At 74.0% G+C, this 54,553-nt stretch carries 55 protein-coding genes, 2 pseudogenes and 2 riboswitches (1 of these 59 cut by a window edge); of the genes and pseudogenes, 39 read left to right on the forward strand and 18 right to left on the reverse strand.

Annotation, left to right across the window (positions count from 1 at the left end):
- Positions 1 to 220: 220 nt before the first annotated feature.
- From clsA to IE287_RS13530, 10 genes are all read left to right on the forward strand, one after another.
- Positions 221 to 829, forward strand: a complete 609-nt coding sequence (clsA, locus tag IE287_RS13485; RefSeq protein ID WP_189849257.1) for a cardiolipin synthase ClsA — start codon at positions 221 to 223, stop codon at positions 827 to 829.
- A 117-nt stretch (positions 830 to 946) separates the two neighbouring features.
- Complete coding sequence (locus tag IE287_RS13490) at positions 947 to 3,442, forward strand: mannose-1-phosphate guanyltransferase (RefSeq protein ID WP_189849258.1); 2,496 nt, start codon at positions 947 to 949, stop codon at positions 3,440 to 3,442.
- Positions 3,443 to 3,543: 101 nt separating this feature from the next.
- Positions 3,544 to 4,473 (forward strand): DUF881 domain-containing protein, encoded by a 930-nt coding sequence (locus tag IE287_RS13495; protein ID WP_229883469.1) that lies wholly within the window; start codon positions 3,544 to 3,546, stop codon positions 4,471 to 4,473.
- Positions 4,470 to 4,802 (forward strand): small basic family protein, encoded by a 333-nt coding sequence (locus IE287_RS13500; RefSeq protein ID WP_030492461.1) that lies wholly within the window; start codon positions 4,470 to 4,472, stop codon positions 4,800 to 4,802. The genes IE287_RS13495 and IE287_RS13500 overlap by 4 nt, the downstream gene beginning before the upstream one ends.
- A 221-nt stretch (positions 4,803 to 5,023) precedes the next feature.
- A complete protein-coding gene (locus IE287_RS13505; protein WP_229883470.1) occupies positions 5,024 to 5,920 on the forward strand; it encodes a DUF881 domain-containing protein in 897 nt (298 codons plus the stop codon).
- Positions 5,921 to 6,001: 81 nt separating this feature from the next.
- The gene (locus IE287_RS13510) at positions 6,002 to 6,934 is read left to right on the forward strand and encodes an FHA domain-containing protein (protein WP_189849535.1); all 933 of its coding nucleotides are present in this window, start codon (positions 6,002 to 6,004) and stop codon (positions 6,932 to 6,934) included.
- A gap of 34 nt (positions 6,935 to 6,968) precedes the next feature.
- On the forward strand, positions 6,969 to 7,730 hold the full coding sequence (gene ftsR / locus IE287_RS13515) for a transcriptional regulator FtsR (RefSeq protein WP_189849259.1): 762 nt from the start codon (positions 6,969 to 6,971) through the stop codon (positions 7,728 to 7,730).
- A 90-nt stretch (positions 7,731 to 7,820) separates the two neighbouring features.
- Complete coding sequence (locus IE287_RS13520) at positions 7,821 to 8,288, forward strand: bifunctional nuclease family protein (RefSeq protein ID WP_030492457.1); 468 nt, start codon at positions 7,821 to 7,823, stop codon at positions 8,286 to 8,288.
- 212 nt (positions 8,289 to 8,500) lie between these two features.
- Positions 8,501 to 9,118 carry a MerR family transcriptional regulator gene (locus IE287_RS13525; protein WP_189849260.1) on the forward strand — a complete coding sequence of 206 codons (618 nt, stop codon included), beginning with the start codon at positions 8,501 to 8,503 and terminating at the stop codon, positions 9,116 to 9,118.
- Between the two features lie 83 nt (positions 9,119 to 9,201).
- Positions 9,202 to 10,656: a DNA polymerase IV gene (locus IE287_RS13530; RefSeq protein WP_189849261.1), complete on the forward strand. Its 1,455-nt coding sequence runs from the start codon at positions 9,202 to 9,204 to the stop codon at positions 10,654 to 10,656.
- A gap of 150 nt (positions 10,657 to 10,806) precedes the next feature.
- Here the strand turns inward: IE287_RS13530 and IE287_RS13535 are convergent, their stop codons facing one another.
- Positions 10,807 to 11,190, reverse strand: coding sequence for a PRC-barrel domain-containing protein (locus IE287_RS13535; protein WP_189849536.1), 384 nt, complete (start codon positions 11,188 to 11,190; stop codon positions 10,807 to 10,809).
- A 101-nt stretch (positions 11,191 to 11,291) separates the two neighbouring features.
- A riboswitch (glycine riboswitch) is annotated at positions 11,292 to 11,391 on the forward strand.
- A riboswitch (glycine riboswitch) is annotated at positions 11,392 to 11,508 on the forward strand.
- A 62-nt stretch (positions 11,509 to 11,570) separates the two neighbouring features.
- Here IE287_RS13535 and gcvP point away from each other — a divergent pair.
- On the forward strand, positions 11,571 to 14,456 hold the full coding sequence (gene gcvP, locus IE287_RS13540; RefSeq protein ID WP_189849262.1) for an aminomethyl-transferring glycine dehydrogenase: 2,886 nt from the start codon (positions 11,571 to 11,573) through the stop codon (positions 14,454 to 14,456).
- Between the two features lie 70 nt (positions 14,457 to 14,526).
- Here the strand turns inward: gcvP and IE287_RS13545 are convergent, their stop codons facing one another.
- Positions 14,527 to 14,733 (reverse strand): DUF5999 family protein, encoded by a 207-nt coding sequence (locus IE287_RS13545; protein ID WP_189849263.1) that lies wholly within the window; start codon positions 14,731 to 14,733, stop codon positions 14,527 to 14,529.
- Between the two features lie 329 nt (positions 14,734 to 15,062).
- Positions 15,063 to 15,653, reverse strand: coding sequence for a hypothetical protein (locus tag IE287_RS13550; RefSeq protein ID WP_189849264.1), 591 nt, complete (start codon positions 15,651 to 15,653; stop codon positions 15,063 to 15,065).
- A 505-nt stretch (positions 15,654 to 16,158) separates the two neighbouring features.
- Between IE287_RS13550 and IE287_RS13555 the strand changes: the two genes are divergently transcribed.
- Together IE287_RS13555 and IE287_RS13560 are read left to right on the forward strand one after the other, a co-directional pair.
- On the forward strand, positions 16,159 to 17,664 hold the full coding sequence (locus IE287_RS13555; RefSeq protein ID WP_189849265.1) for a glutamate-cysteine ligase family protein: 1,506 nt from the start codon (positions 16,159 to 16,161) through the stop codon (positions 17,662 to 17,664).
- 210 nt (positions 17,665 to 17,874) lie between these two features.
- The gene (locus IE287_RS13560; RefSeq protein WP_189849266.1) at positions 17,875 to 18,654 is read left to right on the forward strand and encodes a CPBP family intramembrane glutamic endopeptidase; all 780 of its coding nucleotides are present in this window, start codon (positions 17,875 to 17,877) and stop codon (positions 18,652 to 18,654) included.
- Positions 18,655 to 18,799: 145 nt separating this feature from the next.
- On the opposite strand, the gene IE287_RS13565 is transcribed toward IE287_RS13560, so the two are convergent.
- Both IE287_RS13565 and IE287_RS38485 read right to left on the reverse strand, forming a co-directional pair.
- Positions 18,800 to 19,609 (reverse strand): PhzF family phenazine biosynthesis protein, encoded by an 810-nt coding sequence (locus IE287_RS13565; protein WP_189849267.1) that lies wholly within the window; start codon positions 19,607 to 19,609, stop codon positions 18,800 to 18,802.
- A 203-nt stretch (positions 19,610 to 19,812) separates the two neighbouring features.
- Positions 19,813 to 20,106 (reverse strand): hypothetical protein, encoded by a 294-nt coding sequence (locus IE287_RS38485; RefSeq protein WP_308436865.1) that lies wholly within the window; start codon positions 20,104 to 20,106, stop codon positions 19,813 to 19,815.
- 57 nt (positions 20,107 to 20,163) lie between these two features.
- On the opposite strand from IE287_RS38485, the pseudogene IE287_RS38490 reads away from it, so the two are divergent.
- Together IE287_RS38490 and IE287_RS13575 are read left to right on the forward strand one after the other, a co-directional pair.
- A pseudogene (locus IE287_RS38490) lies at positions 20,164 to 20,283 on the forward strand (pyridoxamine 5'-phosphate oxidase family protein); the annotation flags it as partial.
- A 264-nt stretch (positions 20,284 to 20,547) separates the two neighbouring features.
- Positions 20,548 to 21,909: a tetratricopeptide repeat protein gene (locus IE287_RS13575; protein WP_229883494.1), complete on the forward strand. Its 1,362-nt coding sequence runs from the start codon at positions 20,548 to 20,550 to the stop codon at positions 21,907 to 21,909.
- Between the two features lie 148 nt (positions 21,910 to 22,057).
- Here IE287_RS13575 and IE287_RS13580 read toward each other — a convergent pair whose 3' ends face one another.
- Positions 22,058 to 22,507: a DUF2199 domain-containing protein gene (locus IE287_RS13580; protein WP_189849269.1), complete on the reverse strand. Its 450-nt coding sequence runs from the start codon at positions 22,505 to 22,507 to the stop codon at positions 22,058 to 22,060.
- Between the two features lie 366 nt (positions 22,508 to 22,873).
- Between IE287_RS13580 and IE287_RS13585 the strand changes: the two genes are divergently transcribed.
- Positions 22,874 to 23,503 (forward strand): PadR family transcriptional regulator, encoded by a 630-nt coding sequence (locus IE287_RS13585; RefSeq protein ID WP_189849270.1) that lies wholly within the window; start codon positions 22,874 to 22,876, stop codon positions 23,501 to 23,503.
- 67 nt (positions 23,504 to 23,570) lie between these two features.
- Here the strand turns inward: IE287_RS13585 and IE287_RS13590 are convergent, their stop codons facing one another.
- Positions 23,571 to 23,999, reverse strand: coding sequence for a type II toxin-antitoxin system Rv0910 family toxin (locus IE287_RS13590; RefSeq protein WP_189849271.1), 429 nt, complete (start codon positions 23,997 to 23,999; stop codon positions 23,571 to 23,573).
- A 70-nt stretch (positions 24,000 to 24,069) separates the two neighbouring features.
- Complete coding sequence (locus IE287_RS13595) at positions 24,070 to 24,291, reverse strand: hypothetical protein (protein ID WP_189849272.1); 222 nt, start codon at positions 24,289 to 24,291, stop codon at positions 24,070 to 24,072.
- 195 nt (positions 24,292 to 24,486) lie between these two features.
- Here IE287_RS13595 and IE287_RS13600 point away from each other — a divergent pair, with 195 nt between their 5' ends.
- The 3 genes from IE287_RS13600 (at position 24,487) to IE287_RS13610 (ending at position 27,386) form a co-directional block, all read left to right on the forward strand.
- Complete coding sequence (locus tag IE287_RS13600; protein WP_189849273.1) at positions 24,487 to 25,086, forward strand: Clp protease N-terminal domain-containing protein; 600 nt, start codon at positions 24,487 to 24,489, stop codon at positions 25,084 to 25,086.
- Positions 25,087 to 25,177: 91 nt separating this feature from the next.
- On the forward strand, positions 25,178 to 26,182 hold the full coding sequence (locus tag IE287_RS13605; RefSeq protein ID WP_189849274.1) for an EamA family transporter: 1,005 nt from the start codon (positions 25,178 to 25,180) through the stop codon (positions 26,180 to 26,182).
- A gap of 193 nt (positions 26,183 to 26,375) precedes the next feature.
- Positions 26,376 to 27,386: a DMT family transporter gene (locus IE287_RS13610; RefSeq protein WP_229883472.1), complete on the forward strand. Its 1,011-nt coding sequence runs from the start codon at positions 26,376 to 26,378 to the stop codon at positions 27,384 to 27,386.
- A 70-nt stretch (positions 27,387 to 27,456) separates the two neighbouring features.
- On the opposite strand, the gene IE287_RS13615 is transcribed toward IE287_RS13610, so the two are convergent.
- The gene (locus IE287_RS13615) at positions 27,457 to 28,104 is read right to left on the reverse strand and encodes an FMN-binding negative transcriptional regulator (protein ID WP_189849275.1); all 648 of its coding nucleotides are present in this window, start codon (positions 28,102 to 28,104) and stop codon (positions 27,457 to 27,459) included.
- Positions 28,105 to 28,115: 11 nt separating this feature from the next.
- Positions 28,116 to 28,820, reverse strand: coding sequence for a pyridoxamine 5'-phosphate oxidase family protein (locus IE287_RS13620; RefSeq protein WP_189849276.1), 705 nt, complete (start codon positions 28,818 to 28,820; stop codon positions 28,116 to 28,118).
- Positions 28,821 to 28,867: 47 nt separating this feature from the next.
- Between IE287_RS13620 and IE287_RS13625 the strand changes: the two genes are divergently transcribed.
- Positions 28,868 to 30,202: an aminotransferase class I/II-fold pyridoxal phosphate-dependent enzyme gene (locus tag IE287_RS13625; protein ID WP_189849277.1), complete on the forward strand. Its 1,335-nt coding sequence runs from the start codon at positions 28,868 to 28,870 to the stop codon at positions 30,200 to 30,202.
- A 212-nt stretch (positions 30,203 to 30,414) separates the two neighbouring features.
- Here the strand turns inward: IE287_RS13625 and IE287_RS13630 are convergent, their stop codons facing one another.
- A complete protein-coding gene (locus IE287_RS13630; protein ID WP_189849278.1) occupies positions 30,415 to 31,470 on the reverse strand; it encodes a DMT family transporter in 1,056 nt (351 codons plus the stop codon).
- 73 nt (positions 31,471 to 31,543) lie between these two features.
- On the opposite strand from IE287_RS13630, the gene IE287_RS13635 reads away from it, so the two are divergent.
- On the forward strand, positions 31,544 to 32,446 hold the full coding sequence (locus tag IE287_RS13635) for a LysR family transcriptional regulator (RefSeq protein WP_189849279.1): 903 nt from the start codon (positions 31,544 to 31,546) through the stop codon (positions 32,444 to 32,446).
- A gap of 195 nt (positions 32,447 to 32,641) precedes the next feature.
- On the opposite strand, the gene IE287_RS13640 is transcribed toward IE287_RS13635, so the two are convergent.
- Positions 32,642 to 33,109 (reverse strand): pyridoxamine 5'-phosphate oxidase family protein, encoded by a 468-nt coding sequence (locus IE287_RS13640; protein ID WP_189849280.1) that lies wholly within the window; start codon positions 33,107 to 33,109, stop codon positions 32,642 to 32,644.
- 131 nt (positions 33,110 to 33,240) lie between these two features.
- Between IE287_RS13640 and IE287_RS13645 the strand changes: the two genes are divergently transcribed.
- Positions 33,241 to 33,915 (forward strand): cysteine hydrolase family protein, encoded by a 675-nt coding sequence (locus IE287_RS13645; protein WP_189849281.1) that lies wholly within the window; start codon positions 33,241 to 33,243, stop codon positions 33,913 to 33,915.
- Positions 33,916 to 34,243: 328 nt separating this feature from the next.
- Here IE287_RS13645 and IE287_RS13650 read toward each other — a convergent pair whose 3' ends face one another.
- Positions 34,244 to 34,660, reverse strand: a complete 417-nt coding sequence (locus IE287_RS13650; protein ID WP_189849282.1) for a Rieske (2Fe-2S) protein — start codon at positions 34,658 to 34,660, stop codon at positions 34,244 to 34,246.
- A 248-nt stretch (positions 34,661 to 34,908) separates the two neighbouring features.
- Between IE287_RS13650 and IE287_RS13655 the strand changes: the two genes are divergently transcribed.
- Both IE287_RS13655 and lepB read left to right on the forward strand, forming a co-directional pair.
- On the forward strand, positions 34,909 to 36,009 hold the full coding sequence (locus tag IE287_RS13655) for an AraC family transcriptional regulator (RefSeq protein ID WP_189849283.1): 1,101 nt from the start codon (positions 34,909 to 34,911) through the stop codon (positions 36,007 to 36,009).
- A 115-nt stretch (positions 36,010 to 36,124) separates the two neighbouring features.
- Complete coding sequence (lepB, locus tag IE287_RS13660) at positions 36,125 to 36,736, forward strand: signal peptidase I (RefSeq protein ID WP_189849284.1); 612 nt, start codon at positions 36,125 to 36,127, stop codon at positions 36,734 to 36,736.
- Between the two features lie 27 nt (positions 36,737 to 36,763).
- Here the strand turns inward: lepB and IE287_RS13665 are convergent, their stop codons facing one another.
- Positions 36,764 to 37,381: a TetR family transcriptional regulator gene (locus IE287_RS13665; protein WP_189849285.1), complete on the reverse strand. Its 618-nt coding sequence runs from the start codon at positions 37,379 to 37,381 to the stop codon at positions 36,764 to 36,766.
- A gap of 295 nt (positions 37,382 to 37,676) precedes the next feature.
- Here IE287_RS13665 and IE287_RS13670 point away from each other — a divergent pair, with 295 nt between their 5' ends.
- The 6 genes from IE287_RS13670 (at position 37,677) to IE287_RS13695 (ending at position 41,527) form a co-directional block, all read left to right on the forward strand.
- Positions 37,677 to 38,357 (forward strand): DUF6230 family protein, encoded by a 681-nt coding sequence (locus IE287_RS13670; protein ID WP_189849286.1) that lies wholly within the window; start codon positions 37,677 to 37,679, stop codon positions 38,355 to 38,357.
- Positions 38,358 to 38,477: 120 nt separating this feature from the next.
- A complete protein-coding gene (locus IE287_RS13675; RefSeq protein ID WP_189849287.1) occupies positions 38,478 to 38,993 on the forward strand; it encodes a DUF6114 domain-containing protein in 516 nt (171 codons plus the stop codon).
- Positions 38,990 to 39,775: a DUF6230 family protein gene (locus IE287_RS13680; RefSeq protein WP_189849288.1), complete on the forward strand. Its 786-nt coding sequence runs from the start codon at positions 38,990 to 38,992 to the stop codon at positions 39,773 to 39,775. Before IE287_RS13675 ends, IE287_RS13680 begins: the two co-directional genes overlap by 4 nt.
- Positions 39,769 to 40,185, forward strand: a complete 417-nt coding sequence (locus IE287_RS13685; protein WP_189849289.1) for a DUF6114 domain-containing protein — start codon at positions 39,769 to 39,771, stop codon at positions 40,183 to 40,185. The genes IE287_RS13680 and IE287_RS13685 overlap by 7 nt, the downstream gene beginning before the upstream one ends.
- The gene (locus tag IE287_RS13690) at positions 40,182 to 40,826 is read left to right on the forward strand and encodes a hypothetical protein (RefSeq protein ID WP_189849290.1); all 645 of its coding nucleotides are present in this window, start codon (positions 40,182 to 40,184) and stop codon (positions 40,824 to 40,826) included. Before IE287_RS13685 ends, IE287_RS13690 begins: the two co-directional genes overlap by 4 nt.
- Positions 40,823 to 41,527, forward strand: coding sequence for a DUF6230 family protein (locus IE287_RS13695; protein ID WP_189849291.1), 705 nt, complete (start codon positions 40,823 to 40,825; stop codon positions 41,525 to 41,527). The genes IE287_RS13690 and IE287_RS13695 overlap by 4 nt, the downstream gene beginning before the upstream one ends.
- A gap of 102 nt (positions 41,528 to 41,629) precedes the next feature.
- Here IE287_RS13695 and IE287_RS13700 read toward each other — a convergent pair whose 3' ends face one another.
- The 3 genes from IE287_RS13700 to IE287_RS13710 all read right to left on the reverse strand — a co-directional run bounded on the left by IE287_RS13700 (position 41,630) and on the right by IE287_RS13710 (position 44,608).
- Positions 41,630 to 42,499, reverse strand: a complete 870-nt coding sequence (locus tag IE287_RS13700; RefSeq protein WP_189849292.1) for a DUF4436 family protein — start codon at positions 42,497 to 42,499, stop codon at positions 41,630 to 41,632.
- Between the two features lie 23 nt (positions 42,500 to 42,522).
- Positions 42,523 to 43,695: an agmatine deiminase family protein gene (locus IE287_RS13705; protein ID WP_189849293.1), complete on the reverse strand. Its 1,173-nt coding sequence runs from the start codon at positions 43,693 to 43,695 to the stop codon at positions 42,523 to 42,525.
- Positions 43,696 to 43,984: 289 nt separating this feature from the next.
- Positions 43,985 to 44,608: a TetR/AcrR family transcriptional regulator gene (locus IE287_RS13710; RefSeq protein ID WP_189849294.1), complete on the reverse strand. Its 624-nt coding sequence runs from the start codon at positions 44,606 to 44,608 to the stop codon at positions 43,985 to 43,987.
- 98 nt (positions 44,609 to 44,706) lie between these two features.
- Between IE287_RS13710 and IE287_RS13715 the strand changes: the two genes are divergently transcribed.
- The 4 genes and pseudogenes from IE287_RS13715 to IE287_RS13725 all read left to right on the forward strand — a co-directional run bounded on the left by IE287_RS13715 (position 44,707) and on the right by IE287_RS13725 (position 47,946).
- Positions 44,707 to 46,392 (forward strand): serine/threonine-protein kinase, encoded by a 1,686-nt coding sequence (locus tag IE287_RS13715; protein ID WP_189849295.1) that lies wholly within the window; start codon positions 44,707 to 44,709, stop codon positions 46,390 to 46,392.
- A 98-nt stretch (positions 46,393 to 46,490) separates the two neighbouring features.
- A pseudogene (locus tag IE287_RS39430) lies at positions 46,491 to 46,544 on the forward strand (hypothetical protein); the annotation flags it as partial.
- Positions 46,545 to 46,753: 209 nt separating this feature from the next.
- Positions 46,754 to 47,329 carry an agmatine deiminase family protein gene (locus IE287_RS39095; protein WP_268254980.1) on the forward strand — a complete coding sequence of 192 codons (576 nt, stop codon included), beginning with the start codon at positions 46,754 to 46,756 and terminating at the stop codon, positions 47,327 to 47,329.
- A 35-nt stretch (positions 47,330 to 47,364) separates the two neighbouring features.
- Complete coding sequence (locus tag IE287_RS13725; RefSeq protein WP_189849296.1) at positions 47,365 to 47,946, forward strand: TetR/AcrR family transcriptional regulator; 582 nt, start codon at positions 47,365 to 47,367, stop codon at positions 47,944 to 47,946.
- A 97-nt stretch (positions 47,947 to 48,043) separates the two neighbouring features.
- Here the strand turns inward: IE287_RS13725 and IE287_RS39100 are convergent, their stop codons facing one another.
- The gene (locus IE287_RS39100) at positions 48,044 to 49,012 is read right to left on the reverse strand and encodes an amidohydrolase family protein (RefSeq protein ID WP_189849297.1); all 969 of its coding nucleotides are present in this window, start codon (positions 49,010 to 49,012) and stop codon (positions 48,044 to 48,046) included.
- Between the two features lie 208 nt (positions 49,013 to 49,220).
- On the opposite strand from IE287_RS39100, the gene IE287_RS13735 reads away from it, so the two are divergent.
- The 5 genes from IE287_RS13735 to IE287_RS13755 form a co-directional block, all read left to right on the forward strand.
- On the forward strand, positions 49,221 to 50,234 hold the full coding sequence (locus tag IE287_RS13735; RefSeq protein WP_189849298.1) for an agmatine deiminase family protein: 1,014 nt from the start codon (positions 49,221 to 49,223) through the stop codon (positions 50,232 to 50,234).
- Positions 50,235 to 50,312: 78 nt separating this feature from the next.
- Positions 50,313 to 51,971 (forward strand): ABC transporter substrate-binding protein, encoded by a 1,659-nt coding sequence (locus tag IE287_RS13740; RefSeq protein WP_189849299.1) that lies wholly within the window; start codon positions 50,313 to 50,315, stop codon positions 51,969 to 51,971.
- Complete coding sequence (locus tag IE287_RS13745; protein WP_189849300.1) at positions 51,968 to 52,927, forward strand: ABC transporter permease; 960 nt, start codon at positions 51,968 to 51,970, stop codon at positions 52,925 to 52,927. The genes IE287_RS13740 and IE287_RS13745 overlap by 4 nt, the downstream gene beginning before the upstream one ends.
- Complete coding sequence (locus tag IE287_RS13750) at positions 52,924 to 53,778, forward strand: ABC transporter permease (protein WP_189849301.1); 855 nt, start codon at positions 52,924 to 52,926, stop codon at positions 53,776 to 53,778. Before IE287_RS13745 ends, IE287_RS13750 begins: the two co-directional genes overlap by 4 nt.
- On the forward strand, positions 53,775 to 54,553 hold the 5' portion of the coding sequence (locus IE287_RS13755; protein ID WP_189849302.1) for an ABC transporter ATP-binding protein. The gene runs 217 nt beyond the window's last position; only the first 779 of its 996 coding nucleotides appear in the window; its start codon is at positions 53,775 to 53,777; its stop codon lies off the right edge, out of view. The genes IE287_RS13750 and IE287_RS13755 overlap by 4 nt, the downstream gene beginning before the upstream one ends.

Raw genomic sequence — 54,553 nt, forward strand, 5'->3', positions numbered from 1 at the left:
CTTTCAGCGCCGATGGTACTGCAGGGGGGACCCTGTGGGAGAGTAGGACACCGCCGAACAATCATTGTGGGAAAGCCCCGCACCGTCATGGTGCGGGGCTTTTCCGCGTTCACCACCCCCTTTCCCGGGGTGGCCGGCGGACCCGGTTCCCGGGGGTTGCGGGGCCGGGAGGTAAGGTCAGGGGTCAGCGTCGGTACCGTTCCCAGCAGGAGGCTTCCGGGTGGAGGTCCAGGAGACCGAGGTCCAGACGGACCGGGTCCTCACCATCCCCAACATTCTCAGCATGGCCCGCCTCCTCGGCGTGCCGCTGTTCCTGTGGCTCATCCTCCGGCCGGAGTTCGGCGGGCCCAACAGCGACGTCTGGGCACTGGTCGTCCTGATGCTCAGCGGCGTCAGCGACTATCTCGACGGCAAGCTCGCGCGGAAGTGGAACCAGATCAGCAGCCTCGGCCGGCTGCTGGACCCCGCCGCCGACCGGCTGTACATCCTCTCCACGCTGGTGGGGCTCACCTGGCGTGAGATCCTCCCGCTGTGGCTGACCGCCGTCCTTTTGGCGCGCGAGGTCATGCTGCTGGTCATGGTGGGAATCCTTCGCCGGCACGGCTACCCGCCGCCGCAGGTGAACTTCCTCGGGAAAGCTGCGACTTTCAACTTGATGTACGCCTTCCCCCTGCTGCTTCTCAGTGACGGAACCGGCTGGCTGGCGTCACTCGCTGAAGTTTTCGGATGGGCTTTCGCCGGATGGGGTACAACTCTGTATTGGTGGGCAGGGATCCTCTACGTGGTCCAGGTCCGCCGACTCGTGAAGGCGGATACCGCGGCCGATTGAGCCCGTCCGTCCCGCGCCGTGCAGCGTCGCCGGCAGTAACCGAGGACGTCCGAGGGCTCGTGACCGGACAGGGTCGGTCGGCAGGACCGTCGTCTCTTCAAGGAGGACGCTTCCGACATGAAGGCCGTCGTGATGGCCGGTGGCGAAGGAACCCGCCTTCGCCCCATGACCTCGAGCATGCCCAAGCCTCTTCTGCCGGTGGTGAACCGGCCGATCATGGAGCACGTCCTACGACTGCTCAAGAGGCACGGTCTCAACGAGACCGTGGTCACCGTCCAGTTCCTCGCATCACTCGTCCGGAATTACTTCGGCGACGGCGAGGAGCTCGGGATGGAGCTCACGTACGCCAACGAGGAGAAGCCTCTTGGCACAGCGGGCAGTGTGAAGAACGCCGAGGAAGCGTTGAAGGACGACGCCTTTCTCGTGATCTCGGGGGATGCCCTCACCGATTTCGACCTCACGGACCTGATCCGTTTCCACAAGGAGAAGGGCGCCCTCGTCACGGTCTGTCTGACCCGGGTGCCGAATCCACTGGAATTCGGCATCACGATCGTCGACGAGGAAGGGAAGGTCGAGCGTTTCCTGGAGAAGCCGACCTGGGGACAGGTCTTCTCCGACACGGTGAACACGGGCATCTACGTGATGGAGCCCGAGGTCTTCGACTACGTCGAGGCCGACGTTCCCGTCGACTGGTCCGGTGACGTCTTCCCGCAGCTGATGAAGGAAGGCAAGCCGATCTACGGCTATGTCGCCGAGGGCTACTGGGAGGACGTCGGCACCCACGAGAGCTACGTCAAGGCACAGGCCGACGTGCTGGAGGGCAAGGTCCAGGTCGACATCGACGGCTTCGAGATCTCGCCCGGCGTCTGGGTCGCCGAGGGCGCCGAGGTGCACCCCGACGCAGTGCTGCGCGGACCGCTGTACATCGGCGACTACGCCAAGGTGGAGACCGGAGCCGAGGTCCGCGAGCACACCGTCATCGGTTCCAACGTGGTGGTGAAGACCGGAGCCTTCCTCCACAAGGCGGTCGTCCACGACAACGTCTACATCGGACCCCAGAGCAACCTCCGCGGCTGCGTCATCGGCAAGAACACCGACGTCATGCGGGCGGCCCGTATCGAGGACGGGGCCGTCATCGGCGACGAGTGCATGATCGGCGAGGAGTCGATCGTGCAGGGCAACGTCCGGGTCTACCCGTTCAAGACCATCGAGGCCGGTGCCTTCGTCAACACCTCGGTCATCTGGGAGTCCCGCGGCCAGGCCCACCTCTTCGGGGCACGCGGAGTCTCCGGCATCCTCAACGTCGAGATCACGCCCGAGCTCGCCGTCCGGCTGGCGGGGGCGTACGCGACGACGCTGAAGAAGGGCGCGACCGTCACCACCGCCCGCGACCACTCGCGAGGAGCGCGCGCCCTCAAGCGCGCGGTGATCTCCGCGCTCCAGGCCAGCGCCATCGACGTGCGGGACCTGGAGAACGTGCCGCTGCCGGTGGCCCGGCAGCAGACCGCGCGCGGAAGCGCCGGCGGCATCATGGTGCGCACCTCACCCGGCGTTCCGGACTCCGTCGACATCATGTTCTTCGACGAACGGGGCGCCGACCTGTCGCAGGCCCGGCAGCGGAAGCTGGACCGGGTGTACGCGCGGCAGGAGTACCGGAGGGCCTTCCCGGGCGAGATCGGCGACCTGTCCTTCCCGGCCAGCGTCTTCGACTCGTACACCGGATCGCTCCTGCGGAACGTCGACACCACCGGGATCGCCGAAGCCGGGCTGAAGGTGGTCGTGGACGCCTCCAACGGCAGCGCCGGCCTCGTGCTGCCGAGCCTGCTCGGACGGCTCCAGGTGGACTCGCTGACCATCAACCCCGGACTCGACGAGTCGCGGCCGACCGAGTCCGCCGAGCGGCGGCGGGCCGGGCTCGTCCGGCTCGGGGAGATCGTGGCGTCGGCGCGGGCCGCGTTCGGCGTGCGGTTCGACCCCGTGGGCGAGCGGCTGTCGCTCGTCGACGAGCGGGGCCGGATCATCGAGGACGACCGGGCGCTGCTGGTGCTGCTGGACCTGGTGGCGGCCGAACGCCGCTCCGGCCGGGTCGCGCTGCCGGTCACCACGACCCGCATCGCCGAGCAGGTGGCCGCGTACCACGGGACCCAGGTCGACTGGACGACCACCTCGCCCGACGACCTCACCCGGGTCGGCCGCCAGGACTCCACCATCTTCGGCGGGGACGGGCGCGGCGGGTTCATCGTCCCCGAGTTCAGCAGCGTCTTCGACGGGGCCGCGGCCTTCGTGCGGCTCATCGGACTGGTGGCCCGGACGCAGCTCACGCTCAGCCAGATCGACGCGCGGATCCCGAGGGCGCACGTCATCAAGCGGGACATCGCCACGCCGTGGGCGGTGAAGGGACTCGTGATGCGGCGGGTGGTCGAGGCGGCCGGCAGCAGGTCGGTGGACACCACCGACGGCGTCCGGGTCGTGGAGGCCGACGGGCGCTGGGTGATGGTGCTGCCCGACCCGGCCGAGGCCGTCACCCATCTGTGGGCCGAGGGACCCGACGACACCTCCGCGCAGGCCCTGCTCGACGAATGGGCGGCCGTGGTCGAGAGCGCAGGTCGCTGACCCCACCGGCGGACCGGTGCCGGGCGGCCCCCGAGAGGGGGCCGCCCGGCATTCCCAGGGCCATTCGGCGGTACGGCGTGCGACGTGCGACGATGTGCGGCATGTCGCAGCAGCCCCCCGTTCGGAGCACCGGTTCTCCGCCCCCGCGCCCGGACGCCTCGATGTCGCTGCTGAACAACGTCATCGACCACGCGCTGGACGACGGGTACGCAGAGGCGACCGCCCGGCGCCGGGCCGAGGGCGGGACGATGCCCAAGCCGCTGCGGGCCCGGCTCGGGCTGGCTGCCGGGCTGGTGCTCGCCGCCGCCGTGGTGACCGTGGGCGCGGCCGAGGCACGGATCTCGGCCCCCGTCGTCGCGAAGGAGCGCCAGGAGCTCATCGACCGGATCGAGGGCGAGAACGAGGCGGCCGACGAGCTGGAGCGGGACGTCGAGCGGATCCGTGCCGAGGTCGGCGAACGGCAGCGGGCGGCGCTCGAACAGCACGGCGGCGACCAGGGCGAACTGGTGGCGCTGCTCTCCGGGGCCACCCCCGTGCGCGGCCCCGGCGTGAAGCTCGTCGTCGACGACGCCAAGGGCTCCGACGGCGGGGGCGGCGGCCCGCGCGAGAGCGCCGGCTTCTCCGACACCGGGCGGGTGCGCGACCGCGACATGCAGCGGGTGATCAACGGCCTGTGGGAGTCGGGCGCGGAGGCCGTGTCGATCAACGGACAGCGGCTGACCTCGCTCTCGGCGATCCGGGCCGCCGGCGACGCCGTACTCGTCGACAACCGGCCGCTCGTGCCGCCGTACACCGTCCTCGCCGTCGGCGACGGGCAGCGGCTGAACACGGCCTTCCAGGACAGCGCGGACGGGCAGTACCTGCACGCGCTCGTGGAGAACTTCGGGATCCGCAGCAGCATCTCGGTCGAGGGCGAGCTGAGCCTGCCGGCCGCGCCGAGCCTGATCGTACGTACAGCTGAGCCGAGGGGGGCCGGGGCGGCGACGCCGACCGGACGCGCCACGGCCGACAAGGGGAAGGCAACATCGTGATCGCCGTACTGGGCCTGATCGTCGGAGTCGTGGCGGGACTGCTGGTCCGGCCCGAGATCCCGGCGGTCGTCGAGCCCTATCTCCCGATCGCCGTGGTCGCCGCCCTCGACGCGGTCTTCGGCGGCCTGCGGGCCATGCTCGACGGGATCTTCGTGGACAAGGTCTTCGTCGTCTCCTTCCTCTCCAACGTGGTCGTGGCCGCGCTCATCGTCTTCCTGGGCGACAAGCTCGGCGTCGGCGCGCAGCTCTCCACCGGTGTCGTCGTCGTGCTCGGCATCCGGATCTTCTCCAACGCGGCCGCGATCCGCCGCCATGTCTTCCGGGCGTGAGGCCGATGAGTGTGAACCCGAACGAGAAGCCGGAGCCGGGCGGCGAGAACCCCGGAACCCCCACGACGCCCGAGACGCCGCGCACGCCGCGGATCGCGGGGGCGCCGGGGACCGCAGGGGTGCCCGAGGCGCCGGGGACGGTGGGGGCGGCGGAGACTGCCGGGACTCCGGGGAAGCCGGAGTCCGCTGGGGCGCCTGAAGCGGGCGAGCCGCGTGAGACCGTGCCGCAGCCGCAGCCGCAGCCGCAGCCGCAGCCGCAGCCGCAGCCGTCGGCCTCGTCGCCCGTTTCGCCGCCGCCGCGGGTTCCCGTGTCCGTGCCCGCGTCCGCGGAGGGGTGTGAGAGCGCTCCCGAGGGTGCTGTGCCCGCCCCGGAGGCCCCGGGCGGCACCGGGGCCGGTCAGGACGGGCGCCGGCGCCTGGCGGACGCCCTGTGGCCGCCGCGGGTGACGCGGGCGCAGCTCATCGTGGCCCTGCTGCTGGCCTGCCTCGGCTTCGGCCTCGCCATCCAGGTCTCCTCGACCAGCGAGGGCAGCGCCCTGCGCGGGGCCCGGCAGGAGGACCTCGTACGGATCCTCGACGAGCTCGACGACCGCACGCAGCGGCTGGAGGACGAGAAGGCCCGGCTGGAGAAGCAGCGGTCGGAGCTGGAGTCCAGCTCCGACCAGGCCGAGGAGGCCAGGCGGCAGACGCAGGAGAAGGAGCGCCAGCTCGGGATCCTGGCCGGCACGGTGGCCGCGGAGGGGCCCGGGATCACGCTGACCGTGACCGACCCGGTCGGCGCGGTCGAGTCCGACATGCTGCTCGACGCCATCCAGGAGCTGCGGGCGGCCGGGGCCGAGGCGATCCAGGTCGACGGCGTGCGCGTGGTCGCGGACAGCTATTTCACCGGTGGCGGCGATGACATGCGGATCGATGGAACGCAGGTGACCGCTCCGTACGTCTTCAAGGTCATCGGCAAGCCCGAGGATCTCGAGCCCGCGCTCAACATCCCCGGTGGCGTCGTGCAGACCCTCGAGAAGGAGCAGGCCACGGCCACGGTGGAGCGGTCGGCGAAGATCGTCGTCGATGCCTTGCGACCCGCGAAGCGGCCTGACTACGCTCGGTCGTCCTCCCCGTGAGAGAGGGGGTGGGGGGTCCCGCGACATGGGCTGGAGCGTTGCGGGGGGTCGGCGCACCACAACGGTGGTGCGTGGTGGAAACTGTCCGGAGGATACGGACGTTGTGAAGGTGTCCGGGTCGGCAGGTGTGATGGATCTCGGTTCGTCCTGCCCCACGGGCGGGTCTGTTTCGGTCAAGGGGAATCGCCCGTGAAGTTGTTTGCGAAGTTGTTCGGCAAGAGCGCACGCGAGGACGGCGGCAACGCCAGGCACCGCGCGTCGCGCCACGCCCAGAGCGAGGAGCAGGGCGGCGAGCGCCCGCTCTTCCGTGACGAGGTCGGTGGCGACATTTCGGGCGCGCCGGGCGCGTCGTCTGTTGACCCCGCCGGTGCCGCGCGCATAGGTTTCGGTGAACCATCAACCTCAAGTACGGGTGGAGGGTTCACCCCCGACCCGTACGCGACCCAGACCTCCGCGGGTCAGCCGCGGCAGGAGGACGCGTCCATGCCGGTGTGTACCAGGTGCGGTCACCGCAACGCGGCCGACAGCCGCTTCTGCTCCCACTGCGGCACGCCGCTGCGGGGCGGGATCGCCGCCGAGCGTCCCTCCGAGACGACGTCGACCATCTCGATCTCGGGTCTCGAGGCGTACGACGCGGAGACCACCGGGCAGATCGCGATCCCGGCGCTGTCCCCCGAGGCCCTCGCGGCCGTGGAGGCGCTTCCGCCGGGCTCCGCGCTCCTCGTGGTGCGCCGCGGTCCGAACTCGGGCAGCCGCTTCCTCCTGGACGGTGAGCTGACCACGGCCGGCCGTCACCCGCAGAGCGACATCTTCCTGGACGACTTCACGGTCTCCCGGAGGCACGTCGAGTTCCGCCGGGGCCAGGACGGCAGCTTCACCGTCTCCGACGTCGGCAGCCTCAACGGCACCTACGTCAACCGGGAGCCGATCGACTCGGTCGTGCTCAACCCCGGCGACGAGGTCCAGATCGGCAAGTACCGGCTGGTCTTCTACGCGAGCCAGCGAGGCGTCTGACACACGCCTGGCGGAGATCCTTCAGGAAAGGTCCATGGTGCGAACACCGACGGGCGGTGCCGGATCCGGCACCGCCACCGCGGGCGACCGGCTGGTGAGTATCGGCACCGTGCTCAACCAGCTGCGGGCCGAGTTTCCCGAAGTGACGATCTCCAAGATCCGCTTCCTGGAGGCCGAGGGGCTCGTGGAGCCCCGGCGCACGGCCTCCGGGTACCGGAAGTTCAGCCCGCAGGACGTGGAGCGGCTCGCCGCCGTCCTGCGGATGCAGCGGGACCACTACCTCCCGCTGAAGGTCATCCGCGAGCACCTCGACGCCCTCGCCCGGGGCGAGCAGGTGAAGCTGCCCGCCCCCGGGCGGCGGCGTGACCTGCTCGACGGACTGCTCGACGGCGCCCCCGACGACGACGAGGACGGCGAGCGGCCGACCGTCGCGCGGATCGGCCGGGCCGAGCTGGTGGCCGCGGCCGGGGTCACCGAGACCGAGCTGCTGGAGTGGGAGTCGTACGGCCTGGTCGCCGAGAGCGAGGGCGGCGGCTTCGACGCGGAGAGCGTGAACGTCGCCCGGATCGTCGCCGACCTCGGGCGGTTCGGTCTCGAACCCCGGCACCTGCGGGCGGTGAAGGCCTCGGCGGACCGGGAGGCCGGGCTCATCGAGCAGGTCGTGGCGCCGCTGCGCCGGCACCGCAATCCGCAGACCCGGGCGCATGCCGAGGAGACCGCCGCCGATCTGGCCCAGCTGTCGGTGCGGCTGCACGCGGCGCTGGTCCAGACGGCCCTCGGGATCCGGCTCCAGTGAGCCCCGCGGGGGGCCCGGGCGCGGGGTCGCGGGTGCGCTGAGAGGGGGCCCGACTATCCAAACCGGTCGGGCACGTCCTAGGGTTGCTGTGTGAACGAGCTCGACGTTGTGGGTGTCCGGGTGGAAATGCCCTCCAACCAGCCGATCGTGCTCCTGCGCGAGGTGGGAGGCGACCGGTACCTGCCCATCTGGATCGGACCCGGCGAGGCGACCGCGATCGCCTTCGCCCAGCAGGGCATGGCGCCGCCGAGGCCGCTGACGCACGACCTGTTCAAGGACGTGCTGGAGGCCGTCGGCCAGGAGCTCACCCAGGTCCGCATCACCGACCTGAGGGACGGGGTCTTCTACGCCGAACTGGTCTTCGCCAGCGGTGTGGAGGTCAGCGCGCGCCCGTCCGACGCGATAGCCCTGGCCCTGCGGACCGGTTCGCCGATCTTCGGCAGCGACGGCGTCCTCGACGACGCCGGCATCGCGATCCCCGACGAGCAGGAGGACGAGGTGGAGAAGTTCCGCGAGTTCCTCGACCAGATCTCGCCGGAGGACTTCGGGAGCCAGTGACCCGGAGGCCCCGGCCGCCCGTCGGGCGGGGGCGTGCGAGGGGCGGCCGAAGAGCGCCGTCGGCGCATTCGAGTAGCCTTTCCCCGGAGTGGGACACGTGAAACCACTCTCTGGGTGATTATCACTCGGCGTGCCGAGTGTGGCGATCGTTGACGCACCCCTAGCGACTGCCTACCTTCGAGTGGGCAGGTCAAGGACGGAGGGTCGGCGTGATGAGCAGCGCGGACGGTACGGCAGGGAGCTCGCTCGGACGCGTGTCCGGGGAGAGCGGTCCGTATCCGCTTCACGGCAGTGGGGGCGACTTCGGTACGGAGACGGGCTCCGGGGTCGCGGACGAGGCGATCGGCTACCGCGGTCCGACGGCCTGCGCGGCCGCCGGCATCACCTACCGCCAGTTGGACTACTGGGCGCGCACCGGGCTCGTGGAGCCCAGTGTGCGGCCCGCGTACGGCTCCGGGACGCAGCGGCTCTACAGCTTCCGCGACGTCGTCGTCCTGAAGATCGTCAAGCGTTTCCTCGACACGGGCGTCGCCCTCCAGAACATCCGGGCCGCCGTGCAGCACCTGCGCGCCCGCGGCTTCCGCGACCTGGAGCGGATGACGCTGATGAGCGACGGGGCGACCGTCTACGAGTGCTCGTCGCCGGACGAGGTCGTCTCGCTGCTCCAGGGCGGACAGGGCGTCTTCGGCATCGCGGTGGGGGTCGTCTGGCGGGACGTCGAGGCGGCGCTCTCGCAGCTGCACGGGGAGCGCGTGGACACCGGCGAGACGCTGGTCGGGCACAACCCGCAGGACGAGCTGGCGCGGCGGCGGCGCGACCGGGCCGTCTGAGGCCCGCACCGCCCCGGAGCCCGGTCGGCGCGGGCGTGGCCCCGTACCGTCGGTTGTCAGTGGCGTGAGGCAGCATCGGAGACGTGAGAGCCGCCCCCACGATCCTGCACCTGGACATGGACGCCTTCTTCGCCGCCGCCGAACAGGCGTCGAAGCCGAGCCTGCGCGGCAGGCCGGTCGTCGTGGGCGGGCTCGGGCCGCGCGGGGTCGTCGCCACCGCCTCCTACGAGGCCCGGCGCTTCGGGGTGCACTCGGCGATGCCCATGGGGCAGGCGCGGCGGCTCGCGCCGAACGCCGCCTACCTGGTGCCGCGCTTCGCCTTCTACCGGGCGATCAGCGGGCAGGTCATGGAGCTGCTGGGGCGGCTGTCGCCGCTGGTGGAGCCGCTCAGCCTCGACGAGGCGTTCGTCGACCTGGAGGCCGGGGGCCTCGCCGACGACAGCGCGAGCGCGCGGGCCGTGGGGGAGCGGCTGCGGGCCGAGATCCTGGCGACCACCGGACTGACCGGCTCGGTGGGGCTCGCCGGGTCCAAGATGCTCGCGAAGATCGCCTCGGAGGAGGCGAAGCCGGACGGGCTGGTGCTCTTCGAGCCGGGGACCGAGCGGGCGCTGCTCGCGCCCCGGTCGGTGCGGATCATCCCCGGCGTGGGGCCGGCCACCGGTGACCACCTGCGGCGGGCCGGGATCACGACGGTCGCCGACGTGACGGAGGCCGGGGAGGACGAGCTCGTACGGATCCTGGGGCGGTCGCACGGGGCCTCGCTGTACCGGATGGCGCTCGGGCACGACGACCGGGCGGTGGTGGCCGAGCGGGACGCCAAGTCGGTCTCCGTGGAGGACACCTTCGACATCGACCTGCACGACCGGCTGCGGATCCGGCTGGAGGTGGAGCGGCTGGCCGAGCGGTGCGTGGCGCGGCTGCGCGGTGCGGGGCACTCGGGGCGCACGATCGTGCTGAAGGTGCGGCGCTACGACTTCTCGACGCTCACCCGGTCCGAGACGCTGCGCGGGCCGACGGACGACCCGCTGGTGGTGCGGGAGGCGGCGGAGCGCCTCCTGGAGCTCGTGGACACGACCGGCGGGGTGCGGCTGCTCGGGGTCGGGGTGAGCGGACTCGCGGACTACACGCAGGAGGACCTCTTCGCCCAGGCGGAGGCCGAGGCCGGGGCGGCGGCAGGGGCGTCGGGGGAGACGGCGGAGGGCGGGGCGGCGGCGGAGAGCGGAGGCGGGCTCCCCGGGGCCCGGGAGGCGGGCGCGGAGGCCGTCGTCGCGCCGGTGGAGGCCGCCGACGCCGGCGAGCGGCGGTGGACGCCGGGACACGACGTGCGGCACGCGGTCCTCGGGGCCGGGTGGGTGCAGGGCAGCGGCCTGGGGAGGGTCACCGTCCGCTTCGAGGAGCCCGGGAGCACGGTTCCGGGGCGGGTGCGGACCTTCGCGGTGGACGACCCGGAGCTGGAGCCCTCGGACCCGCTGCCGCTGGTGTCCGGCGGGGCGACGGGGGCGGGCCCCTCCGCCCCGGTCGCCCGGGCGGGTGAATGAGGCGGCGGGGCGGGGCCGTTCCGGCCGCCCCCGGCGGCACCCTCCGAGAGTGCCGCGCGGCCCCTTCCGGGCACGCGGCAGGGCCCCGCGCCGGGCGGCGGGCTCGGAGCCGTACCGGTGCGGGGGCGACGGGGTGCGGAGGGCGGGCTCCTAGGCGGCGTCGTCCCGGCCCGCGAGGCGTCCGAAGTCCGGGATCGCGTCCGGCGGGGGCGGGAGCGTCAGCTCGTAGTGGCGGTAGAGCTGGAGCTCCTGCTCGGGCGAGAGGTGACGGCCGACGCCGAAGTCCGGGGCGTCCTTGATCAGGGAACGCTCGAAGGGAATGTGGAGACCGTCGTCGGCCAGCTCGCTCGGCTCCAGCGGGACGAACGCGTCCCTGCTGAACAGGCCGGTGCGGACGGCCGCCCACTCGGGGACGCCGGTCGCGTCGTCCAGGTACACCTCGTCCACGGTTCCGATCTTGTGCCCGTTCCTGTCGAACGCCTTGCGGCCGATCAGGCTGCGCGGATCGATGTCGGTCTGCACGGTCCCTCCAATTGGTCGCAGCTGCTCTACACCCCTACGAAAGTGCACAACTGGGATGTCGGCCACTTGAGCGATGAGGCCGACAACCGCGCTGGTAGGCTGGCTGTGGCTGTCGACACCGTGCGGGAGAGTCCACCGGAGATCCCTTCCGATGGCGCCGAAGGAGCAAATCCTCCCCGGAATCTCTCAGGCACCCGGTACCGCGCGGGCGAGGTCACTCTGGAAAGCAGGGCGGAAGTCCGACGGCATCCGCTCTCACCGACGGTGAAAGCCGGCGTGCCCCCGGGCGTGCCGGTGAAGCTCTCAGGTTGAGATGACAGAGGGGGAGGCCGTCCGGGCACCCGCGCCGTGGTGCCCCTCGCAGGTCGTGACGACCAGGAGGCCCCCGCATCATGACCGCCAACCGCACCCCGCTCTCCGAGCTCGAGCAGGGCATCCCCTTCGAGCAGCGGCACATCGGACCCGACGCCGAGGCGCGGGCCAAGATGCTCGCCCAGGTCGGCTACGGCTCGCTCGACGAGCTGACGGCCGCCGCGGTGCCGGACGTCATCAAGAACGCCGAGGCGCTCGACCTCCCCGGCGCACGCACCGAGGCCGAGGTCCTCGCCGAGCTGCGTCAGCTCGCCGACCGCAACCAGGTCCTCGCCCCGATGATCGGCCTCGGCTACTACGGCACCTTCACGCCGCCGGTCGTCCTGCGCAACGTCATGGAGAACCCGGCCTGGTACACGGCGTACACGCCCTACCAGCCGGAGATCTCGCAGGGCCGCCTGGAGGCGCTGCTCAACTTCCAGACCATGGTCGCCGACCTCACCGGTCTGCCGACCTCCGGCGCCTCCCTCCTCGACGAGGGCACCGCCGCCGCCGAGGCCATGGCGCTCTCCCGCCGCGTCGGCAAGGTCAAGAACGGCGTCTTCCTGGTCGACGCCGACGCCCTGCCGCAGACCGTCGCCGTCATCGAGACCCGCGCCGAGCCCACCGGCGTCGAGGTCGTCGTCGCCGACCTGAGCGAGGGCATCCCCGCCGAGGTCGCCGAGCGCGGCGTCTTCGGCGTCCTGATCCAGTACCCCGGTGCCTCCGGTGCCGTGCGCGACATCAAGCCGCTGATCGACGCCGCCCACGAGCTCGGCGCGATCGTCACCGTCGCCGCCGACCTGCTCGCCCTCACCCTGCTCGTCTCGCCCGGCTCGCTCGGCGCCGACATCGCCGTCGGCACCACCCAGCGCTTCGGCGTCCCGATGGGCTTCGGCGGCCCGCACGCCGGCTACATGGCCGTCCAGGACAAGCACGCCCGCTCCCTTCCCGGCCGCCTCGTCGGCGTCTCCGTCGACGCCGACGGAAACAAGGCGTACCGCCTCGCCCTCCAGACCCGCGAGCAGCACATCCGCCGCGAGAAGGCCACCAGCAACATCTGCACCGCCCAGGTGCTCCTCGCCGTCATGGCCGGCATGTACGCCGTCTACCACGGTCCCGACGGTCTCAAGCAGATCGCCCAGCGCACCCACCGGTACGCGGCGATCCTCGCCGCCGGTCTGACCGCCGGGGGCGTCGAGCTCACCCAGGGCGTCTTCTTCGACACGATCACCGCCCGGGTGCCCGGCCGCGCCGACGCCGTCGTCGCCGCCGCCCGCGAGGCCGGCGTCAACCTGTACCGCGTGGACGCCGACCACGTCTCGGTCTCCTGCGACGAGACCACCGGCCGCACCCAGCTCGCCGCCGTCTGGGGCGCCTTCGGCGTCGACGCCGACATCGAGGCCCTGGACGCCGTCACCGAGGACGCCCTGCCCGCCGGACTGCTGCGCTCCGACGCGTACCTCACCCACCCGGTCTTCCACGCGCACCGCTCCGAGACCTCGATGCTGCGCTACCTGCGCCGCCTCTCGGACCGCGACTACGCCCTCGACCGCGGCATGATCCCGCTCGGCTCCTGCACCATGAAGCTGAACGCGACCACCGAGATGGAGTCGGTGACCTGGCCCGAGTTCGGCCAGATGCACCCCTTCGCTCCGATCGACCAGGCCCAGGGCTACGTCACGCTCATCACCGAGCTGGAGGACCGCCTCGCCGAGGTCACCGGCTACGACAAGGTCTCGATCCAGCCGAACGCCGGCTCGCAGGGCGAGCTGGCCGGCCTCCTCGCGGTCCGCGCCTACCACCGCGCCAACGGCGACGAGCAGCGCACCGTCTGTCTCATCCCGTCCTCCGCGCACGGCACCAACGCCGCCTCCGCGGTGATGGCCGGCATGAAGGTCGTCGTCGTGAAGACCGCCGAGGACGGCGAGGTCGACGTCGAGGACCTGCGCGCCAAGATCGCGCAGTACCGCGACGAGCTCTCCGTGCTCATGATCACCTACCCGTCGACGCACGGCGTCTTCGAGGAGCACGTCGCCGACATCTGCGCCGAGGTCCACGAGGCCGGCGGCCAGGTGTACGTCGACGGCGCCAACCTCAACGCGCTGGTCGGCCTCGCCAAGCCGGGCCACTTCGGCGGCGACGTCTCGCACCTCAACCTGCACAAGACCTTCTGCATCCCGCACGGCGGCGGCGGCCCCGGCGTCGGCCCGGTCGCGGTCCGCTCGCACCTCGCCCCGTACCTGCCGAACCACCCGCTCCAGCCCACCGCGGGCCCGGAGACCGGCGTCGGCCCGATCTCGGCCGCCCCGTGGGGCTCCGCCGGCATCCTGCCCATCTCCTGGAGCTACGTGCGCCTCATGGGCGGCGAGGGCCTCAAGCGCGCCACCCAGGTCGCCGTCCTCGCGGCGAACTACATCGCCAAGCGCCTGGAGCCGCACTACCCGGTGCTCTACACCGGGCCGGCCGGCCTCGTCGCCCACGAGTGCATCGTCGACCTGCGGCCGCTGACCAAGGCGACCGGCGTCAGCGTCGACGACATCGCCAAGCGCCTGATCGACTACGGCTTCCACGCGCCGACCATGTCCTTCCCGGTCGCCGGCACGCTGATGATCGAGCCGACCGAGTCCGAGGACCTGGCCGAGCTGGACCGCTTCTGCGACACGATGATCGCGATCCGCGCCGAGATCGAGAAGGTCGCCACCGGCGTCTGGCCCGCCGAGGACAACCCGCTGGCCAACGCCCCGCACACCGCGGCCGCGCTCGGCGGCGAGTGGACCCACGCCTACGACCGCGACGTGGCGGTCTTCCCCGCCGGCGTCTCCACCGCCGACAAGTACTGGCCGCCGGTCCGCCGCATCGACGGCGCCTTCGGCGACCGGAACCTGGTCTGCTCCTGCCCCCCGCTGGACGAGTACGACCACTGATCGCAGCCATGACAGAGGGCCGGTCCGGAGTCTCCTCCGGGCCGGCCCTCGGCCGTGCCCCGGCGGCGCGTCAGGCCGCCGTCGTCACCCGGCCCGTCGTCAGCGGCCGGTGCGGAGCGATGATCTGCCCGTCCGGCAGCAGTTCGCCGGTGTCCTCGAAGAGCAGGACACCGTTGCACAGCAGGCTCCAGCCCTGTTCCGGGTGGCAGGCCACCGGGTGGGCGGCCTCACGGTCGGCGGAGTCGGCGGTGGGACAGGCAGGCTGGTGCTGGCACATGGGTGGGTTCTTTCGCTGCGTCGTGGTGGATGTCCTGCGGCTCTTCGCGCTCATGGCCGCCCCCGTCGGTCGGTTCGGTTCCGGGCCCAGTCTTGCCGCACGGACGGACTTCCGCAGGTATTTCGCGTCAGCTCGTCCGCTCCTGGGAAGACGCATCACCCGCAGGGGCGGTTCAGGTCAACGCCCCCGCCTTTTCGGGTGGTTCGGGGTGGCCCGAGCGGGCTAGTCCGTACGGGAGGGGTGTTCGGCGACGGTGTTCGGCCCCGGTTTCCGGACAGCAGTGCGCCCCGTGACCCGACCGGGTCACGGGGCGGTGCGCGCGGGACGGATCAGGCGGGCGCCGCGGAGCCGAGGAGCGGCGGCGGCGCGAGACGCGTACTGAGCACGGGCAGCAGATCGGCCACCCGGTAGGGGCGGTTGGCGGCGATGCCGGGCGGGGCCGGGGCGAGGGGCACCAGGACGTCCGCGGAGTCCGCGCCCGGGTCGGCGCCGTCCGGGTCCGGTTCGGCGTGCAGCCACAGCGTCAGCATGTACAGCTCCGGCACCGAGAGCAGCCGCGGCTGGTACGTGCCGGGCAGCGCCTCGGCCTGGACCAGGGCCCGCTCCGTGGCGGCGACGTACGGTCCCTCGAAGAAGTGCGAGAAGGACCAGCCGTCCGGGGTGAGCATGGTGTCCGCGGCGGCGATCGCCCGCTCCCCGCTCCGGATCAGGAAACGCCAGCCGACGAGCCGGGATCCTGGCGCCTGTCCCGGGGCCTCGGAGAGCCTCAGCACGTGCACGGGCAGGGGCAGTTCGGGACTCAGCGGTCCCGGAGCGGCCCGCAGGGCCGGGGTGCGGGCCTCGCGCACGGCCGTGGGCGAGCCGAGTGCCGCGAGGACACTGCGGAGGGCCGGCGCGGGGGCCGGGGTGGGTCGGAGCATCGTGTGGGTCGCCTCTCGCTCAGGAGACACGGTGATACGGGGTACGGGGCTGGTGCGACGGCGCTGTCGGCGGCTGGGGCGGAGCGGGGGGCCACGGGGTCGTGGCCGTCTCCGGCGCTCCGCTGTCCGCGGAGTTTATACGACACGTGTTCACAGAGTGTTTCCGCTAGACGCCGCCGATATTCCTGACAAGACGCCATCAGGCCGTATTCGCCGGGTCGCGGCGTGGAATCGGGGCGAAGACAGGATCTCCGTCCTCGCATTCTCCGGCAAGCCGGACGTCGAAATTCCGAGAATCTTGTCGCACGCGCCGGCGGGGCCATATGACATTGGTATATGTCGACAGCCGGACCGGAGGCGGAGGGGCCGCGCGCGCGGCGACAGGTTCGTACCAGACTATCCGTGGAGCGGCCTGAAACGCAGGCGTTGTCGATCAGTGGCGTGGGCATCATCGTCCGTACGCGCGGCCCCGCCCGGTGGCCGCCCACGCGGGAGGGACGGCTCGATGGGGGAGAAGGTCGTGACGGACGGGTTCGGCCCGGCCGACCGGCAGCGCTACCGGCGCAAGCTCCAGCAGTGTCTGGCGGGGCTCGCCCGGCTCCTCGCGGAGCAGCGGTTCGACCGCCCGCGCAACCTCATGGGCGTCGAGATCGAACTCAATCTCGCGGGCTCCGACGGGCTCCCGCGGATGCTGAACGAGACCGTCCTCGAAAAGATCGCGAGCGCCGATTTCCAGACCGAACTCGGAATGTTCAACCTGGAAGTGAACATCGCCCCGCGGCGGCTCGGAGGCCACGTTTTCGACCGGCTCGCGGAAGAGCTGCGGACGGGACTGGGATACGCCGACCGCAAGGCGGCCGAAGTCGACGCCGGAGTCGTCATGATCGGCATACTGCCGACCCTCTCCCAGCGCGAGCTCGTCTTCGAGAACCTTTCCTCGGCCGATCGCTACGCCCTGCTCAACGACCAGATCCTCACCGCCCGCGGGGAACAGATCATCCTCGACATCCAGGGGGTCGAACGGTTCCGGCACACCTCGGAGTCGATCATCGCGGAGGCCGCCTGCACCTCGGTCCAGCTCCACCTCCAGGTCACCCCGGCGCGCTTCGCCGCCGTCTGGAACGCCGCCCAGGCCGTCGCCGGCGTCCAGATAGCCCTCGGCGCCAACTCGCCCTTCGTCTTCGGCCGCGAGGTGTGGCGCGAGTCGCGGCCGCCGCTCTTCCAGCAGGCCACCGACACCCGCCCGCCCGAGCTCCAGGCGCAGGGCGTCCGGCCCCGCACCTGGTTCGGCGAGCGGTGGGTGGACTCGGTGTACGACCTCTTCGAGGAGAACGTGCGGTACTTCCCCTCGCTGCTGCCGATCTGCGACGAGGAGGACCCGCTGCGGGTCCTCGACGAGGGCGGGGTGCCGCAGCTCAAGGAGCTGGTCCTGCACAACGGCACCGTCTACCGCTGGAACCGGCCGGTCTACGGCTGGGTCGACGGCGTCCCGCACCTGCGGGTGGAGAACCGGGTGCTGCCCGCCGGACCCACCGTCACCGACGTGCTCGCCAACGCCGCCTTCTACTACGGGCTCGTCCGCTCGCTCGCCGACGACCCGCGCCCGCTCTGGAAGCGGATGGCCTTCGAGGACGCCGAGGCCAACTTCGACGCCGCCTGCCGCCACGGCATCGAGGCGGAACTGCGCTGGCCCCGCCCGGGCCGCGCGGGGGGCGTCGCCACCCAGTCCGCCGTCCGTCTCGTCCTCGACGAGCTGCTGCCGCTGGCCGCCGCGGGGCTCGACGCCTGGCACGTCGACCCGGCGGACCGCGACTTCTACCTGGGCGTCGTCGAGCAGCGCTGCCGGCGCCGGGTGAACGGCGCGTCCTGGCAGGCCGACACCTTCCACCGGGCCCTGGAGTCCGGCCTCGACCGGGAGGCGGCCCTCGCGGCGACGACCCGGCGCTACCGGCAGCTGATGCTGACGGGGGAGCCGGTGCACACCTGGGAGGTGGGCACCGCGGGGGCGTGAGCGCGAGCGCGGGTGGTGCGAGTGCGAGTGCGAGCGTGGTGTGAGCGCTGGGGCGCGTGCGTGTGAGCGGGGGCGGGGTGGGTTCCGGCGGGCCCTGGATGGCGTTTCCGGCGTGCCGTCGCGCATGATCGTCGTACGGGGGACCGAGGCCGGTCCCCGCGGCGGTGGTGACGGGAACGGGAGACGCGCGTGGTGTCGGAACAACGGGTCGTGGACGCTGCCCCGCCCCCGGGCGGTCTCTCGCGGCGGGTGCTCCGCTCCGAGACGCTCATCGTGCTCGCGCTCTCGCTCGGCGCCAGCGCGGTCTCCTCGCTCATCAGCTTCGTCGGCTCGCTGACGAGGCCCGGCTCGCTCAAGGAGCAGGCCGCCACCCTCAACGGCTCGTACGCCCCCGGCCGGCCCTGGCTCGACCTCACCTGGCAGCTCTTCGGCATCGCCACGGCCCTCGTGCCGGTCGTCCTCGTGGCGCACCTGCTCCTGCGCGAGGGGGCCGGGCCGAAGGCGATCGGCTTCGACCGGACCCGGCCGTGGTTCGACCTCGGGCGCGGGGCGCTGGTGGCCGCCGGCATCGGCAGCGCGGGCCTCGCCTTCTACCTGGCGGCGCGGGCCTCGGGCTTCAACCTCACGGTGGTGCCCGAGTCGCTGCCCGAGGTGTGGTGGAAGTACCCGGTCCTGATCCTCTCGGCGATCCAGAACTCCGTCCTGGAGGAGGTCATCGTCGTCGGCTACCTGCTGCGGCGGCTCGACCAGCTGGGCTGGACGCCGATGCGCGCGCTGGTGGCGAGCTCGGTGCTGCGCGGCTCGTACCACCTCTACCAGGGCATCGGCGGCTTCGTCGGGAACATGGTGATGGGCGCCGTCTTCGTGCTGCTCTACCGGCGCTGGGGGCGGGTGGGCCCGCTGGTGGTCGCCCACGCGCTCCTCGACATCGTGGCCTTCGTGGGCTACGGGCTCCTCGCGGGGAAGGTGGACTGGCTGCCGACCGTCTGACGGCGGGCGGCACGGCGAAGGGGCGTACGGCATCGTGCCGTACGCCCCTTCGCCGTGTCCGGGCCCGCCGTGCCCGGGGGCGTGTGTCCTGCTTCGCGTCCCGGGGCGGGCGGCCCTTCCTCGCGTCCGGTTCGCGTCCGGGGCGTCAGGCGAGCAGGTCGCCCTCGATGACGGTCACCGCGTGGCCGGTCAGGAGGGTGCGGTCGCCGCGCAGCCGGGTGCGGACCAGGCCCGTGCGGGCGCCGCCCTGGAAGCCGGTGAGTTCGTCGCGGCCGAAGCGGGCCGACCAGTACGGCGCGAGCGCGGTGTGGGCGCTGCCGGTGACGGGGTCCTCGTCGATGCCGACGGAGGGGAAGAAGCCGCGCGAGACGAAGTCGTAGCCGCTGCCGGGGTCGGCGGCCGCCGCCGTCGCGATCACGCCGCGCGAGGAGTGCGTCCGGAGGGCGGCGAGGTCGGGGGCGAGGGCGCGGACGGCGGCCTCGTCGCGGAGCTCGACGACGAGGTCGCCGACGTGGGCGGCGGTGCCGTGGACGGCGAGGACCTCGGCGCCGAGCGCCTCGGCCAGGCCGTCCGGCACCGGGAGCGGGGTGAGCGAGGAGGTCGGGAAGTCCAGGGTGACGCCGCCGTCCGGCTCGGCGACCGCGCCGAGGACGCCCGAGCGGGTGGCGAAGCGGACCGGGCCGGCCGTCCGGCCGGTGGCGTGCAGGACGTGCGCGGTGGCGAGGGTGGCGTGGCCGCACATGTCGACCTCGGTGGTCGGGGTGAACCAGCGCAGCGCCCAGTCGGCCTCGCCGCCGGGGGGCAGCGGGTGTGCGAAGGCGGTCTCGGAGAGGTTGACCTCGGCGGCCACCTTCCGGAGCCAGGAGTCGTCCGGGAAGGAGCCGAGGAGGAGGACCCCGGCGGGGTTGCCGGAGAAGGGCCGGTCGGTGAAGGCGTCGACGATTCGGATGCGCATGCTCCGGACGGTACCGGGGGCCGGTCCGGGCGGACCAAGGCCAATCGGGGACGGCTGGCCCGAGCCGGCCTCTCCACCCGTCCGGACCCGTCTTCCGCCTGTCGCGGCCCGTGCTCCGCCGGGCAGGACTCGTGCTCCGCCGGGCAGGACGCGTGCTCCGCCCGGCAGGGCTTCCGCGCCACCCGTCCGGCCATCCGGGCCGGTCACTTCGGCAGGGCGGCCGTGAACGTCCGGCGGGGGTCCACCGGCCAGGTCTGCACGCGGTCCCAGCGTTCCCGTCCGCCCCGCTCGGCCGGCGCCTGGAGACGGACGGGGTCTCCGCCGGCCACGCGGCGGGCGACGAAGGACCGGCAGACCTCCGTGGCCTGCTCGATGACGCCGGTCACTTCGGCGCGGTCCCCCGTCGGGAGGCCGTAGCCGTCGGCCGGGATCCGCAGCCGTTCGGGCGTGTCCGGTCCGGGGGACGGAGAGCGGCTGCGGATCCCCGGATCGAGCATGGGCACCCCATGGCGGGCCGCCATGGCGATGGCCCGGAGGGCACCGCCCGGGGCCGCCGGGTCACCGGCCCCGACGAGCTGCGCACCGGGCTCGACGCCCTCGTCGACCAGGTCGTCCCCGGCCGCTCCGCCGACTCCCGGCCCGCGAACGCCAAGGAGCCGGCCGCCACCGCCGTCGGCTCGGGGGAGGAACCATGCGCGGCCGGCGTGCTCGAAACGCACCTGGCCGTCGAACGGCGAGCCGGCCCGGGTGCACGCTCCCCGGTCCCGTACCAGCTCGCCGCCGGCCGATTCCTGCGAGCCGCAGACCATCCACGGGGAGGGCCGGAGGCATCGAGCCCCAGGGCCTCGCCCCTGGACTCCGCCTGCTCGCCCGCTCGGTGGCGGGGGCGGTGGCGGTGGTGGTGTCGGAGGCGGGGGCTAGGGTCCGGACCCGTGGACATGGACGATCTTGATTACCGGACCCGGACGCAGTCGGGCTGCGTCCCCCCGTCGCTGGTCGCTCGCCTGCTCGCGCTCGGGCACGAGCGGGAGGTGGAGACGCAGGCCGGACGCGGGGAGTGGTTCTGCGCGCTGGAGTGGGCGCGGCTGCTGGGGGACCGGCAGGAGCACGCCCGGGCGCTGGAGGTGCTCGCGCCGTACGTCGCGACGGGCTGGTGGCCGGCGGTCCGGGCCCGGGCCGAGCTGCTGGAGCGCTGGGGGCGGGCCGACGAGGCGATCGCGCTGTGCCGCCCGCACGCACGGACCGGGGGCCGCCCGGCCCTGGACTTCTTCGCCCGCCTGCTGGCCCGTCACGGCCGGGCCGCCGAGGCGTTCACGCTGGTGCGGCCCGGAATCGCGGACTGGTTGCTCGCCGAGGTCCTGGTGGACGTGGCCGAAGCCGCCGGTCTGGACGAGGAGGCCGCGGCGCTGCTGGAGGCCCGCATCGCGGCTGCCGTTCCGGCCTGTGACGATCCCGACTGCGACCGGATCCGCCTCGAACCGTCCAACGCCTTCCTCCTGCTCGCCGCCGTCCGGGAACGGCAGGGCCGGATCGAGGAGGCGATCGACCTGCTGCGCCGCCGCGACATCACGTCGGTCAACGACCGCGACGCGCTGGCCGACCTGCTGGCCAGGCACGACCGGATCGGGGAACTGCGCGCGTACGCGGCCTCCGAGCACCACGGGCACGCCGCGCGGCGCCTGGCCGAGCTCCTGGAGGAGCGCGGTGACGTGGAGGGGGCGATCACCGCCTACCGGGCGTTCGCCGAGGAGCCCGACGGTCTGTGGCACGTGGCCGTCCCCCTGTCCGAACTCCTCGTCCGCCACCGCCGCGTCGACGAGGCGATCGAGGTGGTGCGCACCCTCGCCGACCGGCCCGGGGGCGCGGAGGACTACGTGGTCGACACCCTGTGCACCCTGTACGCCGACCACGGCCGGGCCTCCGACGGCCTGGCCCACCTCGACGCCCTCAAGGCGCGGCGCGGCGGCGAGGAGGACTGGGACTTCTTCCGGATCCGGCTCTCCCTCATGGCGGGCTGCGGTCTGCTCGACGAGGGGATCGAGCAGGCCCGGACGCACTCCGGAGGGGGCGCCTGGTACGCGGCCCGTTCCCTGTCCGACCTGCTCGCCGCGGCCGGCCGCACGGAGGAGGCCCTCGCCGTTCTCGAACGGCTCCCGGAGCAGAACATCTCGCTGCGGGCCGGGCTTCTCATCGACCTCGGCCGCGTCGAGGAGGCGGTACGACTCCTCCAGCAGCACGTGCGGGTCGCACCTGCGGACGCCTCCTGGACCGGCCTCCACTCCGACGAACCGCCGTTCTGACGCCGTCCGGTCCTCCGGTCGCCGTCGAGTGCGGTGGCCGGCGACCCCGAGGCCGGTCGACCGCAGGAGGGGGAGAGGGCGAGGCCGTGTGCCGATCGTGCCGATCGTGCCGAGGGCATGGTGGGCTTGTCGCGCCTCACGCTCGCCTTCAGGCCGGGTGGAGCACGGCCATGGCGATCTCCCGCACGCGGTCCTGCGTGATCCCGGTGCGCTGTTCGACGGCGAGAGGATGGTCGGTGGGCTCCAGCTCGATGAAGGGCCGCTCGCCGACCGGTCGGGTGTGGGCGTTGGTCTTCACGTGGGTGGTGCTCTCGGGATAGAACGGCAGCTCGGTGCAGAGCCAGCCGAAGTACGGCTTCTCGGCCTCGCGGCCCTCCGTGTTCCACACCTCAAGAGCGCGGGTGAAATTGTCCCTGCTCAGAGAGACCCAGACGCCCCAGGAGAAGACGTCCTGGCTGCCGATCACAGGTATCTCGACCAGACCCCTGATGAAGAAGTGCCGGCCCCTGATCACGCACTGGTCGGACGACAGCAGGCAGTCCGGATCACTCGCGAAGCCGGGGTCCCACACGTCAGGGGCCGGCGTCGAGTAGCTCATGGGGAGCTCCGCGTGGTGCTCGCCGCAGCATGAGCACGTGAAGTCGAGATCGTCGGACGTGGCGCGACCCTACCGAGCACCTGCGCGGGGGCACCCCGCGCCCTCGCCGAGGGCCTCGCCGATCAGCGGAGCGGCCGGCCACGGCGAGGTGTCGTCGTCCGCCGGCCGCTCGCCCCCCCCCGGGACGGGGCCATGGCTCGTGGGCGCAGCCTGCCGTGCCTCGCCGCGGGCCGGACCGGCGGAACCGGATCCTTCGCGACAGCTCGGTCGCCCGGGGGGTCGGTCGTTTGCCCATCGAACAGTTCCGATATATCGTTGAGGCATCGCGACAGTTCAACGATCGAATCTCACGGAAGGAGCGTTGCGATGCGTTCACAGGGACACGACCACGGACACGAGTTCGGTCACGGCCACGGTGCCGGGTGCGGGAACCGCGGGCCCGGACCGCGGGGTGACTTCGAGGGACGGCGTGCCGCCTTCGGGCCCTTCGGCCCCGGCTTCGGCGGCCCCGGCGGCGGGCCCTTCGGGCGCGGCCGCGGTGGCGGCGGCCGGGGGAGGGCGCGGCGCGGAGACGTGCGCGCCTCGATCCTGGCGCTGCTCAAGGACCGCCCGATGCACGGCTACGAGATGATCCAGGAGATCGGCGAGCGCAGCGGCGGGGCCTGGAAGCCCAGCCCCGGCTCGGTCTACCCCACCCTCCAGATGCTGGAGGACGAGGGGCTGATCGTCAGCGCGAGCGAGGGCGGCAAGAAGCTCTTCTCGCTCACCGACGCCGGGCGCGAGGAGGCCGGGGCCGCGCCGGACGCCCCCTGGGAGGAGGCCGGCCGCGGCGTCGACTGGGAGGCCGTCAACGAGATCCGGCAGGCCGGTTTCGGTCTGATGGAGGCCTTCGGGCAGGTCTGGAAGACCGGCAGCGCCGAGCAGCGGCAGAAGGCCGTCTCGGTCATCAACGACGCCCGCAAGAAGCTGTACCTCATCCTCGCCGACGAGCACTGAGCCCGCGGCGACGGGGAAGGGCCCCCGGCGGCACCTGCCGCCGGGGGCCCTTCCCGCGTCCGTGCGCTCAGGCGACCAGGCCGGAGAGCTTGCGCAGCGACTCGTTCAGCGCCGCCGTCGCGGAGTCCTTCAGCTTCCCGGCCATCAGCGAGACCGCCGCCCCGGTGAACTCGCCGTCGATGCGCAGGGTCGTCGCCGCGCCCTCGTCGGCGAGCGAGTAGCGGGTTCCGACGATCACCCCCATCGGGCCCTTGCCCCGGATGGCGAGGACCCGGCCGTCCTCCAGCTCCTCGACCGTCCACAGCACCTCGGCCGGGAAGCCCATGAGCTTCATGTTCTCGCTGAACGTCGACCCGGCCGCCAGGGTCTCGGGGCCGCCGTTCGGGAAGTTCGTGTGGGTGGCGTTCCACTCCCCGTACGAGCCGAAGTCGGTGAGGCGTTCCCACACCTTCCCGGCCGGTGCCTCGATCCGTGCCTCCGCGGTGACTTCGGCCATGACGACCACCCCTTCACGCGTGCCCGCTGGGTTCTGGTGTCGCGGAACGTAGCCGCAGGGGCGCGAACATTCAATACTGATGAACCGTCAGTTCTGCGGCGGCCGGTCCCGTGCCGCCGATCCACCAGATCTCCGCCGCGTCGAAGGCGTCCGGGACGCGCGGACCGCCGTCCTCCTCGTGCCGGTGGAACGCCGCCCAGAACAGGTCGCCCGGCAGTGCCTCCCGGGGCGCGTACACCCGGTACACGAACTGCCGGCCGTCGCGCGCGGCCAGGCCCACCATCCAGAACACACAGGGAGGACGCGCGGGGGCGGCGCGTGGTTGCCGACCGGGCGCGTGGCAAGGCGGCGCGCGCCCCGTACGGGAAATCGCCCGGATCTCCTCCCCGAGGAGGAGGGGCCGCGCGCGGGTGCACGACTCCGGTGGGACGCGGACATGGTTCTCCCGTGTGATGACCCGCGCGGGCGCGGCTGGTGAGGTGGAAGGGTGCACCCTTCCGTCCCGTCGCGCCCCACCCCGCCCCCGGCCCCGGCCGGGCCCGCGCCGCTGCTCGGTACCGTGCTCGCCGCCGCCCGCCGCCGGGCCCTGCGGGACGGTGACCGCCAGGTCGACACCGCCCACCTCCTGCACGCCCTCGTCGAGTCCGACCCCGAGACCCGCGCCGCCTTCGACGGCGAGGAGCGGGTCGCGCGCGTCCTCGGCTACCTCGTCCAGCGCTCCATCGGATACGGGCTCCGCTGGCAGCGGTCCGGCGAGGGCGGGGGCGCCCCGCTCCCGCTGCCCGCCGTGCGGGCCGGGGAGGGGACGGCGCGGCGCGCCTCCCGCTGGTCCCCGGCCGCCGCGGCCGCCCTGGAGGAGGCGCTGCGCCGCGCCTCGGCCCGCGGCGAGGCGCAGCCCCACGGGCTCGACCTGCTGGCCGGCCTCGCCGCCGACCCCGGCAGCCGGGCGGGCGAGGTGCTGCGCCACGCCGGGATCGATCCGCCCGCGCTCGGCGTCCGCGCCGTCGCGCTCGCCGCCGTCCTCGCACCGCGGGGCGCCGGGGTCCTCGACGGGGACCCGATGCCGCCGGAGGGTGTGGAACGCTGAATTCCGCCCCGGCGGGGGGTTTGCCCGGACCGCCGTCTCAACAGGTGCGACGGGGGTTACACGCCTGACCGGGTCCTGTCATCATGGCCCGATGCACGCGTCTCAGGGGAGAAGCGCCGGCCTGGGACTCGCCCTGGCCTCGGCCTTCGCATTCGGTGGTTCGGGAGTGGCGGCCAAGCCGCTGATCGAGGCGGGCCTCGACCCGCTCCACGTCGTCTGGCTCCGGGTCACCGGCGCCGCGCTCGTCATGCTGCCCGTGGCCTGGCGCCACCGGGACCTGCTGCGCCGCAAGCCCGGCCTCCTCCTCGGCTTCGGCCTCCTCGCCGTCGCCGGCGTCCAGGCCTTCTACTTCGCCTCCCTCTCCCGGATCCCTGTCGGCGTCGCCCTCCTCGTCGAGTACCTCGCCCCCGCGCTGGTCCTCGGCTGGGTCCGCTTCGTCCAGCGGCGGCCGGTCACCCGTGCCGCCGCGCTCGGCGTGGTGCTCGCCGTCGGCGGCCTCGCCTGCGTCGTCCAGGTCTGGTCGGGGCTCGGCTTCGACCTGCTCGGACTGCTCCTGGCGCTCGCCGCCGCCTGCTGCCAGGTCGGCTACTTCGTGCTCTCCGCCCAGGGCGCCGACGAGGCCGAACCGGCCGACCCGCTCGGGGTGATCGCGTACGGACTGCTCGTCGGCGCGCTGGTGCTCACCGTGATCGCCCGCCCGTGGACCATGGACACCGGCGTCCTGGGCGGCCGGGCCGACCTCGACGGCACCTCCGTGCCGGCCTGGCTGCTGCTCGGCTGGATCGTCCTGATCGCCACCGTCCTCGCGTACGTCACCGGCGTCGTCTCCGTCCGCCGGCTCTCCCCGCAGGTCGCCGGTGTGGTCGCCTGCCTGGAGGCGGTCGTCGCGACCGTCCTCGCCTGGGTGCTGCTCGGCGAGCACCTGGAGGCGCCGCAGCTCGCCGGCGGCGCGCTCGTCCTCACCGGCGCCCTCATCGCCCAGTCCGCCGCGCCGAAACCGGCGTCCGGGGGACCCGTCGCGGGCTCCGACGGCGGCGAGGAGGGCACCGGCGCGGGGCGCGAGGGGGAGTTGTCGGGCGGGCGGAGCGCCCCGTAGGGTGCCGGTCATGCACTCGACCGTTCTTCCGCCGCCCGCCGCCTAGCGCGCGCGGCACCTTCTCCCGAAGACGACCGACCGGGCTCGGGCGGGCGATCACGCCCCCGAGCGGTCCGTCGCCGCCCGCGCGCGGAACCGGCGACCACCCTTCACCCCGGTCCGTCCGCACGGACCGTCCTTCCGGAGAACCCACGTGTCGAACCCGCACTCCCTCGCCGTCCCGCAGCCCCCCGCCGCCGCCCTGCCCGTCGGGCGGAGCCTCGCCTACCTCGTCGTCGCCGGCATCGCCTGGGGCACCGCCGGCGCGGCCGGCTCCCTCGTCTTCCGCAACAGCGACATGGGACCGCTCGCCCTCTCCTTCTGGCGCTGCGCCGGCGGACTCCTCCTGCTCCTCGCCGTCCCGGCACTGCGCCGGCTGCGCCCCGGACGCCCCCGGACGGCCGCCGCGCCCGTCGCCGAGACCCGCCGGACCCGGCTGGTCCGGATCCTCGGCACCGGCGTCGGGCTCGCGGTCTTCCAGACCGCCTACTTCGCCGCCGTCGAGTCCACCGGGCTCGCCGTCGGCACCGTCGTCACCCTCGGAGCCGGTCCCGTCCTCATCGCGGTCGGCGCCCGCCTCACCATGGGGGAGCGGCTCGGCCTCGGCGGACTGTCCGCCGTCGTCGGCGCGCTCGCCGGGCTCGCCGTGCTGGTCCTGGGCGGCGGGGGAGCGGAGGTGCGGCTCGCGGGCGTCGGGTACGCGGTGCTCTCGGCCGCCGGATTCGCCTCCCTCACCCTGCTCACCCGCCGGCTCGGGCGCAGCGGCGCCGGCGCGGCCGGTTCCCTCGCGAGCACCGCGTGGACCTTCGGCGTCTCGGCCCTCGTCGTGCTGCCCCTGGCCGTGGTCGAGGGGCTGCTGCCGCACACCGAGGACCTCGTCCGGCTGCTCCTCCTCCTGCTGTACGTGGCGGCGATCCCGACGGCCCTCGCCTACGCCCTGTACTTCGCCGGGGCGGCGGTCGTCCGGGCCGCGACCGTCTCCGTGATCATGCTCCTGGAGCCGGTCAGCGCGGCGCTCCTCGCCGTCACCCTGCTCGGCGAGGAGCTGACGGCGGCGACGGTCCTCGGCACGGTGCTGCTGCTCGCGGCCGTCACCGGGCTCGCCCTCGCCGAGGCGCGCACGGCGGCGGAACGGCGCAGGAGCGCGGAGCCGGCCGCCGCGTAGGAGGTGCTCCGCCGATCGGGTCCGGCCCGATCGGCGGAGCACCTCCGGGACCCGGTGCGGCCGGGCCGGGTCACTCCTCGGAGGCCAGCCGGCGCAGCTGGTGGGTCCGGGCGGCGAGGTCGCCCGGACCGGCCCGCTCGGCGAGCCGGTCCGCGACCCGGCGCCGCACCCCGGCCGGCTTGTTGCCCGCGTACTTGAACTTCGCGCGCACCTCCGTCACCTCCAGGCACAGACCCCGGATGCCGGGGAGCATCCGGCCGAACGGGACCTCGCCGGGGACGACGGGGGCGGTCCCGCCCTCCGGCTGGAAGTGCGCGACCTGCCGGTTCAGCAGCTCGGCCTTCTCCGCCGGGTCGTCCACCACGCGCGCGGTGCAGCGCAGTTGCACCGCCGCGTAGTACGAGGTCGGCGTGCCGTGCGCGGCGGGCGCGCCCTCCGGCGCCGTCCAGGTGCCGGGGACGTAGACGTAGTCGTCGACCACGCTGAGCAGCACCCGGGGGTCGGCCTCCAGGGCGCTCCACAGCGGGTTGGGGCGGGCGAGGTGGAGCAGGACGCGGCCGTACGGGCCCGGCTCCGCCTCGTACCGGAAGTGCGCGGGCTGCACCCAGGGCGGGTCGCCCGGCAGGCCGTTGACCGCGAGCTGGCCGAAGTCGTGGCGGGCGAGCCACGCGCGCCACTCGGCGTCGTCCGCGGGGGCGTCCCAGGGATGGACGAGCATGCCGGTCCTCCTCAGGGCGCGGTCAGGTAGCCGGGCAGGGCGACCGCCGGGTCCAGGTCGGCCGACGGCACCGGGACGCCGGTGCGCGGGGCGACCGGGACCACGCCGGCCCAGTGCGGCAGCGCCAGGTCCTCGGCGTCGTCGTGGGGTCCGCCGGTGCGGACCTTGGCCGAGACCTCCTCCAGGTCGAGCCGTATGACGGCGGTGGCGGCCAGCTCCTTGGCGTTCGCGGGCCGGGAGTCGGCGGAGCGGCCGGGGACGACCTGGTCGACGAGGGCGTCGAGCGCGGTGCGCAGCTCGTCGGGGTCGGTGACCTGGCGGGCCGTGCCGTGGACGACGACCGAGCGGTAGTTGAGCGAGTGGTGGAAGGCCGAGCGGGCCAGGACCAGGCCGTCGAGGTGGGTGACCGTGAGGCAGACCGGGAGGCCGGGCGCCCCGGCGCCGGGGCCGGCGGACCGCGCGCCGGCCATGCGCAGCGGGCGGGAGCCGGTGGAGCCGTGGACGTACAGCCGCTCGCCGACCCGGCCGTAGAGGGTGGGCAGCACGACCGGCGCGCCGTCCCGCACGAAGCCGAGGTGGCAGACGTACCCCTCGTCGAGGATCGCGTGCACGAGCGCGCGGTCGTACGAGGCGCGCTGCCGGGCCCGGGTGGGCACGGTCCGTTCGGTGGGGGTGTACGCGGCGCCGCTCCGCGCGGCGGTGGTCGTGGTGCTCATGGCGGGTCCCCTTGCGTCCCTCATTGCACTAGTGCATAATCTGGTTTGTGCTAGGAGAGTATCGGATCGAAGGCCGTCGCGCATCGGAGATCGCCGCCAGCGTCGAGCGGGGAGTGGGCTCCGGGGCCCTGGAGCCGGGCCGATCCCTGCCGCCCATGAGGGAGTTGGCCGCCGACCTCGGCGTGAACCCCAACACCGTCGCCGCCGCCTACCGGACCCTGCGCGAGCGCGGGGTCATCGAGACCGACGGCCGGCGCGGCAGCCGGGTGCGCCCGCGACCCGCCACCACCGCCCGGGGATCGCTGCGCGTCGAGGCGCCGCCCGGCGTCCGGGACCTCAGCGGCGGCAACCCCGATCCGGCCCTGCTGCCGCCGCTCGGGCCCGCGCTCGCCGAGGCGGCCCGGCGGTACGCCGAGCGGCCCGGGCTCTACGGGGAGGCCCCCCTCGACCCGGACTTCGCCCGGCTCGCGCGCGCCGCCTTCGACGCCGACGGCGTCCCCGACGGGCCGGTCGGCGTGGCCTCCGGCTCGCTCGACGCCATCGAACGGGTCCTCGCCGTCCATCTGCGGCCCGGTGACGCCGTCGCCGTCGAGGACCCCGGCTGGGGCAGCCTCCTCGACCTCGTGCCCGCGCTCGGCCTCCGGCCCGTGCCGGTCGCCGTCGACGACGACGGGCCGCTCCCGGACCACGTCCGGCGCGCGATCGAGCGGGACGGGGTCCGTGCGGTGATCATCACCGACCGCGCCCAGAACCCCACCGGGGCCTGCCTCGGTGCCGCCAGCGCGGCCGGGCTGCGCCGGGTCCTCGCCGACCACCCCGGCGTGCTGCTCGTCGAGGACGACCACGGCCACGGGATCGTCACCCGGCGGCTGCGGCCGCTCGCCGGGGTCACCGACCGGTGGGCGCTGGTCCGTTCGGTCGCCAAGGCCTACGGCCCCGACCTGCGGATCGCCGCCTTCACCGGCGACCCCGAGACCGTCGACCGCGTGCTCGGGCGGCAGCGCCTCGGCCCCGGCTGGGTCAGCCGTCTCCTCCAGCAGGCCGTCGTCCACCTGTGGGCCACGGACGCCGTCGACCCGGAGGCCGTCGCCGACGCCTACGGGGAGCGGCGCGACGCGCTGGTCCGCGCGCTCGCCCGGCGGGGCGTCGAGGCGCACGGCCGCAGCGGCATGAACGTCTGGGTGCCGGTCGCCGACGAAACGGGTGCCGTCGCCCGCCTCCTCGCCGCCGGCTGGGCGGTCGCGCCCGGCGCCCGCTTCCGCATCGCCACCGGGCCCGCCGTCCGGCTCACCGTCTCCCCCCTCTCCCCCGACGACATCGCCCCCCTGGCCGACGCCGTGGCCGCGGCGGCGGCGTCGGCACCCGCCCGCAGCTACGGCTGACGGGGCGACCCGTGGGGCGGGCCGTCGCCGCACGGGTGGGCGGTTGCCCCGGGGGGCCGCCGCACGCGGCGCTGGGACGGGGGCACCTGCCCGGGAGGTCGGGCGGTTGCCCCGGGGCGGGGCCGGGGACGGCGGGGCCGAGCGGTCGTCCCGGGGCGCCGCCGGCGCCCCTCCGGGCCCGGGGCCGGTCGTCCCGGGTCCGCGGCCGGGCGTCAGGTGCGGGCCGGGGTCCTCCGCGGAGCCTCGGCCGGGGACGGGGCCGTCCGGGACGGGGCGGCGCTCCGGGAGGACGCGCGGGTCTGGGTGAGGGCGGCGCCCAGGAGGACCACCACGGCGCCCACCGGCGTGTTCCAGGCGAGGTGCTCGTCGAGGAAGGCCACGCCGGCGGCGGTCGCGATGACGGGGATGAAGTACGTGACCATGGAGGCCGTCGTCGGGCCGACCTCCGCGACCACGCCGTACTGCAGCAGCATCGCGTAGCCGGTGCCCAGGGCGCCCAGGGCGATCACCGAGAGCAGCGGCAGAAGCTCCACGGAGTCCGGGAGCGTGGTGAAGAAGGGGGTGACCAGGGCCAGTTGCAGGGTCGCCACGCCGACCTGGCCGGTCGCCAGCGAGAGGTGGGAGGCGCCCGTGCCGCTCAGGGTGCGGCGGACGTAGATCCAGCCGACCGCGTAGCTGAACGAGGCCAGCAGCGCCAGCGCCGTGCCCGTCACGTCCAGGCCGGAGAAGCCCTGCCACGCGCCGAGGACCGTCAGGACGCCGATGAAGCCGATGCCGAGGCCCGCCGCGCGCACCCGGGTCGGCCGGTCCTCGGAGAGCGCCACGAGCGACAGGACCATGCCCCACAGCGGCGTCGTCGCGTTGCAGATCCCCGCCAGCGTCGACGGGATCGTCAGCTCCGCGTACGCGAAGAGCGAGAACGGCAGTGCGTTGAGCAGGAACGCCGCCACCGCCAGGTGCCCCCACGTGCGCGCCCCGCGCGGCAGCCGGTCCCGCTTCACCAGCAGCACCACGGCCAGCACCGCCGTGCCGAACAGCAGCCGGCCGAAGGCCACCTGGAAGGGCGCGAAGCCCTCCGTGCCGACCTTGATCAGCAGGAAGCTGAAGCCCCAGACGAGGGCCAGCACGCCGAAGCGGACCCGCCAGTCGAGGAGGCGCGCGCGGAGGCGGCGGGAGCCGGGGGAGGGGGACGGCGGGGAAGGGGCGGAGGGGGAGGGTGGGACGGCGGGCGAGGAGGGTCCGGGGGCGGGGGCGGCTGCGTGGCTCATGCACTCAGGGTGACCGGCCCGATCTCGTAGAACAAGCGAGATTGTCTCGACCCCTTCCCTTAGCATTGCTTACATGTTGAACCTGGAGCGCCTGCGCACCCTCGACGCCGTCGCCCGGCACGGCTCCGTCAGCGGCGCCGCCGACGGGCTCCACGTGACCACCTCCGCCGTCTCCCAGCAGCTGTCCAAGCTGGAGCGGGAGGTCGGCCAGCGGCTCCTCGCCAAGAACGGGCGCGGGGTGCGGCTCACCGACGCGGGGCTGCTGCTCGCCGAGCACGCCGCCCGGATCCTCTCCCACGTCCAGCTCGCCCAGGCCGACATCGAGGCCCAGCGCGGCCAGGTCGTCGGCGAGGTCCGGCTCGTCGGCTTCCCGACCGCCGCCCGGGGCCTCTTCCCCGCCGCCCTCGCCTCGCTCCGGGCCCGCCACCCCGACCTCAGGGTCCGCACCGCCGAGTTCGAGCCCGAGCAGGGCGTGCGGGCGGTGATGCGGGGCGACGCCGACCTCGCGATCGTCCTGGACTGGAGCAATCGGCGGGCGCCGGTCCCGGGGGAGCTGGAGCGGGCCCACCTCCTCGACGACGCCGCGGACGTCGCCCTGCCCGCCGGGCACCGGCTCGCCGGGCGGGAGGCGGTGGACCTGGAGGACTTCGCCGACGAGGAGTGGGTCTCCTGGCCGGAGGGCGAGTTCTGCCACGACTGGCTGATGTTCACCCTCCGCTCCCAGGGCATCGAGCCGCGCATCGCCCACTTCGCGGGCGAGCACCACACCCAGCTCGCGCTCGTCGCCGCCGGGCTCGGCGTCTGCGTCACCCCCCGGCTCGGCCGGCCGCACCCGGACGGCGTCGTCTGCGTCCCCGTACGGCAGCAGATGCGCCGGCACATCTACGCCACCTGGCGCACCGACGCCGGCCGCCGCCCCTCGCTGCGCGCGGTCGTCGAGGCGCTGCGGGAGGCGGGACTCCCGCACGCGGGGTGAGCGGGCCCGGCGGAGTCGGGGAGTCGGGGGGAGCCGGGGCGGATCCCCTCCCCGGGGCGGGTGGCGGGCCCGCCGAGTCGGGTGCCGGGTCCGCGTCGGATCGGGTGCCGGGTCCGCGTCGGATCGGGTGGCGGGCGTGCCGGACCGGGTGGCGGGCGTGCCGGACCGGCGGGGCGGGCGGGGCGTCCGCGCGGGCTACGCTCCGCCGAGCTTGCGGAAGTCCCAGGAGGCGACGGCGTCCGGGGTCAGGCTGAGCCAGGCGTGCCGGCCGTCGTGCGGCATGGCGTCCAGACCGAAGTTCTTCGCGGCGAAGAGGCGTTCCACCGCGTCGAGTTCCGGGCACGGTTCGCCGGTGCGCGGCGCCTCGCCGACGAAGACGGCCGTCCCCGACAGCTCGGCCCCGCGCAGCTCGCCGTACTCCTCGCCGTCGTCCACGAGGACGGAGAGCCGCGGATCGGAGCGCAGCTCGGCCCAGCGGCGGCTGCGGGTCAGCGAGTACAGCCAGAGCGAGGTGCCGTCCCACGCGAACCACAGCGCGCTCACATGGGGCCGGCCGTCCGCGGAGACGGTCGCGACCCGGCAGGTGCGCTGTTCGGCGAGGAAGGAGTCGAGCTCCTCCGGGGTCATCATGATCCGGCGTCCACGGCGCTGCGCGACGGTCATCGTCCGCCCCCTTCTAGATTTCTGATGAGACGTCAGAAATCATGGGTGCGCGTCCACGCCGGTGCAAGGGGCACGAACGAGGGGGAGAGATGAGCGGGAGCGGAACGACGGGCCGAGGAGGGGCGGAGGCCATGGGCCGAGGGGGAACCGCGGGCCGGCGCGAGGAACTGGAGGAGAGGCTGCACCCGGACTCGGCCGTGCTGCTCACCATCGAGTGCCAGCAGGGCGTCGTCGGGACGGAGAGCGCCCTGCCCGAGCTCGCCGCCGTGGCCCGGAAGTCGGGCGCCCTGGCCAACGTGGCGCGGCTGGTCGACGCCGCCCACGGCGCCGGCGTGCAGGTCCTCCACGCCGTCGCCGAGCGGCGCCCCGACGGGCGGGGCTCCAACGACAACGCGCGCCTCTTCCGCGCCGCCGCCCGGCTCCCCGTGCAACAGCACAGCGGTTCCACGGCGGTACGCATCGCGGAACCCATCCAGGTGGCCGACGAGGACCTGGTGGTGCGACGGCTGCACGGCCTGTCCCCGCTGGCCGGGACCGACGTGGACGCGCTGCTGCGCAACCTGGGCTGCCGGACCCTCGTGGTGACCGGCGTCTCCGCCAACGTGGCCGTGCCCAACGCCGTCTTCGACGCCGTGAACCTCGGCTACACCGTCGTCGTGCCCCGGGACGCCATCGCGGGGGTGCCGGCCGACTACACCCCCGCGATGATCCGCAACACCCTCGCCCTCGTCGCCACCATCGCGACCACCGACGACCTGCTGGCCGCCTGGAAGGCGCCCAGGCGTCCGGCCGCCGCCCGGCCCTAGGGGCGTCTTGTCGATCAGGCCGGATCGGGGAGCGGTGCCGGCCACCGCGAGCCCGGCGCGATCGGCAAGGCGCCCCTAGGGCCTGTCTGACCCTTCCCGTCGTGTCCGGCCCGCCCGGCACGCACTCCCCCGTAGCCCTTCGGGCACGGGAGGTGCCCCCATGCCGCACGGCCGAAACGCCCAAGTAGCTCCTTCCCCGAGCTCTCGGCTTCGCTCGAGCAGGGGAGACCCCGACCGAGGGCGCCCCGGCCGCACGCCGATCGCACGCACCGAACGACCCGGCCTGATCCGACGCCAATGGTCAGACAGGCCCTAGGCGGGCGGGAGGTCAGCCGAAGGAGATCTCGTCGCCCTTGACCTCGATCGGCTCCGGCGGCAGCGACGACGTCGCCGGGCCCGAGGTCACGCTGCCGTCCGACATGTCGAACCGGCTCTGGTGGCACGGGCAGACGATCACGCCGTCCTTCACCTCGCTCACCGCGCACCCCTGGTGGGTGCACTTCGACGAGAACGCCTTGAACTCCCCGGCCTTCGGCTGGGTGATGACGATTCCCCGGTCCGCCAGGACCTTCCCGCCGCCCACGGGGATGTCCCCCGTCTTCGCGAGCGGAGCCTCCGCGGCCCCGTCCGCGCCGCCGGTGCCGCCGTCGCCCTCGGCGTTCGTGCCCCCGCACGCGGCCAGCGCCGCCGACGCGAGTCCCGCACCGCCGGCCGCCACCACGGTCCGCCGTGCCACTCCGCTCATGCCTGCCCCTCTCCCGCGCGGGCGCCGCGCACCGCGGCCGCCCCGCACCCGTCCCGATGTCCCGCCGATGTGTTCCGCAGGCGACGGTAGACGCAGTTGCTGTGACGTACGCCCCGTTCGGCGCAGACTCACCCCGATCGCCTGACAGTTCGCATTAGAGTGTCCGAACCTGGACAACCGACGGGTGAAGTGTCAAGCGCGCCGAGGATCCGGCGGAGGACCGGCGACGCCGGAACGGAGGCGACGGCATGCGGACGGCGGCGGGGTCGGTCCACGCCCACCACGTGCGGGCCGTGGCGCTCGGTGCCGAACGGCGCGGCCTGGCCGCCGCGCCGCTGCTCGCCCGCGCCGGCCTGCCGCCCGAGCTGCTCGCGGGAGCCGCCGGTCCGGACCGGGTGTCCTCCCGCCGCTTCGGACGGCTCGTCCGGATGGTCTGGGCGGCCCTCGACGACGAACTGATCGGCTTCGCCGGAGCCCCTACCCGGGTCGGCACCTTCGCGATGATGGGTCACGTCGTCGTCCACGGCAGCCGGGACCTGCGCGAGGCGCTGCGCCGCGCGCAGACCTTCTACTCCCTCTTCCCCGGCGGCCCGAGCTTCCGGCTCGTCGAGCCCGCCGCACCGGCCGGGGGCGCGGAGGGCCCCGACGAGGCGCGGCTGGAGTTCGACGTCTCCGGGTACGACGACCCCCTCCACTTCGGTGCCGAGGCCACCGTCCTGGTCGCCCACCGCTTCGCCGGCTGGCTGGTCCGCCGCCGGATCGGCCTGCGCCGCGTCGAGTTCGCCCACCCCGAGCCCCGCCACGCCGCCGAGTACGCCCTCCTCTTCGGCGCCCCCTGCGTCTTCGGCGCCGGGCGCACCGCGGCCGTCTTCGACCGCGCCGACCTCGACGGACCCGTCCTGCGGGACGCGGACGCCCTCGGGGACTTCCTGCGCCGCGCCCCCGACGGGATGCTCGTCTGCTCGGAGTGGGGGAGCACCGCCACCGGACGGGTGCGCCACCTCATCGGCCGGTCGCTGCCCGCCGGGCCCGTCCCCACGCCGGAGGAGCTCGCCGAGCGGCTCTCGGTCAGCCCGCAGACCCTCCGTCGCCAACTGGCCGCCGAGGGCACCACGTACCAGCGGCTGCGCGACCAGGTGCGGCGGGACCACGCCCTCGCGGAGCTCGCCGCGGGCCGGGTCTCCATCGAACGGCTCTCCCGCCGCCTCGGCTTCTCCGAACCCAGCGCCTTCCACCGGGCCTTCCGCCGCTGGACCGGCGAGACCCCCCGCGCCTACCGGCTCCGCGACCGCGGCTCCCTCCCCGTACCCGGCCCGGAGCGCTTGTTGACGCGCGGTCAACAAGGCTGAGCGGTACGGTCACAGCCGCCGTCCGCCGCCCGTCCTACCGTCCGGCCATGACCGAATTCGACCGGTCCGGGGCCGTACCGCACCCCGGCCGAAGGAGTCGCGGAAGGGGCCGCCGATGAGAACCGGCCGCGTCCTCGGCGTCCTTCTCGGGACCGGCGCCCTGCTCTGCCTGCTCGCGGGAGTGGCCGTCACCGCCCTCGGCGTCCGGGTCGACGGGTCCAGCATGGACCCGACCCTGCGCCCGGGCGACCGGATCCTCGTCTCGCCGGGCTCGGAGGGCCGGGTGCGCCGCTTCGACGTCGTCCTGCTGCGCGGCGGACGGCAGGACGCCCTCATGGTGAAACGGGTGATCGGCGTGCCCGGCGACCGGGTGGCGATCGCGTCGACCGGCACGGAGCCCTTCCAGGTGCTGCTCCAGGAGGGCGGCACGGGACCCGTCCGCCGGGTGGTCGCCGCCCAGTGGGCCGACCGGGCCCACCGCGCCGGTGCGTGCTGCTCGGCGGAGGGCGCCGGGTCGGCGCGCGCGGAACTGCGGACCGTGCCCGAGGGCCGCTTCTTCTACCTGGGCGACAACCCCGACCTGTCCGACGACTCCCGGCAGTACGGCTGGGGCGCGATCGACCGGGTCGAGGGCCGGGTCGGGCTGCGCGCCTACCCCGTCTCGGCGGCGCCCGGCCTCGGCAACCGGCCCGTCCTGGAGGAGTACGCGGGACCGCGGCCGCCGTAGAGGGGGCCGGCCGGCGCCCCTCCGGGCTCAGCCCGGGACCGTCCCCGCCGGCGGCCGGCCCGTGCCGGTGCCGAGGGCGACCCGCACCACCGTGTCCGCGATCCGGCGGGCCGACTCCTCCGGCGAGGCGGCGGCCTGGACGACGTGGCTCGCCGTCAGGCGGACCGCCGCGTCCACCGCCAGATCGCGCGCGACCGGGTCGACCGAGGGCCAGGTCTCCGCCACGTACGCGCCGGCCGTGGTCGTCGCCAGCTCGAAGGCGGCGGCCGACCGGGTGGTCAGGTGGGGGAGCAGTCCGTCCTCGCCCGCGCTGGTCAGCATCGCCCTGATCAGCGGGTTGCGCCCGGCCAGCGTCAGGGTGAAGGAGACGGCCGCCTCCACGGCCGCGCGCAGGTCGTCCGGGTGCGCGTCCAGGGCCTGCTGGATGCCGACGAGGCAGCGCTCCAGCTCGCGGCGGAAGAGGGCCTCCCCGACGGCCTCCTTGGAGGAGAACTCGGAGTACAGCGTCTGCCGGCTGACGCCCACGTCACCGGCGAGGTGGGCCATCCGCAGCCGGGCGAAGCCGTGCTCCGCGACGCGGGCGAAGGCGGCGTCCAGCAGGCGTTCGCGCAGCAGTGTCCGGACCGTCTCCCTGAAGCGTGCCATCGCGCCAGCCTAGAGCAGCGCCCCGCCCCCTCCACCGGCGCTCCCGCGCCCCCGTCCCGGCCGCTCCCGCGCCCCCGCCCCGGCGCTGCCGCACCCGCTTCGGTGTGCCCGGCTCCGCTCCGCACCGCGTCAGAACTCCCAAGTCTGTCCGTTCTATTGACACAACTTCTCGTAGTGTCCAATTCTCGAACGGGCAGTCCGAGAGTGTCCGCCGTCCCCGGCCCCGGCCCGGGACGGACGGCTGTCCGCCATCCACCCCGCGCCATCCGCGCGGACCAACGGTTGGAGAACCCTCATGCAGAACGAGCCCAGAGGCGTCACCCGCTGGCGCAGATCGGCCTTCCTCGCCGTCCCCGCCTGCGCGGCGGTCGCCGCCATGGCCACCGCGATGGTCCAGGGCGCCCTCGCGGCGAACCTCTCCCTGACCAGCGTGCCGTTCACCCTCAGCTCCAAGACGGTGGCGGCCCCGCAGGGCATCGGCGCGGTCATGCACACCATCGACGCCGGCGGCGCCAAGGGCGCCGCGCAGGTCGGCATCGCCAAGGCCGGACTCGACGGGATCTGCGTGCACGCCACCCAGTCCGTCGACCTCCCGGTGATCGGCAGCCTCGGCACCTGGTCGCTCAACATCTCCTCGCCCGCCGCCCAGACCCCGCTCACCAGCGACCAGCTGGTCAACGGCGCAGGGCTCCAGGCCAACAAGCTCATCCTCGACGCGCAGGCGCTCAACGCGGCCACGGCCACCCTGAACGCCAGCGACGCCACCCCGAACGTCATCGGTGCCGCGGCCGACGGCGACGGCATCAAGGCCACCGGCATCAAGGACGGCGCCGCCGGCCAGTTCGGCCTCGACGCCACCGGCGGCCGCACCGACATCAGCAACCTGAGCGCCGACGCCAACGGCGCCACGATCGCCGGAGCCATCACGCTGCCGGACCTCGCGATCGCCATCAAGCACGGCAACACGGGCTGCTGACATCCCCTCCGCACCGCACGAGCACCACCGCACGACCCGGACCGGGACGGCGCGCCACCGCGGGGCGCACCGTCCCGGACCGGCCGCCCGCCCACTCCCGAACGCCCCTGCGAGGCTCCCGTGACGACCACCGACCCGCCCGCCCCCGACGGCACCGGAGCGGCCCCCGGCACCACCGGCGGGGCGCCGCGCTCCGCCCCCGCCCGCGCCCGCCTGGCCTTCCGCCGGTGGCGCCGCACCCGGCCGTTCTGGGCCGCGCTGTGGACCGCCCTCGGCGGCTTCGTGATCTTCTTCCTGCCGATGGCCCCGCTGGGCAGGATCCTCCAGGTCGGCGTCGGAGGCATCGCCGGCATGGCGGGCGGCGTCGTCATCATGGCGATGGCCCTGCTCGTCCTCTTCCTGCCCGGCCAGCGCCACACCGCCGGAACCATCGCCGTCATCGCCGGCGTGGCCTCCTTCCCCCTCTCCAACCTCGGCGGACTCTTCGTCGGCATGGCCCTGTCGGTCCTCGGCGGCGCCATGGCCTTCGGCTGGCTGCCCGAGAAGCCCACCGGGCGCCGCGGCCTCCTCCGCCGTGCCCGCGCCACCGACGGGGCCCCCGGGTCCCCCGCACCCCTGGGGAGCGGCTCCGCATGAACCCCCTCCACGCGGCCCGCCGCAAGGCCGGCGGCCCGCTCGCCCGGCTCGGCGCGCACGGCGCCCGCGCCACCGCCGACTGGAACGCCCGGATGCTCGCCGAAGCCGCCGACGGCACCCGCCGCGGAACCCGCTGGGGCCGGGGCGCCCTCGCCCTCGTCCCCTCCTGCCTCGCCGTCGGCGCACTCGGCGCGGCCCTCGCGCAGGGCGCCCTCGCCGCCAACTTCAGCGTCACCGGGCAGCCGTTCACCCTCACCTCCAACGGCGTCTCGGGCTCCGGCTTCGGCGCCATCGTCAACACCCCCGCCGTCGGCCGCCCGGACGGCACCACGACCACCGACACCGCGATGGCGCGTGTCGGGTTCGCCAGCGCCGGCCTCGCCGGGCTGTGCGGGATCGTCCACCAGACGATCGCGGGCGTGCCGTACTCCCTCCTGCTCACCGGCGGCCAGAGGGTGACGGCGACCCCGCCCGCCTCCTTCACCACCGACATCGACGCCTCGAACCTGTACATCCAGGCGACCGAACTCCAGGCGTACGGCCCCACGACCCTCCAGAACGCGGTCCTCGGCCAGTCCGCCGACCAGGTCACCGTCGCCGGAAAACCGCTCACCGGCGCGCTCCCCGGCGGCTTCGGCCTCGGCTCGGCCGGCGGCGAGGGCGGCAGCTCCATCAAGCTGCACGGCCTCAACGCCACGGCGTACGACGCCGAGATGGCCGGGGCGCTGGTCCTGCCCGACCTGCGGCTGAAGGTCGTCGCCGGAAAGGCCACCACATGCTGAGGCGGGCGCGGGCGGCGTACGCGTGGTTCCGGGCCTTCCGTCGCACCCGCCCCTTCTGGGGCGGGGTGTGGCTGGTGGCCGGCGGCTGGACCGTGCTCAAGTTCTCCCTCAGCTCGGTGCAGCTCATCGTCTCCACCGGCTTCGGCGGCATCGCCGGCTACCTGGTCGGCGGCGGGATGATCCTGTGCGGGCTCATCCCGCTGGCCGCCCCCGGCCAGCGCTACACCTTCGGCCTCATCGGCTGCGTCCTCGCCGTGGTCTCGCTGGTCGTCTCCAACCTCGGGGGCTTCCTCGTCGGCATGGTCCTCGGCATCCTCGGCGGCTCGATGACGGTCGGCTGGGGCCCCAGACGCCCCCGCGCCGCCGGCCCCCCGGCTCCCGGAGCCGCACCCGAGGCGGTGGAGGCGTGACGCGCGGGGAGGACGCCCCGGCGGGCGGGACGCGGGGGCGGCGCAAGGCGCTCGCGGTCGTGGCGGCGCTGCTGCTCGCCGTCGCCACCGCGCTCGCCTCCGGACGGCCGAGCAGCGCCGCCGGCCGGCCGGCGGCCGCCGTGGAACCGCTCGGCGTACCGTTCCTGCCCAGCCCCCACCCGCTCCACGTGACGATCGACAGCATGGTCGCCGTCTCCCTGACCGTCGAGAAGGGCGTCACCATCCGGCTCTCCGACGGCACCACCCGCGTCACCAACAAGTACACCTTCACCAAGCTGCAGATCCGCTCGCACATGAACGTCACCCAGCGGGCCGACGGGCACACCCTCGTCATCGACGTGCCGGACGAGGGCTCCCTGGGCGGCTACGACAGCGCCGGCAAGCCGGAGACCACCACGATGTGGGGGAACATCACCCAGGTCTGCGTCCGGGTCCTGTTCAAGATCTGCGGGGTCCAGGGACTGCTCGACTTCTTCGGCTCGCTCATCCCGCTGACCGCCGGGGCGGAGGAGTTCGCGGGCGACATCTACGCCATCAGGACCGTCGACGACCACGCGGAGCTCGACTCCACCGACAACCCCGTCCACCTGCCCGGAACGATCACGGTGACCACGCCATGAGCCGCCCTCACCCCCGCCGGCCCGAGGGCCGCACCCACGGGTGGCGCGCCCTCGCCGTCGCCCTCCCCGCCCTCCTCGCCGCCGGCGTGACGGGCTCGGCGATGGCCACCGGGGCGCTCGCCGTCGGCCTGCGCATCCAGGACCGGCCCGTCGACTTCACCACCAGCAGCCTCTACGGGACGCAGTACGGCGCCGCCGTCGTCGACCAGGAGACCGTGCGGCCCGACGGCACCCCCGGCAGCGTGCGGGTGCTGCGGATGGGCTTCGCCGACGGCGTCCTCAACGGCCTCTGCCTGAGCCGGCGCCAGCAGATCGGCGGAGCCACGTACACCCTGCTGCTCACCCTCGGCGACGACGACCCCCGATCCTGGGAGATCCGCACCAGGAACACCGTCCTCGACCTCAGGAACGCCACCGGCGAACTCGACATGGACGGCGTCGTCGACCTCAACGTCAACGGCGCCGACGTCCGCACCGTCAAGGACCCCGCCGGCGCCTACGTGCCCAACCCGCTGGGCGCCCCGCAGCACCGCTTCGGCATCCAGGCCCGCTACGCCAAGTTCGACCGCATCACCGGCACCGCGCAGGACTTCCAGATACCCGGGCTGCTCACCACGCCGCGGCTCAAGCTCTCCGTGAAGCCCGGCTCCGTCGCCTGCCCGGCCCCCGCCGCCCCCGTCGGGACGCCCGGCACGCCGTGAGGCACGCCCGCGGCTGCGGTGCCCCGGGACTCCGCGAGGGCCCCGCCGGATCCCTGCCCGGCGGGGCCCTCGCGGAGTCGTCTCCCGCCTTCGCGGAGCGGTCTACTCCCCTTCGGGGGTGCGGCGTTCGGCCCGGAAGCCCGTCACGACCACGGTGACGAGGCAGAGGGCGACCACGATCTCGGCCCACAGGAACGCCGCGTAGTCCAGGAGACTGCCGATCGGCGGCGAGCCGGGCGCGGTGTTCCGGAAGGCCGCGAGGGCGAAGAGCGTGGCGGCCATCCAGCCGAGGGCGGGCCAGGTCAGTCCCTTCCGGCCGGTGACGAGGAACCACGCGCCGGTCAGCACCGAGACGGCCAGGGCCCACATGGCGATCATCATGAAGACGGCGAAGACGAGGACGCTGTCGGAGCGGCCGAGCGCGACGTCGGCGAAGACGGCCCCGCCCTCCTCGGCGGTCTCCACCCGCGCGGAGAAGAGCGCGTCGGCGTTGGTGAGCGTCATGTGGACGGGCACCCGCTCGCCGCCCTGCACGGCGCTGAACTCGATCGCCGCGTCGTAGGAGTCGAAGGGGTAGTCGGTGATCGAACCGCCCGTCAGCGTGACGGGCAGGTCCTTGGTCGCGATCCGGCCGTGCGCCTCGAAGGACAGGTCGCCCCGGGTGGACGTCGAGGTCTGCAGCGTCAGGTCCTCGGTCGGCGAGACGCCGCCGGCCTCGGCCAGCTCCCCCCGCGGGGTGACCAGGACGCGCAGGACCAGCTCCCGGCCGGCGGCGTCGACGCGCTGGACCGAGGCCCGGACGTCCACCCGGTCGGGGCTGGTGCCGCCCACGGCGTGCACCGTGTCCTGGGACTGGCGTTCGCCGAACTGGACCCAGACGCCGAGGGCGATGGCCGCGGCGATCAGGAGGCACGCGAGCGCGGCGGGGGGCAGGCCGCCGCGGGCGGGTCCGCGGCGTCGGGTGGTGGCCAAGGGGACTCTCCTCGGAGGCGGGGTCAGTCGACCGGCTTGCCGGGCTGGTCGTGGGTGGCGCAGTGGATGCCGCCGCCTCCGGTGGCGATGGTGTCGATGTTCACCTGGACGACGTCCCGCTTGGGGAAGTGCTCCTGGAGGATGCCGCGGGCGCGGTCGTCGGCCTTCCGATCGCCGAACTTGGGCATGTACACCGCGTCGTTGCCGATGTAGAAGTTCGCGTACGTGGAGAGGAAGTCGTCGCTGTAGCCGCTGATCCGGTCGGGGTCGGGCTGCGGCAGGTCGATGACCTCGAAGGGGCGGCCCTTCGCGTCGGTCGCCTCGCCCAGCACGGCCGCGGCCTGGTCGGAGGAGCGGGACCAGGAGTCGGCGGGCATGCCGGGGAAGGCGCGGTCCAGGAGGATCACGCCGGGCGCGGTGAAGCGGACGAGGCTGTCGACGTGCGCGTCGGTGATGTCCTCGCCGCGCACGCCCTTCAGCCAGATCACCTTCTCCATGCCCAGGAGCTCCTTGAGCTCCGCCTCGATCCGGGCACGGCTCTTGCCCCGGTTGCGGTTGTCGTTGACGATCGAGCTCTCGGTGACGAGGAGGGTGCCCTCGCCGTCCGTCTCGAAGGAGCCGCCCTCGGCGACGAGGGGCGCCTGCTCGCGGGGGATCTTGTACTCGGCGAGCAGCTTGCGGCCGACCTGGCCGTCGTTGCCGTGGACCTGCTTGCCGCCCCAGCCGTTGAAGTTGAAGTCGACGCCGACTACCTTCCCGCCCTCCTCGACGAAGACGGGGACGGTGTCGCGGGCCCACAGGTCGTCGACGGCGAGCGGGATGACCTCGACGTCCCTGCCGCACGCCTTCCGGGCGGCGGCCACCTGGTCCGGACGGGCCATCATCACGACATACTCGTACTCCCCGATGGCCCGGGCCACGCGCGCGATGTCCTTCCGCACGTAGGGCAGGTCCTCGCCCCAGACGGACTCCAGCGCGGGCCACGACATGAAGGTGCGGGCGTGGCTCTCCCACTCGGCGCCGAGGCGGCGGTCGGCGTCGGTGCCGGCCGCCGCGCCCGGCGCGGAGCCGGTGGCGGCGGCGGCGCCGGACGGGCCGGGGTCGTTCGGACCGCACGCCGTGGAGCCGAGGGCGAGGGCGCCGATCCCGGCGAGCACCCGCAGGGCGGAGCGGCGGGAGGGGCGGAAGTCGGACATCGAGGTCTCCGATCGTGTGGGGGCGGGACCCAGGTCAACAGGGTGCACGGACAGGCTCCTGAATCCCTGGCAGCGCCGGGCCCGATGAGGCCGTCGTGTCGCCACTCTGGCACTGACTGAATATTCAGTCAAATCCCTCGGCCCTTTCTTCCGGTCTCACCGCCGTCGGCGGGGCCTGCTTCCGGGCCCGCCGTGGCGGGCGGGGCGCGCTTCCGGTCGCACCGCCGCCGACGGGGGCGCGCCTCCGGTCGCACCGCCGCGGGCGGGGTCTGCTCCGGCCCCGCCACCGTCAGCGGCTCAGGCGCTCGATCTCGATGGTGACCGCCTCCTTCACCAGTTCGCGGGCGTGGGGCAGGGGGAGCGCGCCGCTGAGCCAGCGCGTGCTCAGCCCCTCCAGGAGGCCGGTGAGCCGCTCCGCGGAGGCCGTGAGGGCGGGCGCGGGAGCCGTCGGCCGGATGCCGCCCAGGAGGTCCGCGACATCGTGGATCCAGGTCAGCGTGGCCCTGGCCAGGTCGCCGCGCAACTCGGGCTCGAAGACCGCGCTGGCACGCAGTTCGCCCCACGCCGTGCTGTTCTCCCGGACCTCGGGGGCGTCCTGGAACTCCAGGAGGAGCGACCGCTCCAGTTCCTGCCGGGGGTCGTACGGGACCTCGGCGCCGTCCTCGCCGGAGGTGTAGCGGTCGGCCCGGTCGCTGATGAACTCCAGCGTGTGCCGCAGGACGCCGGCCCGGTCCTTGAAGTGGTAGTAGATCAGCGCGGTGGACACCCCCGCTTCGGAGGCCAGTTCCTCCATGCGCAGTCCGCGCACTCCTCGCCGGGCTATGACCCGGGCGGCGCCTTCCAGAATGGCGTTTCGGCGGTCCGTCGCCACGTGTGATCCCCTCCTGGGCGGTGTGAGCTGCCAGTGTCGCATGTTGACTGAATCTTTAGTTAGATGCACGATGCGCCCGTTGCGTCCCTCGACCCGCGGCCGGCCCGCGTGCCCGTTCCACCTCGTCGAAAGAGCCCCGCATGTCCGCTCAGCTTTCCGGTGCCCAGCCCGCCCACGCGGCGCTGACGGCCGACGACCCGCGAGAGATCGGCGGCTACCGCCTCCAGGCGCGGCTGGGCTCGGGCGGCATGGGCGTGGTGTACCTGGCGCACACCCCCGGCGGCCGGCCCATCGCCCTGAAGGCGGTGCGGGAGGAGTTCGCGGGGGACCCCGGGTTCCGGCTGCGGTTCGCGCAGGAGGTGGCCAGCGCCGAGCGCATCCACGGCCTGTTCACCGCACAGGTGGTGGCCTCGGGCGTGGACGCCCCCACCCCGTGGCTGGCCACCGCGTACGTGCCGGGGCCCTCCCTGCACGAGGTGGTCCGGCGCCACGGGCCGCTCCCGGAGCGCACCGTCCTCATGCTCCTCGCCGGCGTCGCCGAGGCCCTGGAGGCGATCCATCGGGCCGGCGTCGTCCACCGCGACCTCAAGCCCGCCAACGTCCTCATCGCGGAGGACGGACCCCGGGTCATCGACTTCGGCATCGCGCGGGCCGCCGACGCCGTCGCGCTGACCGGCACGGGCCTGCGGATCGGCACCGCGGCCTTCATGGCCCCCGAGCAGGCGCTGGGCGGCCCGGTCTCGCCCGCCACCGACGTCTTCGCGCTCGGCGCCCTCATCGCGTACGTGGTGAGCGGCGAGGCGCCCTTCGGGGCGGGACCGGAGTCGGCCGCCCTCTACCGGGTGGTCCACGAGGAGCCCGACCTCGCGCGCGTCCCGCAGGGCCTGCGCCCCCTGCTGGCCTGGTGCCTCGCCAAGCGGCCCGAGGACCGCCCGGCGCCGGCGGACCTGATCGCGGCCGTCCACGCCCACCCCCTGGTGGGACCGTGCCCCGAGTTCGGGGAGGGCTGGCTGCCGTGGTCGATCAGCAGCGAGATGGCGGCGGGGCGGGGTACGGGTTCCGGTCCGGTGTCCGCGCCGTCCACGGCGGCGCCGGCCCACGCCCGGCCCACCCTCGCGTCACCGGCCCCGTTCCCGGCGCCCGCGGCGGTCCCGTTCCCGGCGCCCGCGGCGATCCCGACTCCGGCGCCCGCGGCGGTCCCGTTCCCGATCCCGGTGCCGACCGCGGGACCGGGACCGGCCCCGGTGCCGGTGTCCGTCCCGGATCCGGGGGGCCCGGGGGTTGCGGAGCCGCCCGCGCGGACCGGTGGCGGGCGCGCGGCGGCCTCCTCGCGCCGGGCGCCGCGACGGCGCCGCCGCCCCGTCGTGTGGCTCCTCGCCGCGTGCGCCGCCGTCGCGGCGGCCGGCGGCGCGGTGTACCTCCTCGGCCCGCCGCCCGGGGCCGGCCGGGACGCCGCCTACGCGCGGGTCGGCCAGGAGGTCGCGCTCACCGCCCCGGACGACAGCTACGAGTTCGACCTGAGGGCCCGGAAGGTCGTGCCGGCCGACACGGCCGACTGGTACCTGGCGCGGGACCGGTCGGAGTTCGTCCTGCCCGAGGACAGCGACGCCTACGTCGCCGACGGGGACGAGCTCGGCCCCGCCGCCTGCGTGCGGGGCGTCGACACGGAGCCGGTCACCCGGATCGCCTTCGCGGACCTGGCCGACGAGCGCCCCTTCTGCATCCGCGGCGCGGACGGCCGGGACCTCGTCGTGGTGTGGCTCGTCGAGGCCGGGGCCGACGGCGGTCCGGTCACCGCCGCCTTCGAGCACTACCGCCGGGAGTAGGCCGGGCGGCCGCGCGGGCGGGTGGGCACGCCGCCACGGGCTCCGCGGCCGCCGCCCTGCGGATGCCCGCGGAGACCGAGCGCCACGTGCGCACCTTCATGTCCTGGCCGGCGCTGTCGTCGGTCTGGTCCACCCGGCTCGACGGCGTCCGCCGCGACATCGCGCGGGTCGCCGACGCGATCTCCCGCTACGAGCCGGTCAGCGTGCTCGCCCCCCTCGCAGGTGGCCGAGGCCCGCTACCGGTGCGGAGCGGGCGCGTACTACGGCATCGACGTCCTGGACATCCCCGTCGACGACCTCTGGATACGCGACTTCGGCCCCACCTTCGTCGTGGCGCCGGGCGCCGGGCGCCGTCGCCGGCGTGGACACGAACTTCAACGGCCGGGGCGACAAGCAGGTCCACGCCAACGACGCCTTCGCGGCGGCCGCCCTCCTCGGGCACCACGGCCTCCCGCGCGTGCGGGCGGGCTTCGTCGGCGAGGGCGGCTCGCTGGAGACGGACGGCGAGGGCACCCTCCTCGCCACGGTCAGCTCCCTCGTCAACGCCAACCGCAACCCGGGCATGACCCAGGCGCAGGTCGAGGAGGCGATGAGGGCGGCGCTCGGCATCGACAGGGTGATCTGGGTGCCCGGCCTCGCCGGTCAGGACATCACCGACTGCTACACGGCGAACGGCGCCGTGTTCGTCCCGCACTTCGGCGACGCCGACGCCGACGCGGCGGCCTACGCGGTCCTCGCCGCGGCCTACCCCGGCCGGAACGTCGTCCAGCTGGACATCGACGACATCGCGAGCGGCGGCGGCATCCACTGCGCCACCCAGTCGCAGCCGGTCGTCCCCCCCCGGCCTTCTGACCGGGCCCCCGGCCGGCCGTCCCCCCCCGGCCGTCCCCCCGGCCGCCCGGCCGGGGGGACGCCGGAGCACCGGGTCAGGGGGTGATCCGGGGGCGGGCGGCGCCCGGTAAGGTTCGGGCCATGGCGTCTCGCAGTACTCAGATCCTCGAAGCGGCCGCCCGGGTGATCGCCCGGCGCGGGGTCCGTGGCCTGCGCGTGGAGGAGCTCGCCGCCGAGGCGGGCGTGTCCACCGCGCTGATCTACTACCACTTCAAGGACCGCAACGGGATCCTGCTGAAGACGCTGGAGTTCATCAACGACCGGGCGGAGCGGTACACCACCGAGCGCGACCCGGACGCCCCGCCGCTCGGTCCGCGCGAGGAGCTGGAGCGCACGCTGCTCCTCGAACTCCAGGACACCACCGAGGTCCGCGAGAACAGCAGCGCCTGGGGCGAGCTGCGGGCCAGCGCGGTCTTCGACGACGTCCTGCGCGAGGACCTGACGCGCGCCACGCTGGTCTGGGTCCAGGAGATCGCCGCGCTGCTCGGCCGCGTCCGGCCGATGGCCCCGGCGGTCGCCCTCGCGGGAGCGGCCGAGCGGCTCACCGCCCTCCTGGAGGGGCTGAGCATGCGCTGGCTCAGCGGCACGCTCCAGATCTCCCACGCCCGGACGCTGATGAGCGAGGGCATCGACGCGGAGATCGAGCGGCTCGGGCGTTCGTGACGCGGCCGTGCCTCCGGTGCCGCCGCCGGACTTCCGGTGACGCGACCGTGCTTGTGCGGCGCCGCCGCGCCTCCGGTGCCGCGGCCGTGCCGGCCCTTCACGGGGTGAAGCCCGCCGCCTGGTAGGTGCCGCGTCCGGCGAGGACGGTGCACAGCACCTTCGTGCGGTCGACCCGGTCGACGGGGATCTCCAGCAGGTTCCGGTCGACGACGACGTGGTCGGCCTGCTTGCCGACCTCGATCGAGCCGGTGGTGCCGTCCTGGCCGAGGGGGCGGGCGGCGTCGAGTGCGGCGAAGCGCTCCCGGTCGTCGGGGTGGACGAGGTGCGTGTGCGTGGTGCGGTGGCGTCGGTCGGCCACCTCGCCGGGGTCGGCGGCGAGGGCCTCGACCGCGTCGAGCACCTCCCGGGCCGCCGCGTCGCCGATGACGTGGAAGTGCATCCGGTAGCCGATGCGGTGGAGCCCGGACACGCACGCGCGGAACTCGTCGCGCTCGAAGCAGGGGGAGCCGAAGGGGTGTTCCGGGTCCACCGGGGCGTCGTACGGCTCCAGCATCCACGCGGTGCCGAGGCCGAGGATGCAGTCGACGTAGATCCTCGCCGTGCCGAACCGCGGCAGGCTGTCCGAATCGTCGCTGAACCGGCGCTCCAGACAGGCGAGTTGCTCCTCCGGCGGCAGGTCGGCGCAGGCGTAGAGGCTGTTGACGGCGCGTACGGACGGCTCGCCCTCTCCAGGGCCCGCTCCGAGGCCTCCGGGTGGCCCTGGCGCCGGAAGCCGCCCGCGTCGCCCGCGCTGGTGATCCCGTTCTCCGCCGGCTCGTCGAGGGCCACCGGCAGTCCCCGGCAGACCGCCTCGGCGCCCGGCACGGCGGCCCGGTCGGCGAGACCGCGGGAGGAGCCTGGGAAGGAGTCCGAGGAGGGAGGCCGCGAGGCAGTCCGAGGAGGAGCCCGGGGGAGAGGTGCGAGGGAGAAGCCCGAGATGGTCTTGACTGACATTTGAGTCAGTAGAGCAGTCGCTGCGGACTACCCTCCCTGCGCCAGGAGCGCCAGGAAGCAGAAGGGGCGCCATGCGTGCGACCCGTCCCCTCGGTCGAGGGGGTGAGTGCGCCCGCGACCTCCTCCCTCCGCATCCCCACCCCGAAACCCACACCTTCGCTCTTGACTGAATTTTCAGTCGGGAGGAGGATGCTGTTCACACCGCGTACCCGTCCCCGTTCGCGCCAGGCCCCGCCGGCGCCGACGACGGGTACTTCTGGCGAAACGAAGAGAGACCCCTGATGACCGCATTCCGTATGCCTGCCGAGTGGTCCGCGCACGAGGCGTGCCTCATGGCCTGGCCCGTCCGCGAGGACCTGTGGGGCAGCGTGCTGGACGACGTCAAGGACGAGTACGCGCACGTCGCCCGCGCCATCGCCGCGTTCGAGCCCGTCACCGTGGTCGCGCCGCCCGGCCACGGCGAGGAGGCCAGGGCCAGGTGCGGCGACGGCATCACCGTCATCGAGCTGCCGCAGGACGACTCGTGGTTCCGCGACTCGGCCCCGCTCTTCGTGCTCGACGGCGACGGCAACCGCGCCGGCGTGGACTTCCGCTTCAACGCCTGGGGCGGCAAGCACCACCCGTACGACTCCGACGACCGGATCAGCGCGCTGCTCCTGGAGCACTTCGGCGCCGACCGCATCGCCTCCGGCATGGTCCTGGAGGGCGGGGCGATCACCGTCGACGGCGAGGGCACCCTGATCACCACGGAGCAGTGCCTGCTCCACCCCAACCGCAACCCCGGCCTGACCCGCGACCGGATCGAGGACGAGCTGAAGGCCCGGCTCGGCGTGGAGAAGGTGATCTGGCTGCCGTACGGCGGTCTGCTCGACACGGAGACCGACGGACACGTCGACGGCGTCTGCGCCTTCGCCGCCCCGGGCACCGTCGTGGTCTCCCTGCCGGACGACCCCGACCACCCCGACCACGCCCGGATGCGCGCCAACCGCGCGGTCCTGGAGGCGACCCGCGACGCCCGCGGCCGCCGCCTGGAGATCATCGAGGTGCCCCAGACCGCCTTCGCCGACATGCCGGACGGCGAGGTCGAGGTGTCGTACCTCAACTACTACGTGGCCAACGGCGGCGTCGTCGTCCCGGTGGCCGGAGTGCCCCAGGACGAGGCCGCCCTCGCCGTGATCGCCTCCGCGTACCCCGGCCGCGAGGTCGTCCCGGTGCGCGCCGTCGCGATCGCCCACGGCGGCGGCGGCGTCCACTGCATCACCCAGCAGGTGCCCGCCGCCGGCACCTCCGCCTAGCGCCTCCCGAGTCCGCCGCTGACGGGCCGGCCCCGCGGCCCGTCACTCCCGTACCCCTCACGGAAAGACAGCGCGACGATGACGACACCTTCCCTCCGGAGCCGCAGACGGTCCTCCGGCCGGTACGGCCGGACCACCGCCGCGACCGCGGCCCTGTCCGCCCTCGCCCTCCTCGCGGCCTGCGCCGGCCCGCCGAAGGGCGGCGCGGGCGGCGTCGAGGTCCGGCTCTCCGCCTCCACGCCCCCCGCCCGCGCCGAGATCGACTCCTTCGCCTGGGCCCTCTACGCCGAACCGCCGACCCTCGACTACACGGTCGCCTTCGACTACCCCCAGAACACCGTCCTGTCCAACGTGTGCGAGAGCCTCATGCGCTGGACGCCGCAGCTGACCCTCGAACCGGGACTCGCCCGGAGGGCGGCCAACCCGGACCCGCTCACCTGGGTCTACGACCTGCGGTCCGGCGTGCGCTTCCACGACGGACGGACCATGACCGCCGACGACGTCGTCTTCAGCCTGGGCCGGCAGACCGACCCGAAGAACGCCGCGGCCTGGGCGCAGGTCTTCCAGAACGTCGCGTCGGTCCGCGCCACCGGCCCCCTCCAGGTCACCGTGCGCCTGGAGCGGCCCGACTCCCAGTTCCCGCAGTACATGGCCACCGCCGCCGGCGTCGTCGCCTCGAAGGCGGGCGTCGAGGCGGCGGGCAAGGACTACGGCACCACCGGCGGCCTCGCCTGCACCGGCCCCTTCCGGCTCGGCGCCTGGCAGAAGGGACAGTCCATCGAGCTGGAGCGCTTCGACGGCTACTGGGGCGCCGGGGCCAAGGCGAGGAAGGTCGTCCTCCGCGTCCTCACCGACCCCTCCGCCCGGACCAACGCCATGCTCAGCGGCGAGATCGACGGCGGCTACCTGATCCCCACCGAGAGCTACGCCCGGCTCCGGGAGAGCGGCGTCGGAACCCTGTACTTCGGCGAGGGCCTCAGCACGGTCAACGTCAACATCACGAACATGAAGGGCGCCCTCGGGGACGTCCGGGTCCGCCGGGCCCTCTCCCTCGCGCTCGACCGCTCCGGCTTCGTCAAGGCCGGACTCGGCGGCGCCGGCACCGTCACCGGCTCCCTCACCACCCGCGCCGCCTGGGCCGCCGCGCCCGAGAGCGCCCTCAAGGCCGCCTTCGACGGGCTGCCGCCCACCGCACCGGACATCGAAAAGGCCAAGGCCCTCGTCGAGGAGGCCGGCGCCACCGGCAAGACCCTGACCATGGTCACCAGCCCCATCGGCCAGGACGTCTCGCTCCTCGCCACCGCCGTCCAGGCGGCCGGCACGCGGATCGGCCTCGACATCCGCCTCAAGACGGTCTCCCCCAACGCCTTCACCGCGCTGTTCACCGATCCCGAGGCCCGCGAGGGCGTCGACATGTTCCCCCTCACGATCTACAACTCCGTCACCGACCCGCTCGACCTCCTCGCCCACTTCAAGACCGGCGCCTACCTCAACTACGCCGGCCACAGCGACCCGCAGTACGACGCGCTCGTCGACAAGGCCGCGGCCGCCTACGCGCCCGCCGAGCGCATGGAGATCGAGGCCCGGCTCAACCGGCTCGCCGCCGAACGGTTCCTGTGGATACCCGTCGCCGAGTGGCCCACCTCGGTCTTCCTCAACAAGAGGATCACCGGCGCCCCCACGACCATCTCGTACATGTACCAGCCGTGGGCCGCCTCCGTGGGGGCCGGGCGGTGAGCTTCCTCCGCTTCGCCGCACGGCGCGTGGCGGAGATGGCCGCGACCCTCCTCGCCGCCTCCTTCGTGGTCTTCGGCGCCCTCTACCTGGCCCCCGGCAACCCGGCGGGCTTCCTCCTCGCCGGCCGCTCGGCCTCCCCCGACGCACTGGCCGCGATCAACGCCCAGTACCACCTGGACGAGCCCTTCGCCGTCCGCTACCTGAGCTGGCTCGGGGACGTGGTCCAGGGCGACTTCGGGCGCTCCCTCACCTACCGCACCGACGTCTCGCGCCTCCTCGCCGACCGGCTGCCGACCACCCTGCTCCTCATCGGCATGGCGCTCGTCGTGGTCGTCGTCGTCGGACTGCTGCTCGGCCGGCTCTCCGCGGTCCGCGGCGGCGCCACCGACACCGCCGTCCTCGTCGGCACGGCCTTCGCCGTCGGCACCCCGTCGTTCGTCGCCGCCGTGCTGCTGCAGGGCGTGTTCGCCGTCCAGCTGGGCTGGTTCCCCAGCAGCGGCGCGGGCGACGGCCTCCTCGACGAGGTCCGGCACCTCACCCTGCCCGCGATCGCCCTCGCGCTCTACCTCATCGGCATGCTCGCCCGGGTCACCCGCTCCGCCATGCTCGAAGCCCTCGACAGCGAGCACGTCACGGTCGCCCGCAGCCGGGGCGTCCCCGAACGCCAGGTCATCCGCCGGCACGTCTTCCGCAACTCGCTCGGCACCGTCCTCACCACCGGCGGCCTCATCGTCTCCACCCTGCTCGTCTGCACGGTCCTCGTGGAGACCGCCTTCAGCATCGGCGGAGTCGGCCAGCTCCTGGAACTGTCCACCTCGACCAAGGACTTCCCGACCGTCCAGGCCATCTCCCTGATCATCGTCGCTCTCTTCATGTCCGTGAACCTCGTCGTCGACCTGCTGCTGCCGCTCGTCGACCCGCGGATCGCGCTCGGAACGAGGAGCTCCTCCGCATGACCGCCGTCCTGACGCGGCGCCCGGGCCTCGCCCGGCTCCGCACCGCCCGCTCCCCGCTCCACCCGCTCTGCCTCGGACTCGTCGGCCTCGTCACCGCCGCCGCCCTGCTCGCGCCCTGGATCGTCCCGCACGACCCCAACGCCGTCGACCTCGGCAACGCGCTCGCGGGCCCCTCCGCGGCGCACCCGCTCGGTGTCGACGCCGCCGGCCGCGACACCCTCTCCCGGCTGCTGCTCGGCGCCCGCACCTCCCTCCTCGGACCCCTCGGCGTCGTGCTCTTCTCCACCCTCGCCGGGCTCGCGATCGGCATGGCGGCCGCCTGGCGCGGCGGTTGGCTCGACTCCGTCCTCTCCCGCTCCACCGAGCTCGTCTTCGCCTTCCCCGGCATGCTGCTCGCGATCCTGGTCGTCTCGGTCCACGGCGAAGGGCTGCTCGCCCCCGTCATCGCGCTGTCGCTCGCCTACCTGCCCTACGTCAGCCGGCTCACCCGCTCGCTCGTCCTCGCCGAACGCGCCCGCCCCTACGTCAGCGCCTACCGGGTGCAGGGCCACTCGGCGCCCCAGATCTGCCTGCGCCACGTCCTGCCCAACATCGCCCCCGTCGTCCTCGCCCAGTCCGCCATCAACTTCGGCTACGCGCTCATGGACCTGGCCGGCCTGTCCTTCCTCGGCCTCGGCGTCCCCGCCCTCACCCCCGACTGGGGCCGCATGGTCTTCGACGGACAGACCGCCGTCCAGCACGGCTACCCGCTCTCCGCGGTCCTGCCCTGCGTGTTCATCGTGCTGACCGTCGTCGCCTTCAACGTCGTCGGCGAACGCTGGGCCGACCGCGTCGCCAGGAGAGACCGATGACTCCCACGAGAACCCCGCACGCCCTCGACGTCCAGGGCCTGCGGGTCACCCTGCCCGGCACCGCACGCCCCGTCCTCGACGGCGTCGACCTGCACGTCGCCGCCGGCGAGACCGTCGCCCTCGTCGGCGAGTCCGGCTCCGGGAAGTCCCTCACCTCGCGCGGCGCCCTCGGCCTGCTGCCGCCCGGCGCCACCGTCGCGGGCCGGATCCGGGTCCGCGGCCACGACGTGCTCGCCATGAAGCCGGAACAGCTGCGCGCCCTGCGCACCGACACCGTCGCCATGATCTTCCAGGACCCCCGGGCCGCCCTCAACCCGATGCGGCGCATCGGCGACTTCCTCGTCGAGAGCGTCACCCTGACCCGGACCATGAACCGGGCCGACGCCACCGCCCGCGCCGGCGAACTCCTGCAGGCGGTCGGCCTGGACGCGTCCGCGCTGCGCGCGTACCCCGGGCAGGTCTCCGGCGGCATGCTGCAACGCGTCATGATCGCCGCCGCGCTCATGGGCGACCCCGAACTGCTCCTGGCCGACGAGCCCACCACCGCCCTCGACGTCACCACCCAGGCCGAGGTCGTCGCCCTCCTCGCCGAGCTCCGCGCCCGCTTCCGCACCGGCCTGCTCTTCGTCACCCACGACCTCGACCTCGCCGCCGCCATCAGCGACCGCGTCTACGTCATGTACGCCGGACGGATCGCCGAGAGCGGCCCCGCCGAGGCCCTCTTCGCCCGGCCCCGGCACCCCTACACGGCCGCCCTGCTCGCCTCCACCCCCCG

Origin of the sequence: Streptomyces omiyaensis (assembly GCF_014650895.1) — a bacterium.
In the GTDB taxonomy this organism is placed as follows: Bacteria; Actinomycetota; Actinomycetes; order Streptomycetales; family Streptomycetaceae; genus Streptomyces; species Streptomyces omiyaensis.

Excerpts from the sequence above, each read along its gene's own strand:
- IE287_RS13575 (WP_229883494.1), top strand. The coding sequence starts at position 20,548 with ATGGACGATCTTGATTACCGGACCCGGACGCAGTCGGGCTGCGTCCCC.
- IE287_RS13640 (WP_189849280.1), bottom strand. The coding sequence starts at position 33,109 with ATGACCGTCGCGCAGCGCCGTGGACGCCGGATCATGATGACCCCGGAG.
- IE287_RS13680 (WP_189849288.1), top strand. The coding sequence starts at position 38,990 with ATGAACCCCCTCCACGCGGCCCGCCGCAAGGCCGGCGGCCCGCTCGCC.
- IE287_RS13635 (WP_189849279.1), top strand. The coding sequence starts at position 31,544 with ATGTTGAACCTGGAGCGCCTGCGCACCCTCGACGCCGTCGCCCGGCAC.
- IE287_RS13685 (WP_189849289.1), top strand. The coding sequence starts at position 39,769 with ATGCTGAGGCGGGCGCGGGCGGCGTACGCGTGGTTCCGGGCCTTCCGT.
- IE287_RS39100 (WP_189849297.1), bottom strand. The coding sequence starts at position 49,012 with ATGGCGCCCCTTCTGCTTCCTGGCGCTCCTGGCGCAGGGAGGGTAGTC.
- IE287_RS13630 (WP_189849278.1), bottom strand. The coding sequence starts at position 31,470 with ATGAGCCACGCAGCCGCCCCCGCCCCCGGACCCTCCTCGCCCGCCGTC.
- IE287_RS13665 (WP_189849285.1), bottom strand. The coding sequence starts at position 37,381 with ATGGCACGCTTCAGGGAGACGGTCCGGACACTGCTGCGCGAACGCCTG.
- IE287_RS13710 (WP_189849294.1), bottom strand. The coding sequence starts at position 44,608 with ATGCGACACTGGCAGCTCACACCGCCCAGGAGGGGATCACACGTGGCG.
- IE287_RS13585 (WP_189849270.1), top strand. The coding sequence starts at position 22,874 with ATGCGTTCACAGGGACACGACCACGGACACGAGTTCGGTCACGGCCAC.
- IE287_RS13670 (WP_189849286.1), top strand. The coding sequence starts at position 37,677 with ATGCAGAACGAGCCCAGAGGCGTCACCCGCTGGCGCAGATCGGCCTTC.
- IE287_RS13495 (WP_229883469.1), top strand. The coding sequence starts at position 3,544 with ATGTCGCAGCAGCCCCCCGTTCGGAGCACCGGTTCTCCGCCCCCGCGC.
- IE287_RS13715 (WP_189849295.1), top strand. The coding sequence starts at position 44,707 with ATGTCCGCTCAGCTTTCCGGTGCCCAGCCCGCCCACGCGGCGCTGACG.
- IE287_RS13605 (WP_189849274.1), top strand. The coding sequence starts at position 25,178 with ATGCACGCGTCTCAGGGGAGAAGCGCCGGCCTGGGACTCGCCCTGGCC.
- IE287_RS13705 (WP_189849293.1), bottom strand. The coding sequence starts at position 43,695 with ATGTCCGACTTCCGCCCCTCCCGCCGCTCCGCCCTGCGGGTGCTCGCC.
- lepB (WP_189849284.1), top strand. The coding sequence starts at position 36,125 with ATGAGAACCGGCCGCGTCCTCGGCGTCCTTCTCGGGACCGGCGCCCTG.
- IE287_RS13695 (WP_189849291.1), top strand. The coding sequence starts at position 40,823 with ATGAGCCGCCCTCACCCCCGCCGGCCCGAGGGCCGCACCCACGGGTGG.
- IE287_RS13645 (WP_189849281.1), top strand. The coding sequence starts at position 33,241 with ATGGGCCGAGGGGGAACCGCGGGCCGGCGCGAGGAACTGGAGGAGAGG.
- IE287_RS13615 (WP_189849275.1), bottom strand. The coding sequence starts at position 28,104 with ATGCTCGTCCATCCCTGGGACGCCCCCGCGGACGACGCCGAGTGGCGC.
- gcvP (WP_189849262.1), top strand. The coding sequence starts at position 11,571 with ATGACCGCCAACCGCACCCCGCTCTCCGAGCTCGAGCAGGGCATCCCC.
- IE287_RS13655 (WP_189849283.1), top strand. The coding sequence starts at position 34,909 with ATGCGGACGGCGGCGGGGTCGGTCCACGCCCACCACGTGCGGGCCGTG.
- IE287_RS13650 (WP_189849282.1), bottom strand. The coding sequence starts at position 34,660 with ATGAGCGGAGTGGCACGGCGGACCGTGGTGGCGGCCGGCGGTGCGGGA.
- IE287_RS13750 (WP_189849301.1), top strand. The coding sequence starts at position 52,924 with ATGACCGCCGTCCTGACGCGGCGCCCGGGCCTCGCCCGGCTCCGCACC.
- IE287_RS13490 (WP_189849258.1), top strand. The coding sequence starts at position 947 with ATGAAGGCCGTCGTGATGGCCGGTGGCGAAGGAACCCGCCTTCGCCCC.
- IE287_RS13525 (WP_189849260.1), top strand. The coding sequence starts at position 8,501 with ATGAGCAGCGCGGACGGTACGGCAGGGAGCTCGCTCGGACGCGTGTCC.
- IE287_RS13550 (WP_189849264.1), bottom strand. The coding sequence starts at position 15,653 with ATGCTCCGACCCACCCCGGCCCCCGCGCCGGCCCTCCGCAGTGTCCTC.
- IE287_RS13565 (WP_189849267.1), bottom strand. The coding sequence starts at position 19,609 with ATGCGCATCCGAATCGTCGACGCCTTCACCGACCGGCCCTTCTCCGGC.
- IE287_RS13735 (WP_189849298.1), top strand. The coding sequence starts at position 49,221 with ATGACCGCATTCCGTATGCCTGCCGAGTGGTCCGCGCACGAGGCGTGC.
- IE287_RS13545 (WP_189849263.1), bottom strand. The coding sequence starts at position 14,733 with ATGTGCCAGCACCAGCCTGCCTGTCCCACCGCCGACTCCGCCGACCGT.
- IE287_RS13590 (WP_189849271.1), bottom strand. The coding sequence starts at position 23,999 with ATGGCCGAAGTCACCGCGGAGGCACGGATCGAGGCACCGGCCGGGAAG.
- IE287_RS13580 (WP_189849269.1), bottom strand. The coding sequence starts at position 22,507 with ATGAGCTACTCGACGCCGGCCCCTGACGTGTGGGACCCCGGCTTCGCG.
- IE287_RS13725 (WP_189849296.1), top strand. The coding sequence starts at position 47,365 with ATGGCGTCTCGCAGTACTCAGATCCTCGAAGCGGCCGCCCGGGTGATC.
- IE287_RS38485 (WP_308436865.1), bottom strand. The coding sequence starts at position 20,106 with ATGCTCGATCCGGGGATCCGCAGCCGCTCTCCGTCCCCCGGACCGGAC.
- IE287_RS13555 (WP_189849265.1), top strand. The coding sequence starts at position 16,159 with ATGGGGGAGAAGGTCGTGACGGACGGGTTCGGCCCGGCCGACCGGCAG.
- ftsR (WP_189849259.1), top strand. The coding sequence starts at position 6,969 with ATGGTGCGAACACCGACGGGCGGTGCCGGATCCGGCACCGCCACCGCG.
- IE287_RS13740 (WP_189849299.1), top strand. The coding sequence starts at position 50,313 with ATGACGACACCTTCCCTCCGGAGCCGCAGACGGTCCTCCGGCCGGTAC.
- IE287_RS13620 (WP_189849276.1), bottom strand. The coding sequence starts at position 28,820 with ATGAGCACCACGACCACCGCCGCGCGGAGCGGCGCCGCGTACACCCCC.